Annotated in this window: 55 protein-coding genes and 5 pseudogenes (1 of these 60 only partly in view); 30 read left to right on the plus strand and 30 right to left on the minus strand. The window is 63.1% G+C overall.

The features are described from left to right. The first annotated feature begins 537 nt into the window (after window positions 1-537). The 5 genes from HB778_RS02800 to HB778_RS02820 all read left to right on the plus strand — a co-directional run bounded on the left by HB778_RS02800 (window position 538) and on the right by HB778_RS02820 (window position 3,707). The gene (locus HB778_RS02800; protein WP_183461295.1) at window positions 538-1,167 is read left to right on the plus strand and encodes a hypothetical protein; all 630 of its coding nucleotides are present in this window, start codon (window positions 538-540) and stop codon (window positions 1,165-1,167) included. A 16-nt stretch (window positions 1,168-1,183) separates the two neighbouring features. Then, on the plus strand, window positions 1,184-1,399 hold the full coding sequence (locus tag HB778_RS02805; protein WP_183461297.1) for a hypothetical protein: 216 nt from the start codon (window positions 1,184-1,186) through the stop codon (window positions 1,397-1,399). Window positions 1,400-1,447: 48 nt separating this feature from the next. After that, on the plus strand, window positions 1,448-1,639 hold the full coding sequence (locus HB778_RS02810) for a hypothetical protein (RefSeq protein ID WP_183461299.1): 192 nt from the start codon (window positions 1,448-1,450) through the stop codon (window positions 1,637-1,639). A gap of 274 nt (window positions 1,640-1,913) precedes the next feature. Beyond that, the gene (locus tag HB778_RS02815; RefSeq protein ID WP_183461301.1) at window positions 1,914-2,363 is read left to right on the plus strand and encodes an ester cyclase; all 450 of its coding nucleotides are present in this window, start codon (window positions 1,914-1,916) and stop codon (window positions 2,361-2,363) included. Window positions 2,364-2,636: 273 nt separating this feature from the next. Next, complete coding sequence (locus HB778_RS02820; RefSeq protein WP_183461303.1) at window positions 2,637-3,707, plus strand: phosphatase PAP2 family protein; 1,071 nt, start codon at window positions 2,637-2,639, stop codon at window positions 3,705-3,707. An 87-nt stretch (window positions 3,708-3,794) separates the two neighbouring features. On the opposite strand, the gene HB778_RS02825 is transcribed toward HB778_RS02820, so the two are convergent. After that, on the minus strand, window positions 3,795-4,331 hold the full coding sequence (locus tag HB778_RS02825) for a hypothetical protein (RefSeq protein WP_183461304.1): 537 nt from the start codon (window positions 4,329-4,331) through the stop codon (window positions 3,795-3,797). Between the two features lie 121 nt (window positions 4,332-4,452). Then, window positions 4,453-4,779, minus strand: a complete 327-nt coding sequence (locus tag HB778_RS02830) for a DUF1330 domain-containing protein (RefSeq protein WP_183461306.1) — start codon at window positions 4,777-4,779, stop codon at window positions 4,453-4,455. A 176-nt stretch (window positions 4,780-4,955) separates the two neighbouring features. Here HB778_RS02830 and HB778_RS02835 point away from each other — a divergent pair. After that, a pseudogene (locus HB778_RS02835) lies at window positions 4,956-5,647 on the plus strand (winged helix-turn-helix transcriptional regulator). A gap of 53 nt (window positions 5,648-5,700) precedes the next feature. On the opposite strand, the gene HB778_RS02840 reads toward HB778_RS02835, so the two are convergent. Next, on the minus strand, window positions 5,701-5,922 hold the full coding sequence (locus tag HB778_RS02840) for a helix-turn-helix domain-containing protein (protein WP_183461308.1): 222 nt from the start codon (window positions 5,920-5,922) through the stop codon (window positions 5,701-5,703). An 86-nt stretch (window positions 5,923-6,008) separates the two neighbouring features. Between HB778_RS02840 and ada the strand changes: the two genes are divergently transcribed. The 4 genes from ada (at window position 6,009) to HB778_RS02860 (ending at window position 8,787) form a co-directional block, all read left to right on the plus strand. Then, window positions 6,009-7,136, plus strand: coding sequence for a bifunctional DNA-binding transcriptional regulator/O6-methylguanine-DNA methyltransferase Ada (gene ada / locus HB778_RS02845; protein ID WP_183461310.1), 1,128 nt, complete (start codon window positions 6,009-6,011; stop codon window positions 7,134-7,136). 21 nt (window positions 7,137-7,157) lie between these two features. Next, window positions 7,158-7,367 carry a hypothetical protein gene (locus HB778_RS02850; RefSeq protein WP_244571359.1) on the plus strand — a complete coding sequence of 70 codons (210 nt, stop codon included), beginning with the start codon at window positions 7,158-7,160 and terminating at the stop codon, window positions 7,365-7,367. Between the two features lie 134 nt (window positions 7,368-7,501). After that, window positions 7,502-8,047, plus strand: a complete 546-nt coding sequence (locus HB778_RS02855; protein WP_183461313.1) for a methylated-DNA--[protein]-cysteine S-methyltransferase — start codon at window positions 7,502-7,504, stop codon at window positions 8,045-8,047. Beyond that, window positions 8,044-8,787 (plus strand): 2OG-Fe(II) oxygenase, encoded by a 744-nt coding sequence (locus HB778_RS02860; RefSeq protein ID WP_183461315.1) that lies wholly within the window; start codon window positions 8,044-8,046, stop codon window positions 8,785-8,787. Before HB778_RS02855 ends, HB778_RS02860 begins: the two co-directional genes overlap by 4 nt. Window positions 8,788-8,814: 27 nt before the next feature. On the opposite strand, the gene HB778_RS02865 is transcribed toward HB778_RS02860, so the two are convergent. Together HB778_RS02865 and HB778_RS02875 are read right to left on the minus strand one after the other, a co-directional pair. Beyond that, window positions 8,815-9,207, minus strand: a complete 393-nt coding sequence (locus HB778_RS02865) for a hypothetical protein (protein ID WP_183461317.1) — start codon at window positions 9,205-9,207, stop codon at window positions 8,815-8,817. A gap of 263 nt (window positions 9,208-9,470) precedes the next feature. Then, window positions 9,471-10,372, minus strand: a pseudogene (locus HB778_RS02875) (LysR family transcriptional regulator). 121 nt (window positions 10,373-10,493) lie between these two features. Here HB778_RS02875 and HB778_RS02880 point away from each other — a divergent pair. Next, a pseudogene (locus tag HB778_RS02880) lies at window positions 10,494-11,407 on the plus strand (alpha/beta fold hydrolase). A 71-nt stretch (window positions 11,408-11,478) separates the two neighbouring features. On the opposite strand, the gene HB778_RS02885 reads toward HB778_RS02880, so the two are convergent. The 3 genes from HB778_RS02885 to HB778_RS02895 form a co-directional block, all read right to left on the minus strand. Then, window positions 11,479-12,408 carry a sigma-70 family RNA polymerase sigma factor gene (locus HB778_RS02885; protein WP_183461319.1) on the minus strand — a complete coding sequence of 310 codons (930 nt, stop codon included), beginning with the start codon at window positions 12,406-12,408 and terminating at the stop codon, window positions 11,479-11,481. Between the two features lie 67 nt (window positions 12,409-12,475). Then, window positions 12,476-13,417, minus strand: coding sequence for an alpha/beta hydrolase (locus HB778_RS02890; RefSeq protein ID WP_183461322.1), 942 nt, complete (start codon window positions 13,415-13,417; stop codon window positions 12,476-12,478). A 99-nt stretch (window positions 13,418-13,516) separates the two neighbouring features. Beyond that, entirely contained in the window at window positions 13,517-14,104 is a 588-nt protein-coding gene (locus HB778_RS02895) for a dihydrofolate reductase family protein (RefSeq protein ID WP_183461324.1), read from the minus strand. Between the two features lie 111 nt (window positions 14,105-14,215). Between HB778_RS02895 and HB778_RS02900 the strand changes: the two genes are divergently transcribed. Further along, window positions 14,216-14,638 carry a winged helix-turn-helix transcriptional regulator gene (locus HB778_RS02900; protein ID WP_183461326.1) on the plus strand — a complete coding sequence of 141 codons (423 nt, stop codon included), beginning with the start codon at window positions 14,216-14,218 and terminating at the stop codon, window positions 14,636-14,638. Between the two features lie 58 nt (window positions 14,639-14,696). On the opposite strand, the gene HB778_RS02905 is transcribed toward HB778_RS02900, so the two are convergent. Continuing rightward, a complete protein-coding gene (locus HB778_RS02905) occupies window positions 14,697-15,410 on the minus strand; it encodes a DUF899 domain-containing protein (RefSeq protein WP_183461327.1) in 714 nt (237 codons plus the stop codon). A 209-nt stretch (window positions 15,411-15,619) separates the two neighbouring features. Here HB778_RS02905 and dinB point away from each other — a divergent pair, with 209 nt between their 5' ends. Continuing rightward, the gene (dinB, locus tag HB778_RS02910) at window positions 15,620-16,867 is read left to right on the plus strand and encodes a DNA polymerase IV (protein WP_183461337.1); all 1,248 of its coding nucleotides are present in this window, start codon (window positions 15,620-15,622) and stop codon (window positions 16,865-16,867) included. Window positions 16,868-16,870: 3 nt separating this feature from the next. Here the strand turns inward: dinB and HB778_RS41165 are convergent, their stop codons facing one another. Together HB778_RS41165 and HB778_RS41170 are read right to left on the minus strand one after the other, a co-directional pair. Continuing rightward, window positions 16,871-17,032: an excalibur calcium-binding domain-containing protein gene (locus tag HB778_RS41165; RefSeq protein WP_244661954.1), complete on the minus strand. Its 162-nt coding sequence runs from the start codon at window positions 17,030-17,032 to the stop codon at window positions 16,871-16,873. Beyond that, window positions 16,962-17,147 carry an excalibur calcium-binding domain-containing protein gene (locus HB778_RS41170; RefSeq protein ID WP_244662032.1) on the minus strand — a complete coding sequence of 62 codons (186 nt, stop codon included), beginning with the start codon at window positions 17,145-17,147 and terminating at the stop codon, window positions 16,962-16,964. The genes HB778_RS41165 and HB778_RS41170 overlap by 71 nt, the downstream gene beginning before the upstream one ends. Window positions 17,148-17,713: 566 nt before the next feature. Here HB778_RS41170 and rsgA point away from each other — a divergent pair. Beyond that, window positions 17,714-18,790, plus strand: a complete 1,077-nt coding sequence (gene rsgA, locus HB778_RS02920) for a ribosome small subunit-dependent GTPase A (RefSeq protein ID WP_432421256.1) — start codon at window positions 17,714-17,716, stop codon at window positions 18,788-18,790. Window positions 18,791-18,836: 46 nt separating this feature from the next. On the opposite strand, the gene HB778_RS02925 is transcribed toward rsgA, so the two are convergent. Continuing rightward, window positions 18,837-19,367, minus strand: coding sequence for a sterol desaturase family protein (locus HB778_RS02925; protein WP_183461339.1), 531 nt, complete (start codon window positions 19,365-19,367; stop codon window positions 18,837-18,839). Between the two features lie 185 nt (window positions 19,368-19,552). On the opposite strand from HB778_RS02925, the gene HB778_RS02930 reads away from it, so the two are divergent. Continuing rightward, on the plus strand, window positions 19,553-20,023 hold the full coding sequence (locus tag HB778_RS02930) for an NUDIX domain-containing protein (protein WP_183461341.1): 471 nt from the start codon (window positions 19,553-19,555) through the stop codon (window positions 20,021-20,023). Window positions 20,024-20,077: 54 nt separating this feature from the next. Here the strand turns inward: HB778_RS02930 and HB778_RS02935 are convergent, their stop codons facing one another. The 4 genes from HB778_RS02935 to HB778_RS02950 form a co-directional block, all read right to left on the minus strand. After that, complete coding sequence (locus HB778_RS02935; protein ID WP_183461343.1) at window positions 20,078-20,800, minus strand: DUF2182 domain-containing protein; 723 nt, start codon at window positions 20,798-20,800, stop codon at window positions 20,078-20,080. Next, window positions 20,800-21,894: a tyrosinase family protein gene (locus HB778_RS02940; RefSeq protein ID WP_183461344.1), complete on the minus strand. Its 1,095-nt coding sequence runs from the start codon at window positions 21,892-21,894 to the stop codon at window positions 20,800-20,802. Before HB778_RS02940 ends, HB778_RS02935 begins: the two co-directional genes overlap by 1 nt. Further along, on the minus strand, window positions 21,849-22,325 hold the full coding sequence (locus tag HB778_RS02945; RefSeq protein ID WP_183461346.1) for a tyrosinase family protein: 477 nt from the start codon (window positions 22,323-22,325) through the stop codon (window positions 21,849-21,851). Before HB778_RS02945 ends, HB778_RS02940 begins: the two co-directional genes overlap by 46 nt. 215 nt (window positions 22,326-22,540) lie before the next feature. Continuing rightward, window positions 22,541-23,731, minus strand: a complete 1,191-nt coding sequence (locus HB778_RS02950; protein ID WP_183461348.1) for a Gfo/Idh/MocA family protein — start codon at window positions 23,729-23,731, stop codon at window positions 22,541-22,543. 118 nt (window positions 23,732-23,849) lie between these two features. Between HB778_RS02950 and HB778_RS02955 the strand changes: the two genes are divergently transcribed. The 8 genes from HB778_RS02955 (at window position 23,850) to HB778_RS02990 (ending at window position 33,275) form a co-directional block, all read left to right on the plus strand. Then, a complete protein-coding gene (locus HB778_RS02955; RefSeq protein ID WP_183461350.1) occupies window positions 23,850-24,743 on the plus strand; it encodes a MurR/RpiR family transcriptional regulator in 894 nt (297 codons plus the stop codon). 78 nt (window positions 24,744-24,821) lie between these two features. Next, window positions 24,822-25,604 carry an SDR family oxidoreductase gene (locus HB778_RS02960; protein ID WP_183461352.1) on the plus strand — a complete coding sequence of 261 codons (783 nt, stop codon included), beginning with the start codon at window positions 24,822-24,824 and terminating at the stop codon, window positions 25,602-25,604. Next, complete coding sequence (locus tag HB778_RS02965) at window positions 25,601-27,148, plus strand: mannitol dehydrogenase family protein (protein WP_183461354.1); 1,548 nt, start codon at window positions 25,601-25,603, stop codon at window positions 27,146-27,148. Before HB778_RS02960 ends, HB778_RS02965 begins: the two co-directional genes overlap by 4 nt. A gap of 35 nt (window positions 27,149-27,183) precedes the next feature. Further along, complete coding sequence (locus HB778_RS02970; protein WP_183461356.1) at window positions 27,184-28,098, plus strand: sugar phosphate isomerase/epimerase family protein; 915 nt, start codon at window positions 27,184-27,186, stop codon at window positions 28,096-28,098. A gap of 178 nt (window positions 28,099-28,276) precedes the next feature. Next, window positions 28,277-29,311, plus strand: coding sequence for an ABC transporter substrate-binding protein (locus HB778_RS02975; protein WP_183461358.1), 1,035 nt, complete (start codon window positions 28,277-28,279; stop codon window positions 29,309-29,311). A gap of 239 nt (window positions 29,312-29,550) precedes the next feature. Then, entirely contained in the window at window positions 29,551-31,110 is a 1,560-nt protein-coding gene (locus tag HB778_RS02980; RefSeq protein ID WP_183464976.1) for a sugar ABC transporter ATP-binding protein, read from the plus strand. Continuing rightward, on the plus strand, window positions 31,107-32,078 hold the full coding sequence (locus HB778_RS02985; RefSeq protein ID WP_183461360.1) for an ABC transporter permease: 972 nt from the start codon (window positions 31,107-31,109) through the stop codon (window positions 32,076-32,078). The genes HB778_RS02980 and HB778_RS02985 overlap by 4 nt, the downstream gene beginning before the upstream one ends. A 216-nt stretch (window positions 32,079-32,294) precedes the next feature. Then, on the plus strand, window positions 32,295-33,275 hold the full coding sequence (locus HB778_RS02990) for an ABC transporter permease (protein WP_183461361.1): 981 nt from the start codon (window positions 32,295-32,297) through the stop codon (window positions 33,273-33,275). A 107-nt stretch (window positions 33,276-33,382) separates the two neighbouring features. Here the strand turns inward: HB778_RS02990 and HB778_RS02995 are convergent, their stop codons facing one another. Then, window positions 33,383-34,627 carry a YcaO-like family protein gene (locus tag HB778_RS02995; protein WP_183461362.1) on the minus strand — a complete coding sequence of 415 codons (1,245 nt, stop codon included), beginning with the start codon at window positions 34,625-34,627 and terminating at the stop codon, window positions 33,383-33,385. Window positions 34,628-34,761: 134 nt separating this feature from the next. Here HB778_RS02995 and HB778_RS03000 point away from each other — a divergent pair, with 134 nt between their 5' ends. Further along, window positions 34,762-36,513: an adenylate/guanylate cyclase domain-containing protein gene (locus HB778_RS03000; RefSeq protein WP_183461363.1), complete on the plus strand. Its 1,752-nt coding sequence runs from the start codon at window positions 34,762-34,764 to the stop codon at window positions 36,511-36,513. A 12-nt stretch (window positions 36,514-36,525) separates the two neighbouring features. Here the strand turns inward: HB778_RS03000 and HB778_RS03005 are convergent, their stop codons facing one another. Continuing rightward, window positions 36,526-37,104, minus strand: coding sequence for a hypothetical protein (locus tag HB778_RS03005; RefSeq protein WP_183461364.1), 579 nt, complete (start codon window positions 37,102-37,104; stop codon window positions 36,526-36,528). A gap of 365 nt (window positions 37,105-37,469) precedes the next feature. On the opposite strand from HB778_RS03005, the gene HB778_RS03010 reads away from it, so the two are divergent. Both HB778_RS03010 and HB778_RS03015 read left to right on the plus strand, forming a co-directional pair. Continuing rightward, on the plus strand, window positions 37,470-38,621 hold the full coding sequence (locus HB778_RS03010; RefSeq protein WP_183461365.1) for a S8 family serine peptidase: 1,152 nt from the start codon (window positions 37,470-37,472) through the stop codon (window positions 38,619-38,621). After that, window positions 38,612-39,730, plus strand: coding sequence for a DUF1501 domain-containing protein (locus tag HB778_RS03015; RefSeq protein WP_183461366.1), 1,119 nt, complete (start codon window positions 38,612-38,614; stop codon window positions 39,728-39,730). The genes HB778_RS03010 and HB778_RS03015 overlap by 10 nt, the downstream gene beginning before the upstream one ends. Before the next feature lie 114 nt (window positions 39,731-39,844). Here HB778_RS03015 and HB778_RS03020 read toward each other — a convergent pair whose 3' ends face one another. Beyond that, entirely contained in the window at window positions 39,845-40,432 is a 588-nt protein-coding gene (locus HB778_RS03020; RefSeq protein WP_183461368.1) for a dihydrofolate reductase family protein, read from the minus strand. 133 nt (window positions 40,433-40,565) lie between these two features. Between HB778_RS03020 and HB778_RS03025 the strand changes: the two genes are divergently transcribed. Continuing rightward, the gene (locus tag HB778_RS03025; protein WP_183461370.1) at window positions 40,566-41,576 is read left to right on the plus strand and encodes a sigma-70 family RNA polymerase sigma factor; all 1,011 of its coding nucleotides are present in this window, start codon (window positions 40,566-40,568) and stop codon (window positions 41,574-41,576) included. Further along, window positions 41,560-41,823, plus strand: a pseudogene (locus HB778_RS03030) (ABC transporter permease); the annotation flags it as partial. The gene HB778_RS03025 and the pseudogene HB778_RS03030, both read left to right, overlap by 17 nt. A gap of 199 nt (window positions 41,824-42,022) precedes the next feature. Here the strand turns inward: HB778_RS03030 and HB778_RS03035 are convergent. From HB778_RS03035 to HB778_RS03045, 3 genes are read right to left on the minus strand one after another with little or no spacing between them, the layout of a single operon-like run. Next, window positions 42,023-43,882, minus strand: a complete 1,860-nt coding sequence (locus tag HB778_RS03035) for a DUF3732 domain-containing protein (RefSeq protein ID WP_183461372.1) — start codon at window positions 43,880-43,882, stop codon at window positions 42,023-42,025. Next, the gene (locus HB778_RS03040; RefSeq protein ID WP_183461379.1) at window positions 43,879-44,325 is read right to left on the minus strand and encodes a three component ABC system middle component; all 447 of its coding nucleotides are present in this window, start codon (window positions 44,323-44,325) and stop codon (window positions 43,879-43,881) included. The genes HB778_RS03035 and HB778_RS03040 overlap by 4 nt, the downstream gene beginning before the upstream one ends. Next, window positions 44,322-45,536, minus strand: a complete 1,215-nt coding sequence (locus HB778_RS03045; protein WP_183461381.1) for a hypothetical protein — start codon at window positions 45,534-45,536, stop codon at window positions 44,322-44,324. The genes HB778_RS03040 and HB778_RS03045 overlap by 4 nt, the downstream gene beginning before the upstream one ends. Window positions 45,537-46,308: 772 nt before the next feature. Here HB778_RS03045 and HB778_RS03050 point away from each other — a divergent pair. After that, window positions 46,309-47,331 carry an aminopeptidase gene (locus HB778_RS03050; RefSeq protein WP_244661955.1) on the plus strand — a complete coding sequence of 341 codons (1,023 nt, stop codon included), beginning with the start codon at window positions 46,309-46,311 and terminating at the stop codon, window positions 47,329-47,331. Between the two features lie 75 nt (window positions 47,332-47,406). Here the strand turns inward: HB778_RS03050 and HB778_RS03055 are convergent, their stop codons facing one another. Beyond that, window positions 47,407-48,945, minus strand: coding sequence for an alpha/beta hydrolase (locus HB778_RS03055; RefSeq protein ID WP_183461385.1), 1,539 nt, complete (start codon window positions 48,943-48,945; stop codon window positions 47,407-47,409). Window positions 48,946-49,142: 197 nt separating this feature from the next. Between HB778_RS03055 and HB778_RS03060 the strand changes: the two genes are divergently transcribed. Continuing rightward, the gene (locus tag HB778_RS03060; protein ID WP_183461387.1) at window positions 49,143-49,778 is read left to right on the plus strand and encodes a class I SAM-dependent methyltransferase; all 636 of its coding nucleotides are present in this window, start codon (window positions 49,143-49,145) and stop codon (window positions 49,776-49,778) included. Between the two features lie 17 nt (window positions 49,779-49,795). On the opposite strand, the pseudogene atzF reads toward HB778_RS03060, so the two are convergent. The 7 genes and pseudogenes from atzF to HB778_RS03095 all read right to left on the minus strand — a co-directional run. After that, window positions 49,796-51,639 (minus strand): annotated as a pseudogene (gene atzF, locus HB778_RS03065) (allophanate hydrolase). Next, the gene (locus HB778_RS03070; protein ID WP_183461389.1) at window positions 51,636-51,986 is read right to left on the minus strand and encodes a cupin domain-containing protein; all 351 of its coding nucleotides are present in this window, start codon (window positions 51,984-51,986) and stop codon (window positions 51,636-51,638) included. The pseudogene atzF and the gene HB778_RS03070 overlap by 4 nt, the downstream one beginning before the upstream one ends. Then, complete coding sequence (locus tag HB778_RS03075) at window positions 51,979-52,647, minus strand: cysteine hydrolase family protein (protein ID WP_183461391.1); 669 nt, start codon at window positions 52,645-52,647, stop codon at window positions 51,979-51,981. The genes HB778_RS03070 and HB778_RS03075 overlap by 8 nt, the downstream gene beginning before the upstream one ends. Continuing rightward, window positions 52,647-54,170, minus strand: coding sequence for an ABC transporter ATP-binding protein (locus HB778_RS03080; protein ID WP_183461393.1), 1,524 nt, complete (start codon window positions 54,168-54,170; stop codon window positions 52,647-52,649). The genes HB778_RS03075 and HB778_RS03080 overlap by 1 nt, the downstream gene beginning before the upstream one ends. A gap of 10 nt (window positions 54,171-54,180) precedes the next feature. After that, a complete protein-coding gene (gene biuH / locus HB778_RS03085) occupies window positions 54,181-54,882 on the minus strand; it encodes a biuret amidohydrolase (protein WP_183461395.1) in 702 nt (233 codons plus the stop codon). A gap of 28 nt (window positions 54,883-54,910) precedes the next feature. Continuing rightward, complete coding sequence (locus tag HB778_RS03090) at window positions 54,911-55,837, minus strand: ABC transporter permease (RefSeq protein WP_095203915.1); 927 nt, start codon at window positions 55,835-55,837, stop codon at window positions 54,911-54,913. Next, a protein-coding gene (locus HB778_RS03095; protein ID WP_183461397.1) for an ABC transporter permease crosses the window boundary here: on the minus strand, window positions 55,837-56,134 show its final stretch. It continues 845 nt past the right edge of the window; 298 of the gene's 1,143 nt are visible here — the last part of the coding sequence; its start codon lies beyond the right edge, outside the window — the gene reads right to left on this strand; it ends in the stop codon at window positions 55,837-55,839. The genes HB778_RS03090 and HB778_RS03095 overlap by 1 nt, the downstream gene beginning before the upstream one ends.

The following is a 56,134-nucleotide window of genomic DNA, read 5'->3' on the forward strand; positions in this document are numbered from 1 at the left end:
GGTAGCCGGTCCCTGCGCAGCGACACATGCTGCTCGTCATGCCTCTCCCGAAAGCAGGCGCTCGATTGCCGGAACTCGCCCCACCGATCGTCAGCAATCGCAAATCAAGATTCTGCGTGTCAAGTTTTCGTAAAAGCAATCTTGATACCCTGAAACAATCCGCAGACCCATAATATTTGCCTTCGAAGCGGAACGCTCTGCGGTTACGCACATCAAAATCATCCTGCCCCGGCAGCCACTTGATGGGTTCGTTTGGGTGTTAGAAAAGAGCGGTACGGCCACGTGCCTAAGTAAAGTTTTCTTTAGTTGAAAAAAGTAGCTGTCAGGTCTATTTTCACCGAGCCAGCAGAGCAACTCAAAGTGCGAAACAAAACTGCTGGCGGGGAAATCACCAAGCACACCTTGGACAGAGGCGAGCATGACCCAGCTTGGCGCGGTTGGCCGGGCTGGCGCGAGATGTGTTTGCTTGCGAACAGCAATCCATCTCGAAGTTACCTCGGATCATTTGAACGAAACTAACCTGGGAGAGGCATTGCCATGTTGACAAGACATGTCGCGCTGGTTTCGGACGATTCCAGCATCACGAATTCGGAATTGGTTGCGGTCGCGGGCGCCCTGCAGAAGCAGGTGACGCGGGATTTTGGTCCGATATGGGGAATTCAGGCCGACGTCTCGGCATTTGAGAAGCTCGAAGACATGCCGCTCGACTACTGGCCGATCATCATCAAGGACGATATCGGCGATCCCAATGCGGCCGGCTACCATGAGGACCAACATGGGCAGCCTTTTTCGCTGGTCCAGTTTTCAGAGGGCTGGCACCTGACGGCAAGCCATGAACTCCTCGAAATGCTGGGCGATCCCTTTGGCCGGCGACTGGTGGCCGGGCAGTCTCCGGTCGCCACCCAAGGCCGCGTCAAGTTCCTGGTCGAGGTCTGCGATCCCTGCGAGGCGGAGCAGTTCGCCTACACAGTGAACGGCATCACGGTGTCCGACTTCTACACGCCGCACTATCTCGACCCGGTGGCCTCTGCCGGTGTCCGCTACAGCTATACCGGTGCGATAAAGGAGCCGAGGCAGGTGCTGAAGGGCGGCTATCTCAGCTGGTACGATCCGTCGTCGCGACAATGGTGGCAACGCACCTGGTTCGGGGGGTACAAAGGCCGCTGATGGAGCGCTGCAGAACTTGAAGGTCGGCAACGGCAATCTGCGGCAGGCGATCGACCGGCTGACGCAAACCAAGCAGGCAGAGGCGCAACGTCGAGGCGCCAAGCCGCCGGGCAAGGCGGCAATGGCGGCGCGCAAGCCCGACATGGCCTTTGCCAACCACGCCGCGGACCTTCGCGCGACGATCGCGGTGGTGACGAAAACGGCCGCCGCGGTGACGAAAAGGCCCAAGTGATCCGCCTCGGTTGCTCGGGCCCCGGCCATTGCAAAGGAGTTGCCCGAGATGGCGAAGAAACCAGGAACAACCGACCAGCCCCCCAGCGCCGGCGATACGCCGGCGCAGATCCGGCGCGCCGAGGAGCTCCGCCGCGAGATCGCCGAAATCGCCAAAGGCGGAACGCCTGCCGGCAAGCCGACCCCGCGCGAAATGACCGACGCGGCCGCGCGCGCCAAGGCCGGCAAGACCGAAGACTAGCAGGTCAGCGAAGATCGCTGCCCCATTGCCTGGAGCAGTTCACCGTTTCACGGAAACGGCGAACCGCTCTCCGCGTCGGTCAGATAGACCTGAATCATGGCAAAAACAATCCAACCAGTCTGTTTATTGCCTCTTGAGCCGTAGGGTTGGCACCCTCCCCGTCTTTCGATTGGCCGGCAAGAACCGGAGTTTTGCGCATCCCCGATCGTCCTAGGGATGGCTCAGGTCATCGGCGACACCGATGCCCCCCGCCAAACACAAAAGGATGCTCCCAATGACCAAACAGGAAGACAACAAGGCCGTCGTCGTCAGATGGTTCACCGACTTCTGGGGTGAAACCTGCGATCTGTCCGTCGTCGACGACATCGCCGCGCCCGACATGCTGCTCAAATATTCACTGCATGAGCCGCGCCGGGGCCGCGACGACATCAAGTCCTTCATGACCGACTTCCGCGCCGCCTTCCCGGATCTCAACTTCTGGGCCACGGCCGATCTTATTGCCGAGGGCGATTATGTCGTCGGCCAGTGGGAGGGCGGCGGCACGCATAGCGGCCCGGCCTTCGGCGATTTCCTCGCCGGCTCGCTTCCCGCCGCCACCGGCCGCGCCATGCGCTTCACCGGCATCACCGTGCTGAAGGTGATCGACGGCCGCATCGTCGAGGAGATCGGCCTCGACGACGGCGTCGCGGCGCTGACCCAGCTCGGCCTGATCAAGGCCGCCTGATTTTGCAGGGCCATCGCCGCTCAGGCGATGGCCCCCTTCGACCGCGGCCGAAGCCCGGCAACCTATCGGGGCAGTTGGAAGCGCGACTCCGCTGTCATCAATACTTATGCACTTGACGACGACATCGTCGTCAACGAACCCTTGATGAAAAGGGAAGAATTATTCACATCTAATATTTGGAGATTTTATCAATTTAAAAGTGAAACTGAATCGTAATACTTAATCCTCAAAATACTCTCAGTAAGGCTTTGGGCGGCTAGCGGGTTTTCCTCGATGAGTGCGCATACCGGGCAGCGGGACGGCGAAAGCCGCTCGCTTGCCGTTTTTGACCTGGACATCGCTGCGACCAGGAGCGGCTGGCTGCTGACTGCCCTGTGCCTGGCTTATGCCCTGGCCGCGCTTTGCCTGCAGCCGAGCCGCTATCTGCACCTGGCGCAATCCTACGCCCAGCCCTTCATCGTCTTCCTGCCCACGCTCCTTGTCGCCGGCCTCGGCCTGTTGGCGCTGACATTTGCCAGGCATAGCCCGACACGGTTCATGCTCGATATGCTCAGGCAGCGCTGGCTGGGCGCCGCACCGGTGATCCTTCTGTTCTTTCTCGGCATCACCGCCTTCACCACCTTCAAGATCGCCATCCCGGAGATCGTTCCGTTCTATGCCGACCGCATGCTGGCGGAGCTTGATCTTGGGCTGCATGGCGCCGATCCCTGGATATGGGCGCACAGCGTCATTCCCGAACCCATCTCGGCCGTCATTTTCATCGGCTACGGATATGCCTGGCACGTGCAATGGTTCGGCACTTTGCTGTTCGTCGCCTTCTGGAACAACCCGGCAGGGCGTTTGCGTTACCTCTGGACGTTGGCGCTGACCACGATCCTGTGCGGCACCGTCCTGGCCATGGCGCTGTCATCCGCCGGCCCGATATTTCATGACCAGTTCTACGGCGGCGATCGGTTTGCCGCATTGCAGGACGCGCTAGCGCAGAACGACTACGCCGCGCCGGTCCACACCTATGCCAGCTATCTGCTCACAGCCTACGCAAGCGGCCGCCCCGAACTGGGCGGCGGTATCTCCGCCATGCCAAGCATGCATGTCGCCTTCGCTACGCTCAACGCGTTCTTCCTGAGCGGTTTCGGCCGCCGCTGGGCTGTCGCCGGCTGGTCCTTTGCAGCACTCATCCTGTTCGGCTCGGTCTACACCGGCTGGCACTATGCCGTTGACGGCTACCTTTCGATCCTTGTCGTGTCCGTGCTCTGGTACCTGACGGGCCGTTTCGTTCTGCCGCAGGCGAGCCGCGACACCACCGTGATAGGACTGCCGCTGCCCGAACCGGCGTCGCAATGACCGGACCAGGCTGAAGCCGGGGGCAGACCGTCCCTCCATTGCCCTTTGGGAGAGCCAGGCGGCATTGGCGCCGCCTGGCCTTGCCGGTTACTGGCTCGGCGCCATCGCGTGTTCGCACGACACTTTCGGGTTCATGTCGGCGAAGGTGCCGGTCGGGTTGCCCTTCCAGGCCCAGACATGCAGTTCGTAAAATTCACCCAGGCCGTAGCGGTTGGGCGCGCTGTTGAAGTTGAACAGCTGTCCGTCCAGCGACGCCGGGCCCTTCGAGGTAATGTATTCGACCGCCACCAGCTTAAGCCGGCCGTCGGCCATCGGTTCGTACATCACGGCCTCGGGACGGGCGATGTCGATCTTGTCGTCCTTCAGGTACTGGCCGTTGACGTAGTGGATGCCCATGGCGCCGCCGGTGATGCCGCTGGCGCAGGGAATGGGCGCATAGCCCTCTTCTGTCGCCGCCTTGACGTCGAGAAACCGGCTGTTGGCGGCCCGCACCTTGTCCGCCAGCGGATTGGGGCCGGACACGGTTTCAGCCGCTTCCTGATGCGCCTGTGCGACGGTGGCGCAGACGGCCAGCATGGCCCCCGCCATGACGAGCCTGTTGTGGAGATTTGATTTCATATCCATTCCATTCTTCTTGAAAAAGCACAGCTGGCCGGCCGCCGGAAATACGGAGGCCCGGCAGGCAAGCGCTGTGGCTGTTGCTGCTTGGAGATCCCGAAATCGATGTGACGACTGCCGGGAAGGATCATCCCTTCGGCAGATACGGGATCGTTCCGGCCAGATCGGTGTCGTCGATCAGCTGGAAACGGCTGTCGCTGCCGCCCTGACGCGCCGAAACGAAAGGCGCATAGGCCGGATCGTTGGTGAAGGCGCGCGCCGCCGCTTCCGACGGGAACGCCATCAGGGCGATCAGCGTGGTATCGAGCGGCTTGCCTTCAAGCGTCTTCACATTGCCGCTGCGCGACAGATATTTGCCGCCATGCTTGTGGACGATGTCGTGCACCGAGGCCGCGTATTCCGGCACCCACTTCGGGTCCTTCATCTTGATGTCGGCGATAACGTAAGCGGTCATGATCGTCTCCTGGTTGCGGCGCACAGGGGTATCCCGTGCAACCGGCGAAAGGGCTCGCATGGCCGGCCCCTCGCCAACCAGTCCGCGATCTGTACTGGGGTGGTACAGTTTCCGTACTCGCCGCTTCGATCATGAAGGTCTAATGTTCGGCCCCGGTTCGAGGAGGAACACCAATCATGAGCCAGCACGGATACAAGCAGTTCTGTCCGCTATCGATGGCCGCCGAGGTGCTGTGCACCCGCTGGACGATGGTGCTGATGCGCGAATTGGTGGCGGGTTCGACCCGCTTCAACGACTTGCGCCGCGGCGTGCCAAAGATGTCGCCGACCCTTCTGTCGCAACGGCTGAAGGAACTCGAACTGGCGGGATCGTCGAGCGCAAGGAGGTGCCGGGCGAGAGAGGGATCTTCGATTATCGGCTGACCGAGGCCGGCCGCGATTTGCGCCCGGTCGTCGAGGCGATGGGGTTCTGGGGGCAGAAATGGATCGAGTCCCGGCTGTCGCTCAAGAACCTCGATCCGTCGCTGCTGATGTGGGACATGCGGCGCAATCTGAACCCCTCGCCGCTACCCGAGGGACGCACGGTGATACAATTCCTGTATCAGGATCTGCCGGCATCCAAACGCTCGTGGTGGCTGATCGTCGAGAAGCATGGCGAGGTCGACCTGTGCTGGTACGATCCGGGCTTCGATGTCGACCTCTACGTCTCGACGGACCTGCGCACGATGACGGCAATCTGGATGGGGTTGCTGACCGTAGAGAAGGCCGGCGCAAAGGTTACCCTAACCGGCGACCAGACTATCGGCAGGAGGATGCAGACCTGGCTCGGGCTCAGCCCGTTTGCGGTCGAGCCCAAACGGGCGGCATAGGAGAGAACCCAGACGCGCATCGATTTTGGGCGCCATGCTACGAAAACAAGGACTTACGGCGAGTCTTTGAATCCGGTTGGATACGACCCGTCAACGGGATCGGGTGCTTCAATCGGGTAGTGCTTGTCCTCATAAGCTTCGATCAGAGTTGCGAGAACGTCGAAGCAATCACCGTCGAGAGAGCCGACCTCCGGCTCATTCTCGAAATATTTGGTGATTTCGCCAATCGCCCAATCGTAATCGGCTTCGGTCTCAATGGGTCGAATGTTTTCCATCACACCTTCTCCGGGTCAATCTTGTCATATTCTTTGTTGGCAGGAAACGGGTGGCGGGGCCGGCTTCCCACGGCTTCAATGCGATCATGTTGATCACCCTGGCCAAAGACCTGAAATCCACGCCGCTGCCGGTCGCTGACGATCCGCGCTGGGCGCGCGTCGTCGCGCGTGACAAATCGGCCGACGGGCAATTCTGGTATTCGGTAGCGACGACCGGCGTCTACTGCCGGCCCTCTTGCCCGTCGCGGCGCGCCAACCCCGCCAATGTGCAGCTGCATGACACGCTGGCTCAGGCGAAGGCCACCGGCTTTCGTGCCTGCCGGCGCTGCAACCCGGATGGCCCCTCGCTGGAGGCCGGCAATGCGGCGATGGTCGCCGATGCCTGCCGCAGGATCGAGCAGAGCGAGGAAGAACCCTCGCTCGCCGAACTGGCTGATGCCGCCGGCCGCAGCGCTGGCTATTTCCACGGCGTCTTCAAGGCGATCACCGGGCTGACGCCGAAGGATTATGCCGCGGCAAACCGCGCCGCCCGGGTCCGCCAGGGTCTCGAAGACGGCGCCAGCGTCACAGTGGCGATCTACGATGCCGGCTTCAATTCGAGCGGGCGTTTCTACGAGAAATCGACCGGCATGCTCGGCATGACGCCGACGCGCTACCGTGCGGGCGGCGCCAACGAAGACATACGCTTTGCCGTCGGCGAGACCACGCTCGGCGCCATACTGGTCGCGTCGAGCCGCAAGGGCGTCGCCTCGATCCTGCTCGGCGACGATCCGGACGCGCTGGTGCGCGACCTGCAGGACCGTTTCCCCAAGGCGCGACTGATCGGCGGCGACCGCGACTACGAGGCGCTGGTCGCCCGCGTCGTCGGCTTCGTCGAGGCCCCACAGCTCGGCCTCGGCCTGCCGCTCGACGTGCGCGGCACCGCCTTCCAGCAGCGCGTCTGGCAGGCCCTGCGGGACATCCCGGTCGGCGGCACGGTGTCCTACGCCGAGATCGCCGAGCGCATCGGCACGCCCAAGGCAACCCGAGCCGTCGCCGCCGCCTGCGCCGCCAACGCCCATGCGGTCGCGATTCCCTGCCACCGCGTGATCCGCAAGGACGGCGCGCTGTCCGGCTACGCCTGGGGCGCCGAGCGCAAGCGCGCGCTGCTCGACCGCGAGGTCGGCGGGACGGCGAACGCAGCCGACGGGGCCTACCGGTCTTCGCGGGCCTGACGAGGAACGGCGATGCGCACGATGGCAAGGTCTTCCACCGCCGGTGCGAAGATCGAGAGCGCCAACAGCGCAGCCATCGACGCGAAGTCACGCGTGTTGGCCGCTATCGGCGAACTGGTCGATGCCGGCAAGGCAGAGTGGAGCCGCGCGGCGACTGGCGAGGTTGAGCTGCGGCTGCTGTCGGGCGAGGTGTTCCTGTTGGGCGAAGTCACCGTCACGCGTGTCGCCTGACCAAACTCGCCGTAGAGTGCTTACCTTGGCGTCCTTCATCCTCGGAAGCGACGATTTGAATTTGAAAGCAAGCACCGGAGTGAGCGCCAACCGGCACCTGGCTAGGGTTCAGGCATACAGAAGGAGTGAAGGCAATGAACCTCATGCAAACTCAAATGACGACGGCGCACAACGCCCTCGACACCATCACCTATGCCATCGGTGAATCCTCCATCGGCAAAATCCTGGCGGCGCGCAGCCCGATCGGTGTCTGCGCCATCCTGATCGGCTCCAAGGCCGAAATATTGGAGCAGGACCTCGCCGACCGCTTCCCCGGCAAGATGCTGGTCGAGGACAAAACCGGCCTGCGCGATGATCTCGCCGCGATTGCCCGCTTCATCGAAACGCCCGGCATCGGCCTCGACCTGGCGCTCGACATGCGCCACGGCACGCCGTTCCAGCAACGTGTGTGGGAGGTGCTGCGCGCCATTCCTTGTGGCGCCACCATAACCTACACCGCGCTTGCCAAGCGTCTCGGCCAACCGAACGGCGCCCGTGCCGTGGCGACCGCCTGCGCCGCCAACGCCATCGCACTCGGCATTCCCTGCCACCGCGTTGTCCGCGCCGACGGCACGCTGTCGGGTTACCGCTGGGGCATCGAGCGCAAGCGCGCGCTGCTGAACCGGGAGGCCCAGATATGAACGCCCACGCCAAGGTTGCCGCATCGGTGGTCGAAGCCGCCGAGACACGCATCGCCGCTTACGACTGGCCGGCGCTGGCCGCCGAACTCGACGGCTTCGGCTGCTCCGTGATGCAAAAGCTGCTCTCGCCCGAAGAGTGCCGGCAGATCGCCGGCCTCTACGTCAAGGAAAAACATTTCCGCAGTCACGTCCACATGGCCAGGCACGGTTTCGGCAAGGGCGAATACCGCTATTTCCGCTATCCCTTGCCGGATCTGCTCGGCGGCCTGCGCAACGCGCTTTATCCCCGGCTGGCCGAGGTCGCCAACCACTGGAACGAGCGCATGGGCATAGCCATTCGCTACCCCGCGACGCATGCGCAGTTTCTCGACCAGTGCCACGCCGCCGGCCAGGTCAGGCCGACGCCGCTTCTGCTGCAATATGTCCCCGGCGACTTCAACTGCCTGCACCAGGACCTCTATGGCGATCTCGCCTTTCCCCTGCAGGTGGCGATCCTGCTTTCCGAGCCGGGCGAGGATTTCACCGGCGGCGAATTCGCGCTGACCGAGCAGCGGCCGCGCATGCAGAGCCGGGTCGAGGTGGTGCCGCTGCGCCAAGGCGACGCGGTGGCCTTCGCCGTCCACAACCGGCCGGTGCAGGGAACCAAAGGCAATTACCGCGTCAACCTGCGCCACGGCGTCAGCCGCCTGCGCTCAGGCATGCGCCACACCGTCGGGATTATTTTTCACGATGCGAAGTGAGTGCCATGGACATGCAACTCCGGCGGATCATTTCGCCGGAGCGCAGTTGCCCACGTCCCGTGCATTGAGCCTGCCTGCCTTCAGGTCCGAAAGCTGTGGCGCGGAAGCATCGAACCCGCCGGCATATTGTTCGTAAACCTTCCGGTTCAACGAGATCTGCTGGCCCGCGGACGTAAAGCCGACCATTCCGGTCTTGCCGACATAGGCATGCGCCACGTGCAGGGTGCAGAAGAATTTCTTCCCGGCGCCGGAAACGAACCAGCCAAGATTGCCCGACGCACCGCGCGTCAGCTTTCCGGTCTTGTACCCCTTGCCTTGCAGACTGGAGTAAGATTCAGCGTTGGACGGAAGAGCCGATATCAGAAGAAACAGAACCGTTGAAACAGCGCCCAGCCAATACCGCAATGTCTTGATGGCCATGCGAGCCGTCCCCTATCAATTTCGTATTTATACATACGGGCAATCCCCGAATACGGCCACGTCCCGCCGTTGTTGTCAAACCTCCAGTGGGTATTTTCAAAGGTCTTTGATGCCACGGTTCACTGGCCGTCCGCCAAGGCCAATTCCAGCATCCAGGGATACGCATAATGGTCGGTGCAGAGCCGGGTCGAGGTCAGCCGCTTGCGCTCAGGCATGCGCCACACCGTCGGCATCATTTTTCACGATGCGAAGTGAGTGCCGGCTCACGCCTCCCAGTAGGGCGGATCGCCAAAGGCATCGCGCAGCCATGCGGTGAGCGCGCGCAGTTTGGCGGATCCGCGCCTGTCCTCGGGACAGGCGATATAGAGGGTGGCCCCTTCAGGCTCGGCACCGACATCAACGACCGTCAATCGCTTGTCGGCGATCTCGGTCCGGATGAAGTAGGCGGGAAGCAGCGCCAGGCCGAGGCCGGCAAGTGCTGCGTCGCGCATCAAAATCCCATTGTTGACGCGCAGCGCGGCTTCCGGGCGGATCGTCACCAGCCGCCGCGAAATCTTGAACCGCCAGTCGGCGGCCCCCGGATGGAATAGATGATGCCCTTGTGGCGTTTCAGCTCGTCGGTGGTCGCAGGCAATCCGAAGCGCTCGATATAGTCCGGTGAAGCCACCAGGAAGCGACGGCTGGAAGCCAGCTTCCTGACAATGACTGGTCCGTCATCGACGACCGGTCCGTGACGCACAATGGCATCGTAGCCATCGGCCGCCACGTTGACGAAACGGTCGTCGACATCGAGCGTCAGTTCGATCCTCGGATGCCTGGCCAGGAAGCCATACAGCGCCGGGCCGAGGTGGAGGATGCCGAAACTTGTCGGCGCCGATATTCTGAGCGGTCCCGCGAGTTCGCCGCGATGTTCGGCGATTTCGGCGCTGGCATCGGCCACCTCCTGCATGATGCGCTTGGCGCGCTCGTAAAAACCGCGCCCCGCCGCGGTGATGGAGAGCTTGCGGGTGGTGCGGTCCAGCAGCCTTGCGCCAAGGCTGCGCTCAAGCTCCGACAGCCGCTCGCTGACGACGGACTTGGACAGGTTCATGCGCCTGGCCGCTTCGGTGATCGAACCGGATTCCGCGACGGCGACAAAGGCGGCGGCGGATTCAAGCTTCAGCATTGTTCGGTTTTCCCGAATTCACAATCAGGCGACCGGCGCCTGACGAAATCAAGGGCATGGTGCCATAGTCGAAAAGACCGCGATATGGCGGCGGCAGAATAAAAGCTCGGGGTAGTGCATCATGTTTCGTTCTTTGGTTATCGTGCTTGGTCTGTTGTCACTCGCCGCTCCGGCCTTTGCGCGCGTGACCCCGTTTCCGACCGGCTTCAAGACGCAGTCGATCGAGACCAACGGCACCAAGCTTTATGTGCGCGTCGGCGGACAGGGACCGGCTGTCGTGCTGCTGCACGGCTTCGCCGATACCGGCGACATGTGGGCGCGGGCCGCGGTAAAGCTGATGAAGGATCACACGGTGATCGTGCCGGACCTGCGCGGCATGGGCCTGTCGGCGCATCCGGACGGCGGCTACACCAAGAAGAACCAGGCGGCCGATATCGCCGGCGTGATGGATGCGCTGAAGATCGACAAGGCCGAGCTGGTGACGCACGACATCGGCAACATGGTCGGCTATGCGCTGGCAGCGCAATATCCCAAGCGCATCACGAAATGGGTTGTCATCGACGCACCGCTGCCGGGCATAGGCGACTGGGACAAGATCAAGCAGAGCCCGCTGCTCTGGCACTTCAATTTCCGCGCCCCGACATGGAGCGGCTGGTCGCGGGCCGCGAGCGAATCTACCTCGACCGCTTCTACAACGAACTGTCGGCCGACCCGAAGAAGATCGACGAGGCGACGCGCGTCCACTACGCAAAACTCTATGCCCGGCCGCATGCCATGCATGACGCCTTCGAACAGTTCAAGGCATTCGACCAGGACGCCATCGACAACCAGGCGATGCTTGCCACCGGCGGCAAACTGGCCATGCCGGTGCTGGCAGTCGGCGCGGAGAAATCGGCAGGCACGACACAGGCCGACACCTTGCGCTTCGTCGCGTCGAACGTGACCGGCGCCATCGTGCCCGCCTCCGGCCACTGGATCATGGAAGAAAACCCGGACGCCACGGTCAAGCTCATCACCGATTTCCTCGCCAAATAACCGCGCGAAGTGGCCGATATTATTCTGGCGGCCGCGAACTTGGTGAAAGAGGACGCCGCCGGATAAATCCGTCATCTATCGGCGGCGACCATCTCCAGGATCCAGGGGCACGCATAATAGTCGGCAATGCGGTCGATGACGCCGCCCTGCGCATGGATGCGCACCAGATAGGCCGGCCGCCATTCCTGGCCACGCAGCCTGTCGACGACCAGAACGTCCTGCCCATCGACCACGTCCGGCCGCATGCGCCAGGGCTCGCCGCGCTCATATTCGACGAAATAGGGCGAGTTGGAGAGCAGGCCATTGTAGCAGTCCGAAACCCGCAGCCGGGCATCGGCGCTGGTCAGCGCCCGCACCCCGTCCCAGTCCCTGGCATTGAAGAGTTCAACATAGCGGCCAAGCAGCCGCTCCAGTTCCGGGTCATGTGCGGGCGCCGCAACCGGTTGCGCCGGCAGAGCGGCGAGTTTGGCCCGGCCGCGATTGAGCGCCGATTTGACGCCGCCCGATGTCGAGCCGACCAGGTCGGCGATCTCGTCGAGCGAATGGTCGAAGACATCCTTGAGCAGCACGCAGGCGCGCTCCTTCGGTGGCAGGTGCACCACCAGCCGCTCGATGGCGCGGCCGGCGCCCGGGCCGGCAGGCTCGACGGGCAGCACGATCTCATCACCTGCATAGCCGGCTTCGGCCTTGAGCCGCGTGCGGCGGTTGCGGACGAAGTCGATGCAACGATTGTGAGCGATGCGGAACAGCCATGGCCGCAACGCCTGCGCATCGTCGAGCAGCGCGATCTTGCGATAGGCCTCGAACAACGCCTCCTGCATGATGTCCTCGCCGTCGAGAGCCGAGCCGGTCATGCGCGCGCAATAGCGGTGCAGACGGACGCGCAGATGCGAGACCGTCTCCAGGAACGCCCGGTAGCGCAGGTCGAACAGGCCTTCGGGGTCGAGGCTCGGCTCAATGCCTTGCCTCATTTCCCGGGATTTACGGATCTGCTGGTTCATCGCGGCACGTCGCTCGGCGTTGCCACAGCATCGCGCAAGCGCCGCGCATCCACAAGTCGGCCCATGGTCAGGCCGCTCTGTTGTCGGCGACTTTGTCACCGGCATCCAACAGCCCAAGCCTCGGCCGCACCCAGGCGGCGAAGCGGCCGATCGCATCGTCGGCTTCCGGCGCCCGGCCGGCCATCATCTGGAACGAGTGCAGCATGCCGTCGAAGACGTCGAGGCGCGTCTCGATGCCGGCCTGCCGCGCCCGCTCGGCGAACATGCGGCTTTCGTCGACCAGCGTCTCGTCGGCGCCGGCCTGCAGGAAGACGGGCGGAAAACCGCTCAAATCGGCATAGAGCGGGCTGACCTCCGGATCGAGCCGATCGTAGTCGCCAATGAAGTTGGTCACCAGCCAGTCGACGCCGCCCTTGGCGAAGAAAGGATCCTTCTCGCGGTTGGTTTCGTAGCTGGCAGCGGTCAGCGCCATGTCGAACCAGCCGGACATCATCAGCGTGGCGGCCGGCAGCGGCCGACCTTGCGCGCGCAGCCGCTGCAGGACGCCATAGGTCAGCACCGCGCCGCAGGAATCGCCCGCAAGCGCGATCGCTTTTGCGTCGAAGCCTTGGTCGATGAGCCAGTTCCAGGCTGCCATCGCCGCCTCGAGTTGGGCCGGATACTTGCCCTGGTTCGCCAGCGGATAGCCGTAGACCAAGGCCCGGCAGCCGACGGCCTTGGCCAGATGGCCGACCAGCTTGCGGTGGGTGTAGATCGAGCCGCCAAGGAAGCCGCCGCCATGCGCGTAAAACAGCACGCGCCCCTCGTCGGCGCCCTTCGGCACGATCCAAAGGGCCGGCACGCCGCCGGCATCCACTTCGATATAATCGACGCCACCGGGTTCGCCGGTCAGCGCCGTCCAACTGGCATCGTTGAACTCGACGAACGCCTGCGGGCTGGCCATTTTGCCGGCATTGGCGGCGATCGCCGCGTAATGGTTTCTGTTTGCCTCGCTCTCGATGCTCGCCATGATGGTCTCCCAGGGTTGTGGATCGCGGATTGCGACCTTCCAAGCCAGAGACGGATGGGCAGAGAAAAAGGATACGTCAGATCAGGATTTTCTCTCTCCTCACCCCGCCGGCGCGTAGCGGTTGACCACCATGCCGCAGGCATAGGCCTTCGAGCCGAGCAGCCGGAGATTTTGAAAACCGCCCTGGTCGAAGATGCGGCGTCCCGCGCCCAGCACGGCCGGATTGACGAACAGCTGGAACTCGTCGACCAGCCCGGCCGCGATCAGCGACGAGGCGAAGCCGGCACCGCCGAAGACGGCCATGTCGCCGCCCTCGCCCGCCTTCAGCGCCTCGACTTCGCCTGGCAGGTCGCCGCTCACCACGATCGTGCGCTCCCAGCGCGAGGTTTTCAGCCTGTCGCTCGGCACCACCTTTTTGGCCTCCACGATACGTTGGGCGAAGGCGTAGAATGGATCGCGGGGAAACTTCTTCGCCGCATTGCCCCAATGGGTGAGATACCCCTCCTCCGCCATCTTGCGGCTGAGCAGGATGGTATCGATGCCGGCGAAGACGGCGTTGAAATCCTGTTTCAGTTCCTCGTCCCAACTGATGTCGTCGCCCCATTGCCAGAGCTGCCAGCGATGGTCTTCGTTCGCTCCGACAAAACCGTCGACCGACATCTGCATCTGCAGGATCAGCTTTTTCATCGTCGTCTCCTCGTTTGTCAGGCTCATGGGAAATCGCTTTACTTTCGGAACCATTGACGTGTGGGAAAAATGATGTCAAGAGTAAAGTGATTTAAAAATGGAACCATAGACATGTCGACGCGTGACAGATCCGGCTGCCCGATCAATCTGTCGCTCGAACTGCTCGGCGACCGCTGGACGCTGCTCATCATCCGCGACCTGGTCTTCGCCGGGAAAAAGCATTTTCGCGAATTCCTTCAGTCCGATGAAGGCATCTCCTCGCGTACGCTGGCCGAGCGGCTGCAGACGCTGCAGGACGAAGGCATCCTCACCCGCAGCGGCGACCCGACCCACGGGCTGAAGGCGATCTACCGGCTGACGGAAGCCGGCATCGACCTTCTGCCGGTGCTGGCCGCGCTCGGCGCCTGGGGCAGCAAGCACCGCAAGGCCGATGATCATCTCGCCCGCATCGCCGACGAGTTGGCGGCCGGCGGCGAGCCGGCGCTGGAACGATTGAAGGCAGCGCTGCGGGCCGAGCATCTGGCAAAAACGTGATCGCCGAAGCTGTTGGAGGATGCCCCGAGGGGGGGTTGCCCAACTGCGCGACGGATCATCATCGATCATCATACGCATCGTGAAGGCGGACCCAATCGCCCAGCGTATGGGATGGGCCATTTTCATTGCGGCCGATGGGAGTGAGGTCAAGATAGCTATAGGTCCCGATCAGGTTCTCGCCGCCCCGGCCCCGCACCTGGAACGTGCAGTAAATCTTGCCATCGTCGTCCCTGTAGAAAACGGTCGTGCCACCGCGATCCCTGCCTGTCATCGCGACCTCTTCGAAATTGAACAACACCTTGCCCGAGCTGATCTGGTCCTCGGTGAACGATACCTGGAAGTCGAAATTGAAATCGGTTCCGAAGGACGAAACCCAATCGAACTGCCAATTCATCCGCGCCTTGAAATCCATGAGCTCAGCCAGCGGCGCGCGTGCACAGACGACAAGGGAGACGTCGTGATGCCTGAGATGCTGGTTGGCGGCGTCGATGTGGTCGCAAAGGAACGAACAGCCGGTGCAGCGATAGTCCGCATTGGGCGGAAACATGAAGTGATAGACGATCAACTGGCTGCGGCCCGCAAAGAGATCGGCCAGAGATTTCCGTCCCTGGATCGTATCGAAAACGTAGGGCTTGTCGATTCGCAGCCACGGCAGGGCGCGCCGGTCCGCCGCGAGTTGTTGACGTTGGCGCGTAAACGCCTTTTCTTTTGCGAGATGCGCTTTGTGCGCTTCAAACCACTCCGAGTAAGGCGCGATGATGTGGTCGGTCATGTAGTCCTCCTTCCGCACTCAGGCGTATGCTGACAGCCTCGTTGCCCGTCCCTAGGACGTTGTTGAAAACCGCGATCCGACATTGGCTGTGCAGTTTTCGCGGGAAGAGCGCAGGCGATACAGCCGAACGCGGACATACCGCTTGACAGCTGTACGTGTTATGTTCCCTATTCGTTCCAATCCATCAGCAACCGTGGATATGCAGCCGGATGGAAACGACAGCCACCATCCTGCATGCCGATCTCGACGCCTTCTATGCCTCGGTCGAGCAACTGCTCGACCCGTCGCTGCGCGGCAAACCGATCGCTGTCGGCGGCGGTGTGGTGCTCGCCGCCTCCTATGAAGCCCGTGCCTTCGGCGTGCGCGGCGGCATGCCGGGGCGCAAGGCGCGCGAGCTTTGCCCGCAACTGATCTTCGTCGGCGGCAATTTCAGCCATTACCAGCGGCTGGGCGACGCGGCGATCAAGGTGCTCGACGATTTCACGCCGGTGGTCGAGCGCATCTCCATCGACGAGGCCTTCGCCGACGTCGCCGGCTGCACGCATCTGTTCGGGCAACCGGCAGAGATCGCCACGGCGATCCGCCGCCGCGTGCGGGCCGAACTCGGCCTGCCGATCTCGATCGGCGTCGCCCGCACCAAGCATCTGGCCAAGATCGCCTCTCAGGTGGCCAAGCCCGACGGGCTGGTGGTGGTCGATCCCGGCACCGAGCTCGCCTTCCTGCATGATTTGCCGGTCTCGCTGATGTGGGGCGTCGGCCCGGCGACCAAGGCGCGGCTGGCCGAAATCGGCGTCGAGACCATCGGCCAGCTGGCGAGGACGCATAGTGGCGCACTGACGCGGCTGCTCGGGCCCGCCGCGGGTGAAAAGCTCGCCGCCCTCGCATGGAACCGCGACCCGAGGAAACTGGAGACCAGGCGCCGGGCGCACTCGGCCGGCGCCCAGTCGGCCCTTGGGCAGAAGCCCGCCGTGGCGCAGGTGATCGTGCCCACTTTGCTGCATCTGGCCGACCGCGTCGCCAGTCGCCTGCGCGCCAAGGCGCGGCCCGGCCGCACGGTGACGGTGCGCGTGCGCTTTGCCGATCTCAGCGCCGTCACGCGCTCGATCACGCTGGATCAGCCGATTTCGGCGACGACCATGCTGGCCGAAATCGCCGGCGACCTGGTGCGCGGCGTCCTCGCCGACCATCCCGGGGAAAAAACCATCTCGCTGCTCGCGATTTCGGTCTCGCATCTCGAGGAAAGTGTCGAGCTGCAGCTCGACCTGCCGCTCGGCCTCGCCGACGAGAAGCGCCGCCCGGGCAGCCAAAAAGGCCTCGCCCGCTTCGGCGCCGACCGCGCCATCGACAAGATCCGCGAGCGTTTTGGCAAACAGGCGGTCGGCTACGGCACGGTGGCGCTGGAAGCGGCGCGCTCCGTGCCCGACGAATTCAGGGAATTGGCAGAAAAGGAATTGTAAGAACTACCTGCCGGTGCGCCAGTAACGATGCACTTTGACACCGCTGGCGCTTTCCCCATGCCAAGGCTCGCAGGCGATACCGTCCTTGTCCGCATCATGCCGTCGGCCAATAGCCGGGTTGCCCCTTGCGCGCGGGGGCAAGCCCGACGGCGCGGGCGGCCGCACAGTTCGGGAATGCAGCAAAATGCCTGAGGGCGGAGAGTGGCGAGTCGATCTGGATGCCGACAAAACCATAAGCAATGTAGCCAGACAACAGGATGAACGGCGCAAAAAGAGCCACCCATTTCAGCCCGCCATGGCGACGAGGCGTATGCCAATGCAAGAATGGCCGAAGCATTCCCGGTACGCCCCCGGTTCCATTACCCCAGCGGAATCTATCTTGAGCCGGCTGTCGTGGCAATGAGATCAGGCCTGCTCCAGTTTCCCGACGAATTCAGGGAATTGGCGGAAAAGGAACTGTGAGCGCGGGAGGCATCAGCCCCCTCGCCCTACGGCTTCCCGATCAACGCCCGGAAGTGGCAGGCGCGGCGGTCACGGCGGACAGCATTTCGCGCTTCACCAGCACCGGCTTCTGATATGTCTTCTTCACGGCAAAGTCCCCCAGCCCAAGCGGCTGGCGGCAGTAACATCCGGCCAGCGCGGCTTGTCAGGAAAATGCGGACTCCGGCCTGGCGGCGGGCTTCTCGTCTTGAGGCTCGCCTGGCGATCATCGCGACAATCGAGGTCGCTGACGGGTGAGCCCGGCCCTCCCGCCGTGAAATGCTTGCCAAATCCCGCCATGCCGCCCATACAACGGCTCGGGTGGATCGCCTGTCGAGAGGTCCGCGCCCCCCTCTCTTGCCAGAGATACTGTCCGATGCCTACGACGCCGTACCCTTGGTCGAAGCCGTGACGGCCTCCTCCCCCGCCCCGTCCCTATCGCTTGCCACCCTTGGATGGTCGGAGTTTTTCGGCGACCAGCTTGAACCGAGCGAGGCACACCTCATCCCGACGCGCATTGCCATGGTGCATCGTGATCGCCTGAGCGGCCTGTCCCAGACGGGACAAACCGACCTGTCTCTGGCGCCGCAGGCCACCACCGGCGACTATGCCGTCGGCGACTGGGTGCTGGTCGAGCCGCATGATCAGCTTGTGAAGCGTCGCCTGACCCGCAAGACGGTGCTGGAGCGCCGCACCCAGGGTGGCCGGGTGCCACAGCTGGCCGCGGCCAATGTCGACACGCTGTTCATCGTCACCTCCTGCAATGCCGATTTCAACATCGCCCGGCTCGAGCGCTATCTGGCACTGGCCAACGAGGCCGGAACGACACCGGTGATCCTGTTGACCAAGGCCGACACGGCTGAAGATGCCGAGGCGTACCAACGCCAAGCCGCCGCGCTGCAGCGCGGATTGGCCGTTGTAACGCTTAACCCGCGCACGTCGGATGCCGCGACCGCCCTCGCCGCCTGGTGCGGCACCGGGCAGACGGTGGCGCTGATCGGGTCCTCCGGCGTCGGCAAATCGACACTGGTCAACACGCTGGCCGGATCGGCGCAGCAATCGCCGCAGCAGACCGGAGCCATTCGCGAACACGACGCCAAGGGACGCCACACCACCACGGCACGCTCGCTGCATGCCATTGCCGGCGGCGGCTGGGTGATCGACACGCCGGGCATGCGCACGCTGCAGGTCAGCGATGTCGGCTACGGCATCGACACGCTGTTTGCCGAGATCACCGAACTGGCACCGCTGTGCAAATTCCGCGACTGCACCCATGTGCACGAACCGGGCTGCGCGGTGCAGGCTGCCATCAAGGCCGGCACGCTCGATCCGGAGCGCCTTGCCCGCTGGCGCAAACTGTCCGACGAAAACCAGCACAACACGCCGGTGCAGACAGGACCTCGCGGCGCCACGTCCCCCGCCGGCCGCGGCAAGCGGCGCTGAACCACCGCCCTACTCCCCTACTCCCTACTCCCCTACTCCCCTAGCCTCAAAGCCGCGCCGTGCCGAAAATCCTATCCCACAGCAGCGACGTCACGCCGAAATTGGCGTTGTCGTCGATATGGTGATGCACCGCGTGGCGGCGCTTGAGCGTGTAGAGATAGCTGGGATGAGCGGGATGCCAGTGGTGGATCATGTGGTGGACGCTGACATACCAGAGATAGCCCAGCATCAGGCCGCAACTGACCGCGCTGGCGGTCGCGAAACCGGAAACCATCCAGACGGGCAATGCGATCAGCGCATGCACACCGAGGCTGAGCCAGGTCGGCGTACCGACCGGACTGCGCTCCTCGACATGGTGACGGTCGTGCAGATCCCTGATGTAGGGCACGTGATGCAGGACGAAGCGGTGCAGGACGTATTCGATCAGCGTCCACAGGCCGAGGCAGATCAGCACCGTGCCGATCCATTCCGGCGCGCTCTCTTCCCCGGCCTCGATCAACCCGGCCACCCCCAAGAGGGCGATTGCCAGCGGATAGACCACGAAGTCGCTGTAGTAGCCGATCAGACTGAGTTGCATTCCGGACGCCCCACCTGATTCTCGACGCCGCCCAAAAAACGATGCTATCAGATTGCCGGACTCGCGGGGGAGGTGCAATGCAGATGCATCTGAAATAGCGTCGCAATTTCCCGGTGCAAGATCGCATCCATGATCCACCCAGAATCAGCCGATCTCGCACCAGCGCCGCAAACGGGCATGCAAAAATGGCAAAACGCAGTGCGGGCCTGCTGATTTATCGTCGAAACGATGGGGATATCCAGGTGCTTCTGGTTCATCCCGGCGGCCCGTTCTGGGCGAAGAAGGACGATGGCGCCTGGTCGATCCCGAAAGGCCTCGTCGACGAGGGCGAGGACGAACTGGCGGCCGCGCAGCGCGAGACAGGGGAAGAGCTCGGCATCACAATCGACGGCCCCTTCGCGCGCCTCGGCGACTACAAGCAACCGGGCGGCAAGATCGTCATCGCCTGGTCCGTCGAGGCCCAGGCCGAGATCGATGTGACCGCTCTCAAGAGCAACAGTTTCACGATGGAATGGCCGCCGCGCTCCGGGTCGATGAAGGAATTTCCGGAGGTCGACAGAGCCGGCTGGTTCAGCCTGCCCGAGGCCGAGATCAAGATCCTTGTCGGGCAGCGCCCGATGCTGGCTGACTTGGCGAGGCAACTGGATGCCGGGTGATTGCCGGTGCCAGCTTCCTTCCATCGATCATCGCCTGGATCAAGGCCGCCGCTTCTATCGAAAGACCAGGCCCGATCGGCCGGGCCTCGGTTGCCTGGTCCGTTCGATGGCGACGAGAAGCGCGCCGGCTGCCATCAACGGCAAATGCGCATCGGCAAGGCAGAGCGGCAAAAGCATCAGCGCCCAGCAGGTCGCCACGCACCAGCAGGCCAGGGTGAGACCGAACAGCAGCGGATCGGCGAACGCCGCCGCGCCGAAGATCGACAGCCGCGGACGCAAGTGACATCGGGCAAGGCAGCGTGCCCGTGCCGGACTGACCTGCCAGGCCAGGCCTGCCGCGGCAGCCACCAGCCCGGCGCCCAGTTCCGAGCCCGTCGAGCCGTGCAAGAGGTAGGCCGTCAAGACCAGGATCACACAGGCGATCGTCCAGATCGACAGATAGCCGGCGATGAAGAGCAGGATCGCTCGCCAGCGATGCCGTGACAGGGAGCGATACCACAAATGAAGAAGGGGGCCGGCGAGCGCCGGCGCCATCATCGCGATCACCATCAGTACCGACCCGCCGGCGAGCGCCGGCCAACCGACTGTTTGTATCGCGAAGTCGAGAGCGAACACGCCTTGAGGAATTGTGGCGTTGGGCGGCCCGCCGCACAGCAGCGGCAGCGCGACATGAAGCCGGTCGCCCCCAACAATCAGCAGCCAGGCACACAGGCTGACGCTCCAGAGCAGAAGCCCGAGCGGGCCGAAACCCCGTGCCTGTAGCCATTGTCTCAGCATCAGCTCGACTGACGATAGATGCTCACGCGCTTGATCGAGACCCCTCCCGCTCCGACGGAACTCACCGGCACGAACAGCACGGACAGATTGCTGAGGTCGGCATTGCCGGACAGATGCAGCCGGTCGATTGTATCGGTGATCTCCAGCACTTTCGTCATTCCCGAGCCGCCATGCGGTTTGGCCATGTTCGTCGCGGCGCGCGCTCCAAACAGCGACACCACCCCTGCCCGGTTATCAGGATGCGCCGCCGGGTCGGCGCCTTCGGGCAGCCCGACATAGACGTCGAACACGGCGGCGTTGTTGTCGCTGGTGATATTCTCCAGGTTGAGAAACACGCGGTCGGGTTCAGGGACGGACCGCGCCGCGAACTCATTCAGCTTGAAGCTGTTGGTGACTTTGCGGGCGGTCGGCTTGTCGACCTTGATTGTCGTTGACGTGGGCGCGTTGGAGAGCGTGACGGCCTTGGCGTTGGCGCCAAGCAATTCGACGATGGGCTTTTTCGCCACGGAACTGACCTCCGGACCTGCAACGCCTTGGGCGCCTGGTATCATCGCACTCAACGTTCTCAGCCTGAGGCCGAGGCGCTGTTGCCCGGCAAAGGGATCGCTGGTGTCTTCATAGACATAATTGAGCCCTGGTGCGGTTGTGTCGAGCATATCTTTCGGCGCAAATCGTTTGCGCGTTCCATCGGGCTGCGGAAGAATGAATTTGTGCCGCCCGGCCGGGCCGTTGAGCCATGAGGAGAGGGTCGGGTTCTTGTGACGTGCGTCACGTTTGCGCCAAACCTCCCACAGCCGGTCGATATTGGCATGGTGCAGCCAGAAGATGGGATCGAGCCCTGCCGTCTCCGGCATCGACATGAGGCCCGCGAAACGCCAGTCGTTTGGATCTTGACCGGCCTGGCTTCCGCCCACTCGCCCATGCACCACATCATGCGGCACCTGCTCGAGCCAGCCTTCATGATCGCGATCGGCGTCATGCTGGAACGGCGTGCGCACACCGCCAAAGCCGGGTGAACCGTTGGTGACGCCTTCGAATTGCCCATCGGTCAGCGCGGTCTTGGTATCGACGTCCTGTGGCCGGATGACCGCCACGCCGTCACCGCGCCATAGCGTCGTTTGTCAAACAGCGGATTGTCCCCGCCATCGGGCCAGACGTTCTTTGCGAAGGCTTCAGGAAGAGCGCGGGGATTGGCGACGGCCTTGCTGTTGTAATCCCAGTAAGGCAGCGCCCAGTCCGCCGGCGCACCGGGCAATTTCTCGATGGCGGCGCGGACAATGGCTTCAAACGCCGCGAGATAGCCGCGGTGCCAGGGGACGAAATACCAGCCATGGTGCTGACACTGGCCTTGATCCTGGTTCTTGAATTCAGGCGTCTGCGGCAAATGCTCGGCAGGTTTGAGCCAGCCGAACTCGCGCCAGATCTGTTCTTCGATACCGTGGATTGCAGCAAGGTATCGCCAACTGGTGACATCCGGGAACGGCCGCGCCTTAAGGGCCTGCACGCCACGAGCATACCACAGCAAAACAGGATCCCAGGGCTGCGCAAGACTCCAGACGTTTCGCCGAACTCGAGCCATCGTCTCCCCCTTTGTTTAGCAATGGAGAGTATATGGCAAAACGCGATCCGAATCCATTTGAATCCAACTTCCCCGCGACAGTAATTCCGGCGGGGTTTCTTCACCGAAGGGCCTGCTGAATGGACCTGTCCCGATTCCATCGGGATGGAAAGGCCCTAGTGTCAGTTGACCGTAAACCTTGCCGCCGTCCACGCCCCGCCCGCCGCGTTCGACTCCACCGCTGCCGCGACAAACTTCACACCCCGCGCGCCGTCGACCACATCCGGCACCTGCGCGGCCCTTGCTGCATCCACCACCCCACCGGACCGATGCGCCCGAATAATATCCGCGGCGTCGCGGTAGAAATTGGCGAAGGCCTCGATATAGCCTTCCGGATGTGCCGCCGGCATACGCGACACGCGCCGGCTTTCTGCCGTCGAGCCATGGCCGCCGCGCATCAGCGTACGGGTTTCCTCGCCATATCGGGAAAAGCGCAACTCCTCCGGCCGCCCGCCCGACCATTCGAGGCCGGCCTTGTCGCCATAGATTCGCACGGACAGATCATTATAGTGGCCGGGCGAGGTCTGGCTGGCCAGGATCGTGCCGCGCGCTCCGTCAGTCCAGCGCACCATCACATGCGCATTGTCGTCGAGCCGGCGCCCAGGCACGGCGGTGAACAGGTCGGCCGACACCGCCTCGGCCTCGCGGCCGGAAATATAGCTTGCCAGGTTGAAGGCATGCACGCCGATATCGGCCAGCACCGCAGACTGCCCTGCCCGCGCCGGATCGGTGCGCCACTCCGCCTGCTTCTGGCCATCGGCGTCGATCGGTTTGGTCAGCCAGTCCTGGATATAGGCGCCATGCACGGACACGATCCGGCCAAGCTCGCCCGCCGCCACCATCTCGCGCGCCTGGCGGACCATGGCGTAGCCGGTGTTGTTGAGGGTCACGACGAAGCGGCGTTTTTTAGCTCGCGCCAGCGCCACGAGCGCCTCGGCGTCGCTGAGCGTGGTCGACAGCGGCTTGTCGCAGATCACGTCGATGCCCGCCTCGAGGAAGGCGGTGGCGATCGGTGCGTGCAGATGGTTGGGCGTGACGATGACGACTGCCTCGATGCCATCCCGCCGCGCGGCTTCGGCCTTTGCCATGGCGTGGTAATCGGCATAGCTGCGTTCCGGCGCGATGCCGATCTCGGCGGCCGAGGCGGCGGCATTCTCCGGATCGGACGACAGCGCGCCGGCGACCAGCGCGATCTGGTCGTCGAGGCGCATGGCGAGGCGGTGCACGGCACCGATGAAGGCATTGCGGCCGCCGCCGACCATGCCGACCCTCAGGCGCTTGCCCGCCGAGCCGTCCGATGTTGCATAGACCATGTTTTCTCCTCCGACCGGATCATTGGCGACGCACCAAGCCTCACGTTCGGCTACCACTTTCGAACACAATTTCCAATTTCCATATTGTAATACGATCGTGCCGCGCTAGCCTGAGATCATGAGTGGGGCGGGCAAATCACCGGGACGATCTCTCAGCGACGAGGCGGCGACGCGCAAACGCGGGCGCTCTCTTGCCGCGTTGGGCTATATCCAGCCGCAGACCTATGAGGAACTGCGCGCCGTGCTCTCCTCCGGCACCGTGCATTTCCCCAAGCGGCTGCGCCAGGTGGCGATCTTCATGTGGCAGCATCCGAGCGATGTCGCGCTCGGCACCATCGCACAGGTGGCCGCGCAGGCCGGCGTGCAGCCTTCGACGCTGGTGCGCTTTGCGCAGATCTTCGGCTATTCCGGCTTTTCCGATTTCCAGGGCCTGTTCAAGGAGCACGTCAAGGGTTCGTGGCCCGAAGCGCGCGGCGAGCCGCGCACCGAAGCGGAACCGAATGCCGCCATGCATTTCCTGCACGGCATGGTCGGCGCCTCGCAGGCCTCGCTCGGCCGCATCGAGGCCGGATTCGACGTCGAGCGTTTCGAGAAGATGGTGGCGCTGCTGGCGACCGCCGACCTGATCTATGTCATCGGCTCCAAGCGCGCCTTTCCGGTCACCGCCTATCTGTCGCTGACGCTGTCGCAGCAAGGCGTGCGCAATGTGCTGGTCGACAATGTCGGCTCGTCGGCGCTGGACCAGGTCGGCTGCATTGGCGCGCGCGACGCGGTGCTGGCCGTCTCCTTCAGTCCCTACAATTCGATCACGCCCGACCTGGTCGCCGTGGCGCATGAGCGCAAGGCCCGCATCGTCACCATCACCGACAGCACCTTCAGCCCGCTCATCCCTTTGTCGGACAGCTGGCTGGAAGTGGTGGAATCCGACTTTGCCGGATTCCGCTCGCTGGCGGCGTCGCTGGCGGTCGGCATGGCGCTGGTCCAAGGCGTCGCGGCACGGCGTGGCACATGAGGTGATGCTGGCACAATTGACTATCGGGAATTGTCGTTCCATATTTTGAAAAATAGAAACTTTGTTCCGGGAGGAGGAATGGAGCTTCATCTCAGAGGCAAGGTCGTGCTGGTCACCGGCGCGACGCAAGGCATTGGCCGCGCCATCGCCGAGACGCTGGCGCGTGCCGGCGCCGGCGGGCTGCTGATCACCGGACGCGATGCCAAACGCGGCGACGCAGTGGCGGCGGAACTGTCAGCCATCGGCACGCCGACCATCTTCGTCGCCGCCGACCTTGGAGACCCGCAAACCCCTGCCCTTCTGGCGCAAGCCTGCATCGAGCGCTTCGGCCGTATCGACGGCCTCGTCAACGCCGCCGGGCTGACCGACCGCGCCTCCTTCCTCGACGCCAGCCTCGACGACTGGGCCTCGCTGTTCGCCGTCAACGCCCGCGCACCATTCTTCCTGATGCAGGCTGTCATCGCCGACATGCGGAAGCGTGGACAACCCGGCGCCATCGTCAACATCCTGTCGATCAACGCCCATTGCGGCTCGCCGGAGCTTGCCGTCTACTCCGCCACCAAGGGCGCGCTGGCGACGCTGACCAAGAACGCCGCCAATGCCCACCGCTTCGACCTCATCCGCGTCAACGGCATCAATGTCGGCTGGACCGACACGCCGGCTGAACGCGTCATGCAGTCTGAGACGCTGGGCCACGGCCCGGGCTGGCTCGACGCCGCCAACGCCGCGCAGCCTTTCGGCAGGCTGCTCAAGCCGGACGACATCGCCAACCTTGCCGTCTTCCTGCTTTCCGACGCGGCCGGCCCGATGACCGGCGCCGTGATCGACCAGGAGCAGTCGGTGATCGGGGCAAACCGGTGAACGCCGCTTCGGCATCGCCGGAAACACTCGGGCCGGACCTGCTGGACCGGCTTCCAGCCGCTGTTCAGACACCTGGATATGACCGGAAAACCCTCGCGCCCGGCATGGCGCATCTCGGCGTCGGCGCCTTCCACCGCAGCCATCAGGCCGAATACACCGATGACCTGCTGGCGCGCCAGTTCGACCGCTGGGGCGTTGTCGGCATCAACATCCGCCCACCCACCCTTGCCGACACGCTCGGCCGGCAAGGCGGCCTCTATACAAGGCTGATCCGCGAGAACAGCCACATCGAGGCGCGTATCGTCGGCAGCATCGTCCGCGTGGTGGACAGCCAGGACAGCGCCGCCCCGGCGCTCGGCGTGCTCTCCTCATCCGACATCGAACTGGTGACGATGACGGTGACCGAAAAAGGCTATTGCCACATCCCGTCGAGCGGCGCGCTCGATCTCGGCCATCCCGACATCGTCCACGACCTCGCCAACCCTCATACACCGCGTAGCTTGCCCGGTATTCTCGCGCGGGCGCTGGAGCTGCGCCGGGCCACGCATGGCCGGTCGATGACGCTGCTCTCCTGCGACAACATCCCGACCAATGGCACCATCCTGGAAACTGTGGTACGGAGCTTTGCCGAACGCCGCGGCGGCAATGGCCTTGCCGACTGGATCGCTGCCAACGCCGCCTTCCCCTCCGCCATGGTCGACCGCATCGCACCGGCGGTGACGCAGAATGACCTCGACAGCGTTGAGCAATGGTTCGGCTACCGCGATGGCGCCGTTGCCGTCTGCGAGCCGTTCCGGCAATGGGTGATCGAGCAGAAATTTGCCGGCCGCATGCCGCGCTGGGATCTCGTCGGGGCGACCTTCGTCGACGATGTCACGCCGTTCGAGCATCTCAAGATGCGGGTGCTGAACGGCGCCCAGACGACACTTGCCACGCTCGGCGTGCTGGCCGGCCTCGAACACACTTTCGATGCCATCGCCGACCCGCTGCTGTCGGCCTTCATCAGGCACATGCTGGTCGAAGAAACGCTGCCGACGCTGATGCCGGTGCCCGGTGTCCTGCCTCTCGCCTATGTCGAGCAAAGCCTCGGCCGCTTGAAGAACACGGCGATCCGCCACCGCAATCACCAGATCGCCACCGACGGTTCGCAAAAGATCGTCCAGCGCCTGCTGAACCCGATTCGCGAGCGTCTAAGCCAGGGCGCTAGTATCGGCCTGCTGTCGGTGCCGGTCGCCGGCTGGATGGCCTATCTCATCCAGGCATCGGCAAGGTTCGGCAAACGCTGGCCAGTGTCCGATCCCTATGCCGGCAAGGTCGCCGAGATCGCCGACGCCACAGGCCGCGATGCGCCGGCGCTGGTTTCGGCCATCCTCGCGATCGATACGATTTTCGATCCCGGCCTCGCTGCGAACGAGACGTTTCACGCGGCCGTCATATCGGCGCTGAACGAACTGCTTTCGGACGATCCGATGGTGGCTGTCCGGCACAGTCTTGAACAAGATGAGATCGCAAGGTTGAAACGATCCAAACAATCGGCATTATGAACATCGGCCGTGAAGACACGGCCAGGGGAGGCGCTATGAAACTTGGACTGCTCACCGCACCCTTCGCGGAGACGCCGCTTGCCGATGTCGCCGCCTGGGCGGGCTCGGCCGGCTTCGAGACGCTCGAGATCGCCTGCTGGCCGAAGACCTCTGGCGCGACCCGCCGCTATGCCGGCACCAGTCATATCGACGCCGACGGCACTTCGGCCTCGCAGGCGAAAGAAATCGTTGCCTCGCTGGTGGAAAAGAACCTCACCGTTTCCGGCCTCGGCTACTATCCCAACCCGCTGCACCCTGATGCCGCGCACCGCGAGGCGGTCATCGGCCATTTGAAGAAAGTGATCATGCTGGCCGCCAATATGGGCGTGCCCGTGGTCAACACCTTCTGCGGCGGCGATGCCTCCAAAACCGTCGACGTTAACTGGCAGGACGCATTGAAAGTCTGGCCCGAAATCGTCGCTTTTGCGCGCGGACACGGGGTGAAACTCGCCTTCGAGAACTGCCCGATGATCTTTAGCTATGACGAGTGGCCGGGCGGGCATAACATCGCCTATTCGCCGCTGGTCTGGCGCCGCATCCTGGAAACCTGGGGCGGCGATGTCGGCATGAATTTCGACCCCTCGCACCTGGTCTGGCAGATGATCGACCAGGCCCGTTTCATTAGGGAGTTCGGCCCCTACATGCTGCACGTCCACGCCAAGGATTTGATGATTGATCATGATGGTTTGTACGAGCGCGGAATCCTCTCGGCCGGGATAGGCTGGCAGGTGCCGCGCATGCCGGGGCTGGGCGATGTCGACTGGAGCGGCTTCTTTTCCGGCCTCTACCGCGCCGGCTATGACGGGTCGGTCATCATCGAACACGAGGACAGGCGGTTTGAAGGCAGTGACGAGCAGGTGAAGCGCGGTTTCCTGCTCGCCCGCGACGTTCTGCGTCCGTTCGTCAAGTGAGGAAAGGAGCATGTCGCCCAAAAGTGCCCAGCGGTTTTGGGGCAACGACATGCCCAGGGAAAGCATGTCGGCAACGACGTGCGGAGGACAACGAGTTGAGGCGCGTGAATCTCTTTCTGAGCGACACGTTTCAACGACTTGGAACTGAAACTGAAAAACAATGTGGAGGAAGTCTGAAATGAAGAAAATCCTGACCATGGTCCCGCTGCTTGCGGGCGCTGCGTTGCTCGCCTCGGTGGGCGTCTCGGCCGCCGCCGGCAAATACACGATCGGCATTTCCAACACCGTGCAAGGCAATGGCTGGCGCGAGGAGATGGTGTGCGCCATGAAGGCGCAGGCGCTTGCCTCCGGCGAGGTGGCAAAGCTCAACATCGCCCACCGCAACACCGATGCCGCCGGCCAGTTGGAAGACATCCGCAACCTGATCAGCGCCAAGGTTGACGCCATCGTCGTCAACCCCGCCGATCCGGCCGGCATCAAGGCGGGCCTGGAGGAAGCCACAAAGGCCGGCATCGTCGTCGTCGCCGTCGACCAGGCGGTCACCGAACCGTCGGCCTACATCATCTCCAACAACCAGGAGGAATATGCCTATCTCGGCGCCAAATGGCTATTCCAGCAGATGGGCGGCAAGGGCGAGGTGTTTTACATGCGCGGCGCCGCCGGCGCTTCCGCCGACTCTGACCGCGACAAAGGCTTCAAGAAGGCGCTGGCCGAATTCCCCGACGTGAAGGTGGCGCAGGAAGTCTTCACCGGCTGGCAGCAGGACCAGGCCAAGCAGCAGATCCTCTCCTTCCTGTCGACGGGAACGCCGATCAACGGCATCTGGACGTCGGGCATCGACAACGTCATCGTCGACGCGCTGGTGGAATCGCAGGCGCCGCTGGTGCCGATCGTCGGTGCCGACAATGCCGGCTTCGTCGGCCAGCTGAGCTCGGTCAAGGGCCTCGTCGGAGCCGCCGTCACCAACCCCGGCTCGATCGGCGGTGCGGGTGTGACGCTGGCGCTGCAGATCCTCGACGGCAAGAAGCCGGCCCAGCAGACCGTGCTGGTGCAGCCGCAGCTCTGGGAAAACGCCACCGAGGAAGGCAAGGCCAAGCTGAAGGCCGCCGCCGACCCGTCGCTCAGCCCGGAATGGCCGGTCTCGATCTCGATCCCGGACTGGACGACGTACACGAAGGACCAGATCGTGGCGTGCAAGGGGCCGGGCGAGTAAGGGCTGGGCGCGCTTCTTCCTTCTCCCCTTGTGGGAGAAGGTGGCCTCGCGAAGCGAGGTCGGATGAGGGGTGCTCCAGGGAATGCCGACGTCTCACTCCGCTGGAACACCCCTCATCCGTCTCGGCGCTGCGCGCCGATCCACCTTCCCCCACAAGGGGGGAAGGGAAAGTCGCCGCTTCGTCCGACTTGCCGCACCACCGCAGAGATCGAGAACCACAAATTTTGACAACAAACCCGTTGCCGCAAAGCCCCCTCCTCGACGCGTCAGGCGTCGCCAAAAACTACGGCGCGGTTGCAGCGCTCCGCAACGCGTCGCTCTCCGTCCTGCCGGGCGAAGTGCACGCGCTGATGGGCGCCAACGGCGCGGGAAAATCGACGCTGGTGAAGATCCTGACCGGCGCTATATCAGCCAATGCCGGGCGTATTCTGATCCGTGGCGAGGCGCGCGACATCCGCTCGCCCGCCGCCGCCCGCCGCGCCGGCCTGCTGCCCGTCTACCAGGAGCCGTCGCTGATCCCCGATCTCGACGTTCTGTCCAATCTGCGGCTGACCGGCACGCCGGTCGAGCCATTCCGCGCCTGGGTGCGCGAACTCGGCATTGCCGACCTCGACCTTCGTGACACCGCGCGCGACATTCCGCTGGCTGTGCTGCGTGTGCTGGACCTGGCGCGCGCTCTGGCCGTCGAGCCCGACGTGCTGCTGCTCGACGAGATGACGGCCGCGCTCCCCGCCAACCTCGCTGAAAAGGTGCTGGAAGTGGTGCGCCGCCAGGGCGATGCCGGCCGCGCCGTGATCTTCATCTCGCACCGTTTCGTCGAAATATCGGCGCTCTGCGACCGCGCCACCGTGCTGCGCGACGGCGAGACCGTCGGCGTCGTCGACATTGTGCCCGGCGTCGAGGAAAAGATCGTCGAGCTGATGCTCGGCACCCGCATCGTCAAGACCCACGTCGCCGCCCGCAGCGCCGCCGAGAAGGCAGCGCCCGCCCCTGCCCGGCCGCGGCTTGCCGTGCACAATCTGCGCGTCGGCGCCAAGCTCAATGACGTCTCCTTCGATCTAAGGGATGGCGAAGTCGCCGGCGTCGTAGCGCTGGAAGGCCAGGGCCAGGATGAATTGTTCGCCGCGCTTGCCGGTTCGATCCGGCCCTCGGGCGGCACGATCGAGGTCGACGGCAGCCCAGTGAAATTTTCACACCCGATCGACGCCATCCGCGCGGGGATCGCCTATGTGCCGGGCGACCGTTCCGAGGCGCTCGCCATGCAGCGCTCGGTCCGTGAAAACATCGCGCTGCCCTTCAGCGCCGCCTTGCGCAATTGGGGGCCGATCAACATGCGCAAGGAGCGCGCCACCGTGCTCAGCGCCATCGAGCGGCTGCAGATCGACACCCGCGCCCAGGGCGAAGTGCAGCGCCTGTCCGGCGGCAACCAGCAGAAGGTGACGATTGCCCGCTGGATCGCGGCGGACGCCCGCACCATCCTGTGCTTCGACCCGACGCGCGGCATCGATGTCGGCACCAAGCAGGAGATCTACAAGCTGCTGCGCGAGCTCGCCGGCCACGGCAAGTCGGTGCTGTTCTACACCTCGGAACTGGAAGAGGTGCAGCGCGTCTGCGACCGCGTTATCGTCATCTTCGGCGGCCGATTGGTCGACATTTTTCCGGTCGAGGAGGCCGACGAGCCGGCGCTGATGCGCGCCGCCTACGGCTTGCCGCGCGGCGCCAAGGCCGATATCGGCATTCTGGCGGCCCCCACCGCCTCCGATGCGCCCTCTTCCGACGCCTTGGGGACGAAGCCATGAGCTATTTCCTGCGCCGCCAGGGCTGGGTCATCGGCCTGCTCGCCCTGCTCATCGTGCTGTTCATCGCCACCAGGATCATCCAGCCCGGCTATGGCAGCGGCGATTTCGGCTCGCTGGCGCGCGCCGTTCTGCCCTACGCCTTTGCCGTTGCCGCGCAGACGGTAGTCGTCATCGCCGGCGGCATCGACCTGTCGGTCGCCGCCATGATGGCGCTGACCAGCGTCACCGCCGCCTCGATGATGGCGGGTGCTTCCGAAGAATACGCGCTGTTCGTGGTGCCCTTCGTGCTCGCCATGGGTCTTGTCCTCGGCGCGCTCAATGGCCTGTTGATCGTCGTCACCCGCGTGCCTGACATTGTCGTCACGCTCGCCATGCTGTTCGTGCTGCAGGGTGCCGCCCTTCTGGTGCTCGACGCGCCGGGCGGCGCCGCTGCCGAATGGCTGAAGGCGCTGATCTCGAGCACCGTGCCGATCCCCGGCCTGCCCGACGCCATCGACGCCTGGCTGCCCAAGGCGCTGCTGGTGCTGATCGTCTGCCTCTGCGTCATCTGGATCCCGCTCCGGCGCTCGCGCCTTGGCCTCTCCATCTACGCCATCGGCTCGAGCGAACTGGCGGCGTTCCGCTCAGGCGTGCCGGTCAAGCGCACCCGCATCATCGCCTATGCGCTGTCGGGCCTGTTCGCCGCCTTTGGCGGGCTGGCGCTGACCATGAGCACCGGCATCGGCGCACCCATCCCCGGCCCCTATCTCTTGGCCAGCGTCGCCGCCGTCGTGCTGGGCGGCGTCGCGCTCGGCGGCGGCAAGGGCGGCCTGCTCGGCCCCATCGTCGCCGTCTTCGTGCTGCGCCTGGTGCGCACCGACCTGACCCTGCTCGCCATCGACCCCAACGTCACCGCCATCATCGAAGGCGCCATCATGGTGGCCGTGGTGATGTTCGGCGCGTTTATCACGATGCGGGGGCGGCAATGAGCGAAAGTAGCGCTCTACGGCGCCCCCCTCTGTCCTGCCGGACATCTCCCCCACAAGGGGGAGATTGGCGGCTTTGGCGCCCCACTCTTTTCAGCAACGTTGGAGATTGGCGAAAGCCGCGACAACAGCCAATCTCCCCACAAGTGGGGGAGATGGCCGGCAGGCCAGAGGGGGGCGCCGTAGAGCACAATCCTCTCAGAACATCGGGCAAACCCCATGAGCACGTCAGCGATCACCCCCGTCCCCATCGGCCGCCGCGTAAAACGCTTCATGGCCGACCGGCCGCTCGTCCCGCTGGTCATCCTGCTGGTCATCCTGGTGGTGATCCTGCAGATCCTGCGCCCCGGCATCGTCAACGAGCGCTGGATCGCCAACACGATAAAGTTCGCCATTCCGCTGGCCATCCTCGCCGGCTGCCAGACCATGACCATGCTGACCGGCGGCATCGACCTCTCGGTCGGCACGGTGGCGACGATGAGCGCCTTCATCATGGCGACGCAAATCGTCAACCAGGACCCTTCTATCGCCTTCCTGCTGGCGATGATGCCGGCGGTGCTGATCGGCCTCGTCAACGGCATCGGCGTTGGCGTCTTCCGCGTCCACCCGCTGATCATGACGCTGGGCACCAGCCTGATCGGCACCGGCTGCCTGCAGGTCTACCAGCGCACGGTGATCGCGTCGGGCGCGAAAATCCCCGACTTCCTCGCCTGGCTCGGCACCGGGGTCACCTGGGGCTTCCCCAACGCCTTGCTGCTGTTCGTGCCGCTGGCAGCCCTCATCGTCTTCACGCTGGCCCGCACCGGCTTCGGCCGCCTGCTCTACGCCGTCGGCGACAATGAGCGCGCCACCCGCCTCTCCGGCGTGCAATACTGGCAGGTCATCACAGCACTCTACGTCACATCGAGCCTGCTCGCCGGCATCACCGGCCTGCTCTATATCGGCCTGATCAAGGCCCCGTCCCTGTCGCTCGCCGAACCCCTCGTCCTGCCCTCGGTCGCCGCCGCCGTCATCGGCGGCACCTCCATCTTCGGCGGCCGCGGCGGCTACACCGGCACCATCATCGGCGCCCTCATCCTCACAGTGCTGACGACACTGCTGACGATTTTGCAGATGCCGGAGGGGGCAAGGCGCATCCTATTCGGGCTGATCGTGCTGTTTGTGACGGCGGCTTATTTGCGCATTGTGGAGGAAAGATAGACGGGTGAGCTGGCTGGCCGCAGTGGGACCGACAGCAGAATGGCCGCTTTGCGGAAGCTGACGCGATAGAGCATGACCCCGGTCTTCGGTCGCAATTTAGAACGGCGCTAAAACGGGAAAGGGCATATGGGATTTGAGCCCGCAGTCCTGAGGCCAAGAGTGCTTGGAACAGAATAGAGCCTGCCCGGACCAAACCTTGGTTTGGTCGAACGCAAGCCCGGAGCGAAAATGCGGACAAGGGACCGCTGCTCATCCTGCATCAGGATGACGGCGAATACTTCCAGGTTTCGTTCGTGGCAGAGTTTGACGCATGACGCGTAGTCGAGTGTCGATTCATCCGTGCAAGCAGGGCCGCTATTCCCACCCTGCAAATATGGACACAGCCCAAGATCCGTCTCTTGATGCCAGCGATAAAGTTGCCGTGCCCCGGGCGTAAAGCGGGTCGTTCCCTGTTGCTGCGCCTGCTGCGAGAGCAGAGCGAGGTTCGCTTCGCATTGAGCAAGCTCGCCGACCGCCCTTATGGCAGCCTCCGACCACGATGCGCCTGCCGCAAACCCCATCGCCGGACACCGGCCGGAACTGTCGCTGGAGATTGCGGCAACTATTGGCACCGCCAAATCCAACGTAAGTCGCAGAAGCCTCAATTCGCGGCCTCGGTGCCGAAGCCAGTCCTCGTACGAAGATACGGTGTCGCTTGCCATCGACTTCGGATCGATCCGAGGCAGAACAAGTCGATTGTACCACCAGATAGAGGTCGCATCTCGCTCTATCAGCTCGAGAAGTGCGCGCGTCGCAGCGTCCTCAAGGTTGATGCCCAGCGCAAGGCCGTTCGAGTCGGCAGCCGGCAAAGATGATTCCTCGCCGCCGGGATCATATCCGAGGAAACACAGCCCCGCGGGCACCCAGGCCTGCTCCGTCCCGAGCTTGTCGTCACTCAGGATCCAGTCTTCAGGCGCGGATCTATCCCAGCGGGCCGGAACCATGTTGCGAAGTGCGGGCTGTCGGTTCCCTGCCTCTCGCTGATCATATTGCTCTTCGCTGAAAAGAAGGATGCCGGGCGGCTCGACGACCCGCCCATGAATCGCGTTGGCACACGACCGGAAAATTCGCCCCTCGGGAATGATCTGGGCGAAGTAGGTCTCGTCCGCCTCATAAAGGCAGCCTTGCAGCGCCTGCTCGACTGTCGTGCCCCAACCAGACACGAAATAAGTGCTCTCATCGCCATCTCGGGCGGCGCGAACGCGGCCGGCCGCCACGGTCAGAGGACAGCCGAGCAATGGGTCCGAGATCACCACCGGGCCATAAAGAAGACTTGACCCCACGCAGACCTCGAATGTGCGGATCTTTCGCATTGCAAGCGCTTCTGGACGGATTTCGCTCTGTCATACGCCCGAAGCTCTTCGTGCAGCAGTTTACACGCTGCCATGCGCGATAGCATCATGCAAATGTGCTAAAGTAGGTTCGGACGTCCGACCCGAGGTATGGATTGACCGCAAAGCATGGATTGACCGCAAACAACGGCACCCTGAAGCGGCGCCTGACTGCGATCGTGGTCGCCGACGTGGTCGGCTATTCGCAACAAATGGCGGAAGACGAGGAAGGCACGTTTACCCGCGTCCGAGCGCTGATGCACGACGAGGTCCCAAGCTACGTTCATCGGCATGACGGCCGCGTTGTAAAGAACACCGGCGACGGTATCGTAGCGGAGTTCCTCAGCGCGGTCGAAGCGGTACGGTGTAGCGTGGCTATTCAGGCCTATCTCGCCAGCCCCGAGCGTTCGTCGCCCGGTCTGTTGCTTCGAATGGGCATTAATTTCGGCGATATTATCGTCGACGGCGACGGAGACGTTTTCGGCGACGGTGTAAACGTGGCTGCACGCCTTGAACAGATCGCAGCCCCCGGAGGCATTTGCCTTTCGGCAAAAGTGCATGAGGAGGTCCGCGCAGGGCTGCAATTGCCCTTCGAATATTGCGGCGAGTTTCAGCTCAAGAACATTCCCCGACCCGTAGCAGTCTACTCGCTTGGTCACAGACCCGACGGCCACGCTCCGAGCATCGGCGCCGGGACTTCGGGCTCGAACACGCCATCGATCCTGGTCCGCCCATTTGTCAGCACCGGCGGCGTCGAACCCTATTTCAGCGAAGGGTTCACCGAAGACGTCATCACCGAGCTGACGCGGTTCACGCAGCTCTCCGTCGCGTCATATCATACCTCGTTGCGGCTCAAGGATGTGGAACTGCCGAAGCTGGTCTCGGATATGGGGCTCGATTTCGAGCTTGCGGGGCGGATCCGCAGGATGGGGAAGCGTATCCGCCTGTCGTGCGAACTGGTTGACGCCACGTCCGGCGGTGACGTTTGGGCCGAGCATTATGACAGCGACGATCAGGACATATTCGATGTGCAGGACGAACTGGTCCGCAAGATCGTGGGCACAGTTATCGGGCGCCTCAAGGCAGCGGGTGCGGAGAAGGCGCGGCGCAAGCCGCCGGCCAACCTGGCGGCCTATGAGTGCGTGCTGCGCGGCAATGCCCTGCCGCTCGGCGACCTCGCGTCCGAAGCAGAAGCCAGGCAATGGTATCAGCGCGCCATCGACCTCGATCCGACCTATGGGCGCGCTCACGCCAAGCTGGCTCACTTCAAGCAATTGGAATGGTTTCGCGACATGGGATCTTCCGACGCCCTGCTCGACGAGGCGCATAAAATTGCCAAGAAGGCGGTGGCGCTGTCCCCCAACGATCCGGTTTGCCTCAACATTCTCGGCTGGGTGCTGCTGCACTTGCGAGACTTCGACGTCGCCGCGCAGCTCTATGCACGGGCCCTCTACCTCAATCCTAACGATCCCGAGCAGGTTTCTTATCTCGGAACCCTCCACACATTCGGCGGCGAGCCGGATCGCGCCATGCAATGGTTCGAGCGGGCGCAGGTGCTCGATCCACTCTACGAACCATCCTGGTATTGGCCGTTTCGCGGCATCGTCCATTTCATTGCGGGCCGGCCCGAACCGGCATTGGTCGCTTTGAGCCGTTCGTCGACAATGCCGACATGGGTTACGGCCTACATGGCCGCTTCGAGCTCGGCGCTTGGCCGGGACAGCGACGCAAAGTTGTATGCGGCTCGCGTGTTGGCGGGTACGCCCAGCTTTTCCAGCAGTCGATTCGTGGCCAAAGAGCCCTATCGCCTGGAGGAGGATCGGGCCACGCTATTCAAGGGGCTGCTCGCCGCAGGGCTGCCGAACTGATATTGAAGTTTGCTATCGGCAACCGAAAAGGACCGCAGACGCAAGCTCCTCATGATAGTGCCGACCCTGCGCGTTCTTGTGGTACGCCCCCAGGTAATCCAGCAGGTCCTCTCGCGTGACGACGCCTTCCGGCAGGGCTGGCAGGACCACAGTCAGCTCCGTTGGCGCATCGCACACCACTTTCACTTTCGCGTCGACGATCTGCTCCAGCACAATAGTTAGTTCATTGCGAAGAGTAGCGTCATTCAGGTCTTTTACTTTTGAAACCACACCGTTCTTTAAATCTTTGCCTTTGTAGTTGATATTGGCGCCGGAAAGATCAACAACGTCAAAGATCTTTCCTGCAGTGTCTATGATCTGTCCTACCTTCACACTTCGAAGGCCGTCAGTCTTGTCATTAGTACGCAGAGCTATGACGTCATTGAACGCGAATGCGTTCGGTATGTCGACGGTTATACGCAAATTTGTGGTCGAAACTACTGCCGATATGGTTGCCGTGAACGCGGGCGGCAAAGCCTTCAGCCAAGCCCCCACGAGCGCCGCGCCAATCTCCTGAGCCTGTCTGCCTTGCTTGAGTTTCACCTTGGGCACAAGCGTTGCTCCTCGCCCTTTGAGGCGTGCGAGAACAACCTAGGCCGCTTTTTCTTCGGCTGCAAGAAGAGCCCTCGAGCGGTTCGCCTCCAATGCTTTGCCGTGGACAGACAGAGGTATTGGGAGCATGCTGACCGTCAGTCAACCAGCAGACGGTAGGGATCCATGAGGTTCGCCTGGCTTGTGACTTTTCTCGCCACCACACTTTCCGCGGCCACGATCGTGCACGCCGACGAAGCCCCCGGCGAGCCGCAAGTTACGCAACACACATTCATCGCGCCACTTGCGGACAAGGACAGATTTGGATCGGCTATCGCCAGCCTAAAGAAGACCAATCTGTCGGGGATGCCCTGCAGGCAGTCGACATGCCGGACCTAGGATTTAGCCTGGTCACGGGAAGCTTTACCGACGAGGAAGCGGACATGCTTCTGTCGGAAGGATATCAGGAACCGGACTCGCTCGAAGTAAGCCTGTTCGCGGATGGAGGTTGCGAAGCACGCAGTCGGCTAGAGCCTGTGATGGATGACAAGCTCGTGCCGCCGAGCGTTTGCAGAGTAGTCGGGTCGCCCAGTCCTGTGACCAACGGGGCCACGGTTTGGATCATCGATAGCGGCGTCGACGACGACGTCGTCACAAAAGGGCTTCTTAATATTTCGGAACGGATCAACTGTATGGTCACTCCATGCAGCACGGTCACCAGCCTGCCAGACACTCAAGGTCACGGCACGATGGTTGCAGGCATCATTGGCGGAATGCGTGTGCCAAGTGGAACAAGCGGAAATCAATACCTTGGCATCGTTGGGGTCAGTCCCGGGGTGCCACTCAAGATTGTCAAGGCATTTGAGGGTGAGAAGTCGAAGATCGTCGGACCGCCGCTTGCCGCCCTGCAATATGTCAGTGATCATGCGTCCGCCGGCCAAATCCTGAACATCAGCTGGGGCGCCCAGTTCATGGAGACTGCGAGGAATGGTGGCCAATTGGGCCTGCTTGGTCAGATGGACAAGCTGCTGTTTGAGATCGCAAACAAGCAAGTCCGCATTGTGATTGCGGCGGGCAATGCGCGGGAAGACGACGAGGCGTCGTGGGTACAGTCCTTTTTCCCGGCGAATGCGTCGGAATATTTTTCTTCAAACCCAACGCAAGGCTTCATCCAAAGTGTCTCGGCATCCGACAGCGCTTATGTCGCGACCGGCACCGGCACTGGAGCGTGCAGCACGGTTTCAAACGGGTGGTGTGATGTGCTTTGGAATGGCGGCGCTTTTGGCGCGGCCATGTCCGAGCCCGGCGTTGGCGTCCAGGTGCTTTGGCGGAGCACAAACAATCACAAGCTAAGACAGAATATCTGTTCGGGGACATCCCTTGCCGCTCCAGTCCTGGCGGGACTGCTGGCTCGGACCACTGCGAATTTGCAGAAGGCCCAGATCAAAAAGGGCGTGATCCCAAATGCCGATCAGCTTGGATTTTCGACGGCCGGAACGCCGGACGTCACCGTTCCGGAATATCCGAAATGCAATTGACGCGCCGCACGGCCCTCCAAGGTTTGGGTCTTACCTCGCTGTTTGCGACGAGCGCAGGGCGTGCTTCGGCGGTTTTTGCTGGCGACTGCCACCCGCGGCTGCTGGTCGTTCATCTTCGGGGCGGACTTGATGCGCTGGCCGCGCTGCCGCCCCATGGTGATCCGGATTTCCGGAGGCTGCGAGGCAGGGCGAGAGAAGTTGACGCCTCCGACGACGCGTTCGGTGTGAAGCTTGATCCGCTGTTTGCGCTTCATCCGGCGCTGGAACCTCTTGCTCCGTTCTATTCGGCCGGCGAATTGCTGATCCTGCCCGCGACGGGCATCCCGGATATCGGGAAATCGCATGACGCCGCGCAGAGGGTCTTGTTCGACGGCCATGTCGACGGCGGCGATTTTGGCTGGCCGGGAAGAGCCGCTTCGGTTCTGTCGCAGGGAAGGCAAACAATCTGGCGTGCAGCGCCGGCCGACCTCTCGAATGATGTGCTTTTCGATCTTGTGTTGGCCAATCCGGGATTTGACATCGCCCGCCTTTGCCTCGGTGAGGCGTCCGGTTCAGCCGGAGACGCGGTGCAGACGTTGCTTGCACGGCGACATGCGCTGAGTGCTGCCAGCTTTGCCGCAGCGGCGACCTCGGCGGCGCAGGCGCTGTCCAGGCCGGACGGTCCGCGCGTGGCCCTGCTGCAGTTGGACGGCATCGATACCCACGTTGCTCAGGGAGAGCGTCTTTCGGCGACCCTTGGGACACTGGCGCGTGGTGTCGTCGCATTCTCGGAAGCGGCAGCCGCGATCTGGCGTCAAACCGCTGTGCTCGGCATTACGGAATTCGGGCGCTCCATCCACTTCAACGAACAAGGCGGCACCGACCATGGCAGTGCCAGCGTGGCGTTCTTGATGGGTGGTGCGATAGCCGGGGGGCGGATCGCGGGTCGCTGGCCCGGATTGGCGGCAGGTCAGCTTCACGACGGGACCGACCTGGCGGTCACCACCGATGTCCGCTCGATCATCAACGCGGTGTTGAAAGACCATCTTGGACTCTCAAGCCAGGCAATGGCGACGGTCGCTCCAAATGCATCGGGCCTTCAAGCAATCAAGGGCTTGTTTCAGATTTGATGCACCCTTGGCAAGAACGTGTCGCAGCGCCGACGTCCGCTTGTGAAGCAAAGTGAAAGTGTGATCGGCAGGTCTTTTGCGACAGCCCCGACGCCAAATCTCCACCTACAGCCGTTAGCCCTGCACGAATTCGTAGGCGTGGCACACCAGGCCGTCACCGATCTTTCGTGTGTTGACCAGGTGCAGCGGCTTGTTGCTGGTCTCGTCGAACAGACGCTGGCCGGTTCCCAGCACGACCGGGAAAACGATGAGCCGCAGTTCATCGGCAAGGTTCCGTTCTATCAGCGTGCGCACGAGCTGATAGCTGGCGTAGACCAGGATTTCCCCGTCCACTTTCCGCTTCAGCTCCGAAATCTCCTTGACCGCATCGCCGTTGAGGACCGTGGTGTTGCTCCACTGAGGACGGTCGAGTGTCGAGGACACGACGTATTTGGGGATGCTGTTCATTCTGGCCGCCCATTTGCTGCCCACGCGGACCTCCATAAAAGGCGTCCGGGACGCGAACCACTCAAAGCTCCGCCTGCCCAGCAGCAGCGCCTCGGCAGCCAGCGCTTCCTCCGTCTCGTTGGCGGTCCAGTCTTTGAGGTCCTTGCCCCCTGCGGACTGGCGGAACCAGCCGCCCAGTTCGAAGCCTTCCTCGCCGTCCGGGTCCTGGACCACTCCATCGAGTGTGGCATTTGTGCTGATGACGATCTTTCCCATTTCCGTGCTCCTTTGACGATATTGTCACGGGTGTAGACGTCGCGGCATCGCAAAAGGGGGCGCTCGGCGACCGCCCCTTTCGCGCCCTGGCCGGCGTCCATACGGTATGGAACCGCACACAGGAGGAACCGAGTTGGCGAGAACGGACCTGATGTCGAGGGCGCAGGCCGGCGACGGCGAGGCATTCCGGGCGTTGACCGAACCGCACCGTCGCGAGCTACAGGTGCACTGCTACCGGATGCTCGGATCGTTTCAGGATGCCGAGGACGCTCTCCAGGACACGATGCTCGCCGCATGGCGAGGTCTCGAACGGTTCGACGGGCGCGCCTCGCTTCGCACCTGGCTCTACCGCATCGCCACCAACCGGTGCCTCGACGCGCTGCGCTCCGCGCGCCGCCGCCCGGCAAAGCAGTGGGACATTCCGGGAATCGAACCGCCGGAACCCACTCGCCTCGGCGAAGTCCCCTGGCTCGAGCCCTATCCCGACGCCCTTCTGGACGGCGCGATCAGTGTGCCGCTCGGTCCGGAGGCGCGCTACGAGCAAACCGAATCCATTTCCCTGGCCTTTGTGACCGCCCTGCAGATCCTGCCGCCGCGCCAGCTCGCCGTCCTCATCCTGCGCGACGTGCTGGGATTCCACGCGAACGAAGTCGCCGACATGCTGGACACTTCAGTCGAATCGGTCAAAAGTGCCCTCAAACGCGCGCGTGCAGGGATGCAGCACCGGCTGCCGGTGACCACAGCCCGAGACCAGCCGCTTGCCGGCAACTCACCCGCCGAGGACGCGATCGTGGCGAAGTTCGTCAGCGCCTACGAATCCGCCGACATCGACGCATTGGTGGCTCTGTTGACCGACGACGTCTTCCTGTCGATGCCGCCGATGCCGCTGGAATACCAGGGCCGAGCCATTGTGGGCCGCTTCTTCGCACCCATTTTCGGCTCGGGACAGAGGTTCGAACTGGTGCCGACGCGCGCCAACGGCCAGCCGGCATTCGGCATCTACCGGCACACACCCACCGGCATCCACGGATCCGGCCTCTTCGTCCTCGCTCTCGCCGGCGACCGGATCGGCGCCATGACCGTCTTCGAAAACACGGTCCTCCCCACATTCGGCCTGCCGCCATCCCTCCCGGGTGCACGGTAGTTCGCCCGGCCTGCTCTATATCGGCCTGATCAAGGCCCCTTCCCTGTCGCTCGCCGAACCGCTGGTGCTGCCCTCGGTCGCCGCCGCCGTCATCGGCGGCGCCTCCACCTTCGGCGGCCGCGGCGGCTACACCGGCACCGACGCTGCTGAGGATTTAGCAGATGCCGGAGGGGCGAGACGGATATTGTTTGGGCCGATCGTGCTGTTCGTGACGGCGGCTTATTTGCGGATTGTGGAGGAAAGGTAGGGGGAACGGCTTACTTGGGGCCGGGGGCGGTCAGTCCGGTTCTGTTGAAAGGCATCGAATAGCGGCCGTACCGCTCCCGACCTCGTTACGGTCGAAACGGCAGTGCTGGTCTCACCAAAAACGGCCACTAGAATAGGTTGCTGATATGGCGGTTTCCGATCAATTGCGGACATTGGCAGACCTTCGCGCCCGATACGCCCTAGTCCAGCCTGGAAACCGGGATCAGGGCGTTTCCATCGCGAAAAATTTCAACTAGGTGCACGTTCTTGAGCCCGTCCCAATATCGCGGATTTATGTGCTCGAAGACGATCATCTGGAACTCTTTTCCCATTTCATTTGCCGTAGTGATGAACTGGTCCAAAAGCTCCAGTGCCAACTTGACCTTTGCGACATCGCTCTGGTCGACGTCCTTCTCGCCCTCCCCGTCCTCCTGATCATCCTCGCCCCAGTAGGGCCTAGAGAACTGATCAATAATCAGAAACGGTGCCACGTGAATGCCGTCGTTCCGCATAATCAGTTCATGCAGACCAAGGAACAGAAACAGGTGGAGGAACATGTGGTTGGAACTGCTGCCGACGTTCTCGGTCGATGCTGTTCTGGGCTTGCGCAGATGAAGCTTCTTTTCCGAGTAATTGAAGGCGGAACGATATTCGCCATAGTTCCCGAGCGCCGCCTTTGTTAGAGAAATATAATCTTGGATTGCCTCATCAAGAGCCCTGGTGAACAGCTCTTGCCGGTCGTTGACAGGTGACACAGCGAGGTCTTCGATTTCAGCTTCCAGGTTTGCGATCAACTCACTGTTGTCTGCAGCCTTTTCCGACTCTGGATCGCCGTACAGCTCAAGCTTGGCTTTCGTTTCGCCGATGAAGATATACTTATCTCTATCGGTCTCGAAGCTCTCCATCTCGGCGGGAAGGGCATGAAGGTCCTTTTCGAGCTTCTGGCGCTGACTTTCCAATGACTTGATAATTTCGGCAATGTTACTGTCCAACGGCGTCTTTCGAGCAGTAGCGTCTTTGATCTGCTGTAGACCCTCGGAAAGATTCCTGAGGATGTCGTCGAATACGGATGTCCGAACCGTCTCCTCGTAGTTCCTCATCAGATATTCAACGGGCTGGAGGCTATCCGCTGTCTCCTTAAGGGTCGCCTTATGATTTCCATATTCCGAGGCGAATTTGCGAAGCCCCCTGACTTTTCGAGAAACTCGGTATATCTGCGAAGAAATTTCCTCATACTGCGCGGATACATACAAATCGGGGCCACTCTCCCGCTCTGTCACCATTCGCTTCAACGCGGCGACTGAAGCATCTGCGTCTGTATCGTCGGCAACGAGTCCGTACCCCTTTGCCCGCGCGACGGTTTCAGCCAATTGGGCGTTAAACTGATCGCGCTTTTCCTGCGTTTTCGCGGTCAGTTTTTCAAGGCGGGCGAGGCTTCGCTCCAACTCAGCCCGCTTCTCTCGCTTCAGTATGTTCTCGACCGTGTCGATCCCCACAGCAATGTCGAATATGCGTGGTAACGCCTCTTGGTAGCGAGGCTCGTTCTGCTTGTCGAAAAACTGACCGCTATGCGTGATTATATCTTGAGAGATAGTGTTGAAGAGCAGGAAGTATCGCAGCGAAACCCTAGAGCCGGTTTGCAGCGTTCTCCCGCCAAAGGGAATTTTGACGTCTTGGTCGATGCCGAAGTCGGCGCTCAATTGCTTTTTCAAAACGCTTTCGCTGATATTCAGGATTGGCGCGGAGTCCGGCACTTCCCCCATTGAGGAGAAGTAGTAATCAGACGATGTGGTCGTTCCTGCCGGTGCACGTCTTGCCAGCGTATAGATTTTATCGTTCACATGAATGCGCAGTCCGTACCAGGCGACATTTTCGTTGATAATGCTCTCAGAAATCCGATGCTTGCTCGCAAACAGGCAATAATCGACGATGTCCAGGATGGCAGTTTTACCAGTGTGGCTGTCTCCGGTGATCACATTCACCTTGTTCGGCAAGAACGTAACGGACCTTCTTTGTTCGGTCTTGAGCCACAGGTGCAGGCTTTCGATGTAGAATTTCATAGCTCGATCCTCGCATTGAGGTAGAAAACTTCAGCATTGCCGGAAACCAGGGCGGCTATGTTTGGTGACGCGCGCTTAACGCGCTCGGCGCGTTTGCCCATCGATGCATCGAAGGGTAAGTCAGACGCAATCACCGCGCCGCCGCCCTTCAATTGAAGCACGCCCATCTCATTCAAAAATTGGAGGGCATTGACGGTCGGAACAAGCGACGCAAAATATCGCTCATTGAAATTGTAGAAAAATTCGATGTTATCGATCAGATACTGCTCAAAACTGACAAAGCGGAATCTGCCGTCTGCAAGTTTTTTTACCATCTGACGATGCGCAACAACTGGCAAAATCAACGCAATTTGGGGAATCGTTAGAAATCTCGCCTCTTTCAGCACAGAGGAGATCGCGAACGCATTGATCCCGAGATTGTTGTAATATGAACTGAACTTCACTTGTAGCGGTCTTTCCAGTCGCTCAACCAGCCAATCACCGGTCGATCAGAGAGATCGTAGAACCCGCCATGGCTCATGGGTATCGGAAGCTCCTGCGAAGCAAGCGTCAGCTTTCTCTGCCGCAAATCTCCGACAATCGCACGGGCCGATGCGCCCTCGTCACCAGTTGACTGTTGGCCTGAGTAGGCCTGGAGGAACTTGCCTTCCCACATGACGGAAGCCTCTTCCTCCAAATCGTCAATATCGGATTGGGTGATATCCCCGTCCTGGATCAGTCGTTCCATGTTATCGCGAAAGTGCAGCCGCCTAGTGGTGAACTTCGTATGAAACTCAATGTTATCCTCCGAGATGTCTTTGATATCCACCAATTGCTTGATGAACGTCTGGTCGAGGAGATTGTCCGGCAAAACAGGCGGAAATTTCCTGAAAAGCAGACCGCCGCTCCGAGCTTTATCGAAATATCGTCGGTATTTCTGGGTGAATTCGTCAAAGCTGATCGTGATTTTCTGCCCTGCCTTGACGGTGGCGTAAGAATTTTGCCGTACCTCTGAGTCGATGGCGTGAAAAACGTCGTTAATACGGGATTGGTGTATCTGCTTCTCGGCGATGGACGCTCTGCATAGGTTGATGATTTCGTCCTTCCCCAAAGCGAACGACAGGTGCTCAAAAAACCTCTCTGACACGGCGGCGTCGAGTGAGAGCACGTCATCGATGTAGCCTTGAATCACTAGGTCTTTGCTTTTCGCCTTTAGCGACGTGATATCCGCGACAAGCTCGGCATGACTTTTGGTGGTAGCTTTGAAGGCTTCAATGGATATCAGAAGGGCGTTTTTGTCGTTTTGTGACTTGTTGGATGCGAGCAGGAAGCTGGTCTTTTTAAGAAAGGCAAGCTGAGAATCCACGGACGCCCGTCCGTCCGCCGGGTCGATGATCAATTTGCACCAGTTCGAAATCGATTTCCAAAGATCACTGTCCATCGTCGTAAGATTGATAGGAGCGCCCTGTGCGCTCGTCTGAACTGTGTGCTTCAACTGGACGAGTAGATTAGTGCCGTCTGGACGCTCGATATGAACGTCATCTAAAACCTCCAAGCCCACAACTTGGCCGATTTTCATATTTAGCAGCTCATTTAGAAAGTAATAGTACTGGTAATCGAAACCAATTGATTTATCTTCTGCACTAGTCGTATCGACGCGCGACCTTCCGCTCATGGCCTACCAACAGAATTCGAGAAAACACGCCCCAAGTTGTTACCCCGACACCTAGCAGCTGCAAATCGCTATTTCAATTTACTAACAATGGGATTTGGAGCTAAGATCCATATCAATTTAACCGATTCAGTCGCTGACTTCGCCTTCTCGGGTATTGAGAAGGAAGATCTGGAGATTCTCGCTCGGTTTGAATAAATCTGGTCCCGTCCGGAATCGGCAGGCCTGCACTGTCGCTATCTGATTCCGAGCCGGCGTGGATGCACCTTGCGTCTAGCTGTTAAGCAGGCGTCGGTTGATACCCGCTTTCCCTCCCTGCCCCACCCCGCACCATCTCCCCAACCGCCTCCAGCAACACCCCCTGCTCGCCCACCCAGAACCAGTGATCCTCCCCTCCACCTCCACAAACCGCGCCCCCGCAATCCTCGCCGCCAGGTACCGCCCGGCCTCGACGCGTACGGCGCGGTCGCCGGTTCGGTGCAGGACCAGCGTCCTGGCCGAGACTTTTGACAGCAGCGGGCGCACATCGGTATCGCGCAGCAGGTCGGCCCACCAGGCGCGCGCTGGCGGTCGGAGGCGACGCTGGGCGTGAAGGTTTCGAATGGCCGCCTTGCCAGTCCTGCCAATTCGAAAGTCCGACCCTGCTGCCCCCGCCAGGTCTTGACGAAAATCGGTGCGCCTGACACGAGGGCAAATGGGGCATTCGCGCCATGGACGACGAGCAGGCGGTGGGCAAGCTGTGAAGCGCTTTTTTCGATTGCTTGCCGCTGTGATAATGGCGTCCGGCGTGGCCGGGTGCACCAGCGTCTCCTACTACGCGCAGTCGCTGGAGGGCCATGTGCAGATCATGGCCGCGCGGAAAAATGTCGGAAGGCTCATCCACGATCCCGCGACGCCCGTGGCATTGCGCACGAAGTTGACGTCGGCGAGCGCCATACGTCGCTTTGCCACGGATGAACTGGCGCTCCCCGATAACAGCAGCTACCGCAGCTATGTCGACATCGGTCGGGACAATGTGACCTTTGCCGTTTTTGCCGCGCCGCAATTCTCGCTCACGCCGATAACATGGTGCTTTCCGGTCTTCGGATGCGTTCCGTACCGGGGCTACTTTTCCCAGAAATCCGCGGTTGAAAGTGCTGCCGAACTGCGGCAACAAGGCTTGGACGTCTACGTCTCGGGCGTCACCGCCTATTCCACGCTGGGCTGGTTCAGCGACCCGCTGCTCAGCACCATGCTGCGTCAGGACGCCATATATCTCGCAGGCCTCATCTTCCATGAACTGGCGCATCAGGAAATCTATGTGAACGGCGACTCCGCGTTCAACGAGGCTTTCGCGGTCGCCGTCGAAACCACCGGGGTGAGGAAATGGCTGCGCGCCACCGGCAATCGCGCCGGATTGCGCAGTTACGAAATCGATCGCCAGCGCAGAGCGGATTTTCTCGGACTGATAGCGAAAACGCGGGACGAGTTGAGGCAGGTCTATGCCAGCCCCCGCACCTCGCAGCAGATGGCTGCCGCCAAAACAGCCGCGATCGACAGGCTGCGGGTGCGCTACCGGCAAATGCGCGACAGGCGCTGGGCCGGATATCGCGGATACGATGCCTGGTTCAATAACCCCATCAACAACGCAAAGCTCGCCGCGACTTCCGTCTACGGCGAACAGGTTCCGGCGTTCCTTCGCCTGTATGATTTGTGCTCAGGCGATTATCCAAGGTTCTACGCTTCCGTACGGCGGATTGCGGCATTACCCAAACCTTCCCGTGCGGAGGCACTGAGGAACGCAACGACGTGTAATTGACATCGACCAGCACGGCGGCCTCGCCGCCCTGACCAATGCCGGTTCTGGCCGACAGGCGCGGGAGCGGGGCCTGCCTCACCGTCCGCTCGTCATCCCCTCAATCCCCTCCAGCAACACCCTCTGCTCCCCCACCCAAAACCAGTGATCCTCCCCCTCGAGCTCGACAAACCGCGCCCCCGCTATCCTTCCCGCCAGGTATCGCCCGGCCTCGACCCGCACGGCCCGGTCACCCCTGCGGTGCAGCACCAGCGTCTTGGCCGAGACTTTTGACAGCAGCGGCCGCACGTCGGCGTCGCGCAGCGCCTGCAGCAGGCCGGCGACCGCACCGGGGCTGGAGGCGGCCCTGAGCAGGCCGGCCCACCAGGCGCGCGCCTGGCGGTCTTCGGCGACACTTGGCGCGAAGGTTTCGATTTCCGCCGGGCCGCCCCAACCGGCGAGCAGGCGCTGTTGCCAGAGATCGTATTGCGCCGAGGTCAGCGCGAAGGGATAGTCGGGCGCGCGGCTGCCCTTGGCGAGCGAGCCCCAGAGAACCAGGCCGCTCAGCCGGTCGGGGTGGTCGACGGCAAAGCAGATGCAGCCCGGCCCGCCCTCCGAAGCGCCGACCAGCAAGGCTTTGCGGCTGCCGGCGGCATCCATCACCGCCAATATGTCGCGCGCGGTGGCTTCGACGGTCGGGCGTGCGCCGACGCGGTCGGACAGGCCCATGCCGCGCCGGTCGAACAGGATCAGCCGGCCGAGCCGCGACACGGCACTGAGCCAGGCGCGGCAGCTCCGGTCTTCCCAGATGCGCTCGACATGCGAGATGAAGCCGGGAACAAGCACGATATCGGCCGGGCCGCTGCCTATGGTCTGGTAGGCGATATGGATGCCGTCCACGGCGACATAGCGGGTTCTCGGCATCTCCGGTTCGGCATCGCTGGCGCGCAACAAAGCGAGCGTGGCGGGATCCGGCGCCACGCCGAGTTCGTCGCGCAGCAGCCGCGCGCAGGCCTCGCCCTGGCGCTCGGCCGCCGCCCGGTCGCCGGCCGCCAGATGGGCACGGATCAGGTGGCGGTGGGCGCTTTCGCTCAAGGGGTCGAGGGCGGCAAGGCGAGTGGCGTGCATGACAGCGCCACGCGCATCGCCGCCGGCGATCCTGGCTTCGACCAGCCGCTCCAGCGCCTGCACCAGCCGGCTGCGCAAGGCCTCGCGACGGAAGAACACCCATTCCTCGAATTCGGGGCAATCCGGCAGAGAGAAGCCGGCGAGGTAGTCGCCGGTGTAGAGGCCGGCGGCATCGTCGAGCAGCCCGGCATCGCAGGCGTAATCGAAGGCCTGTGAGTCAGCCGCGACGAACAGTGGCGGGCGCACAATGAGGGATGTCGCGCTGGCGGATATGACCTCCTCGCCGAACGCGACGCGGATCTTGTAGAGCGTGCGCCGCAGTCGGGCGCGGGCGGCTTCCGCGTCGGCTTCGGGCCAGAGCAGCGTGGCGGCGACGTCGCGCGCCACCGGTCCGCCGGCCTCGGCAAGGTAGATGACGAGCGCCGCCGCCTTGCGCAAGGCGAGCTCTATCCGGCGCCCGTCCAGCCGGAACTCCGGAAAACCCAGAAGCCTGAGTTGTATCAGCTCCATCGATCCGCACGCGGCCGCAGGGGATTCGAGAGGACGTTGAGGGGACGCCGGCCTTCTATCCATCCCCGCGAATTCGAGCCGATCGGGCCCGATCAATTTCCTTGGAGCGAGAAATGTCACCGGTCAATACATCAAGCCACAGCACTTCAGAGCCGCTTGCCCGCAGCGTCCCTGCAGCCGGACATGGAGGTTGAGCCATGTGCCAGACTTGCCTCTCCTGGTATGCGCGCTGCGTTGCCCCCTATTTCGTCCATGCCGCCTGTTCGGCCGGCGCCTTCGCGCGGATGCGCAGGCGCGTCATCCCGAGGGCCGAAGGTGTCGTCGTCGAGGTCGGCTTCGGCTCGGGCCTCAACCTGCCCTATTACGATACCGCCAGGGTGCAGCGGCTGATCGGCATCGATCCCGACGGCACCATGCTCGGCCTCGCCGCGCCGAAAAGCCGTGCCATGCCATTCCCGGTCGAATGCATCCGGGCCGGCGGCGAAAGCCTGCCTCTCGCCGACGGCTTCGCCGACACAGTGGTCGTCACCTATGCCTTCTGCACCATTCCCGACGCCGAGGCGGCGCTCGGCGAAATCCGCCGCGTCCTGAAGCCGACGGGCCGGCTGCTCTTCATCGAGCACGGCCAGGCCGAGGGTCCGCGCTGCCGCCGCTGGCAGGAGCGGCTGAACCGCCTGTGGGGATCGATCGCCGGCGGCTGCCACCTCAACCGCGATCCGCTGCGCCTGATCGGTGGCGCGGGCTTCCGCCTGCTCGAAGTGCAGCACGGGCGGTTCCCCCTGCCCTTCTGGCAGTTGGGCAGCCACCACGCCGGCATCGCGGCGGCAGGCTGACCGGCCTTTGCCGCCACTCAGCCCGGCACCGCTCTCTTCGCTCGCTGTCCGCCTTGCTGCGTCACCGCCTCGCCGCATTCCACAAACCGGCGCCAGCCGCCGAAGGACGAGATGTCGGAGGCACCGCTGAGCCCAACGGTTTCGGCCAAAAAGCCCTTGGCCGAACTGCCGTCCTCGAGCTCGATGGTGCCGATGCCGAGCGGCGGCGGGATGGCGGCGACGAAGCGGCCGAAGGCGTCAGCCGACAGCCGCCAGACCTCGACCTCGACGGCGGCGCCGCCCTCGGCGACGCGGATCAGGCCGGGCTTGGGCACGGACTGGCCGGCCAGCGCGTAAAGCCTGTAGGCGGTGGATGTCCTGGCCGCGCGCGAAAACCGCGCGCCAAGCTGCGTGAGTTGGCCGTTGAGCGGCATGCCCGACAGATGCGCGCCGACAACCACGAGATCAATCATGCCGTCATCGGCTGACGACGCTGCCGGCGCAATGCCCGGCTGCGCCCAGCCGGTCGCGCCGAGCGGCACGTTGCTCGCGGCATGAATGTCGCGGGCAAGTGCCGCCGTCAGCCAGTCCCTGCCCGCCATGGCGAGCAAGGTCACGCTCATCGGCAGGCCGTCGCTGCGCTCGCCGGTCGGCACGGCGATGCCGCACATGTCGAGCAGGTTGACGAAATTGGTGTAGGTGCCGAGCCTGCTGTTGGTGGTGATCGGATCGGCGAGCACGGCGTCGAGCGCATAATGCGTCGGCGCGGTCGGCACGCAGAACAGGTCGACCGAAGCGATGACCGGCGCGAGCCTGGCCTTGTAGGCCTGCAGCGCATAGAGGCCCTTGAAGGCATCGGCCGCCGACAGGCCGCGCGCGCCACCGATGATCTTGCGCGTCACCGGATGCATCGCGGCTTCATTGGCATCCATGAAGTCGCGGATCGCGGCGTAGCGTTCGGCCACCCAGGCGCCTTCATAGAGCAGATTGGCGGTGGCGTAGAAATCGGTGAACGGGATTTCCACCAGCCGGCAGCCGAGCTTTTCCAGAAGGCCAAGAGCGGCCTCGAAGCCGGCTTGCATCGAGGCATCGCCGAAGAATTGCAGGTCCGCCTTCGCCGGCACCCCGACGCTCAGCACCGGCGGGCGCGCCGCAAGCGCCGGCACCTTCACAGCGCGCGAATAGGCATCGGCCGGGTCCTTGGCCGCGCCACGCCGAATACCGCATAGGCATCGTCGACGGTCAGCGCGAACACCGAGACGCAGTCGAGCGTGCGGCAGGCCGGCACGACCCCGGCGGCGGAGAGCGCGCCGACGGTCGGCTTCAGCCCCACGATGTTGTTGAGGCCGGCGGGGATGCGGCCGGACCCGGCCGTATCGGTGCCGAGCGCGAAGGACACGATACCGCGCGCCGTCGCCACCGCCGACCCCGACGAGGAGCCGCCGGGCACGAGGCTGGCATCGACGGTGTTCCTCGGGATCGGATAGGGCGTGCGCACGCCGACCAGGCCGGTGGCGAACTGGTCGAGATTGGTCTTGCCGACCACCAGCGCGCCGGCGGCCTTCAGCCGTGCCACCACGGTGGCGTCATGGTCGGGCGTATAGGCATATTCGGCGCAGGCGGCGGTGGTCGGCATACCGGCGACTTCGATGTTGTCCTTGACTGCGAACGGCACGCCCCACAGCGGCTTGGCCACCGGATCGAACGGCCCGAGCTTTTGCGCCTGCGCCAGCATCTCCGCCCGGCTGACCAGATGAATGAAGATACCGGGATCGTCAGCCGCCGCGATGCGCGCATGCACGGCATCGATCATGTCGGCGACAGTAACTCCGGCGGCGTAGGCCGCATGCAGACTGCCGATGTCGAAGCGGATCTCGCTCATTTGGCCTCCCCCAGAATGATCACCGGCAAATCCCACTGGATCAGCACGACGCAGCCGTTCTTCGTCCACACCGAATGCTCGGTGCCGACCGGGTTCAGGATGACGCTGCCGGCTGAATAGTCGCCATTCTCGTCGCTCTGCGTGCCCGCGAGCACGACGATGGTTTCCAGCCCGACATGGCGGTGGCGCGGCACGCCGGCGCCGGCCCGGTAGTCGAGGATCGCCACCGACGGCTCGACCGGCCCGCCCTTGAGCAGCCAGTGCACCGTGATGCCCTCGCGAAAAGGCTCGAACGCCAGGTCGCGCCAGCCGCCACCGACGAGGCCGGCAAAACTCAGATTAGCCATCGGCAAGTCCCTGCAGCACCTGGTCGGTCGTCGCCGTCCAGCCGACGATGGCGCCTTGCGCCCGGATCATGGCGATGGCCGCCGCCTTGAACTCGGGGAAATAGCTTTCCGTCGCGTCTTCGGCGAGCAGGCACTCATAGCCGCGATCATTGGCCTCGCGCATCGTCGTCTGCACGCAGACCTCGGTGGTGACACCGGCGAAAACCAGCTGCCTGGCGCCGAGCCGCTTCAGCTCGTCACCGAAGCTGGTCGCATAGAAGGCCCCCTTGCCGGGCTTCTCGATGACGATCTCGCCCGGCAGCGGCTTGAGTTCGTCGAGGATTGCCGTGCCCGGCTCGCCGACGATCAGCACCCTGCCCATCGGCCCGACATCGCCGATGCGGATCGACGGATTGCCGCGATTGCGCTTGGCCGGCGGCAGGTCGGACAGATCGGCGCGGTGGCACTCCATGGTGTGGATCACCGGCAGGCCGGCGGCACGGAACCCTTCGATCAATTTCTTCACCGTCGGCACGATCGCCGTGACCCGGCTGACATCATTGCCGAGGCTGGCGCCGAAGCCACCCGGCTCGGCGAAATCGCGCTGCATGTCGATGACGACCAGCGCCATCGTCTGCGGCTTGAAGGCGAAGGAAAACGGCAGCGCATCGATTTCCGGCATCAGTGATGTCCTGCCATATGCTCGCCGATCGTCTGAACGCTCGCTTGCGCGATCGGCGTCTCGTAGACCAGCGCGCCGTCCGACATGACGAAGATGCGGTCCGACAATTCCAGCAACTCGTCGAGGTCCTCCGACATCAGCAGCACGGCCGCACCCGCATTGCGCGCCTTCATGATGCGGGCGCGGATTTCGGCCACGGCCGAGAAATCGAGGCCGAAGCATGGGTTGGAGACGATCAGCAGATCGACCTCGCCGGTCAGCTCGCGCGCCAGCATCGCACGCTGCACATTGCCGCCCGACAGCGAGGCGATGGGCGAGGACAGGGAGGCGGTCTTGACCTTGAACTGCTCGACCAGCCGGGCGCTGAAGGCGCGGATAGCGCTGGTGCTGATCCAGCTTACCGGCCGGCCATTGCCGTCCATGTCGAAGGTGCGGAAGGAGATGTTCTCGGCCACTGTCATTTTCGGCGCGCAGGCATTCTTCAGCGGCTCCTCGGGAATGAGCCGCACATTGAGCGCACGCGCCTCGGCCCGTGTCGCCGCATAGGCGGAACCGCGCACCAGCACCTCGCCGCCGTCGCGCGGCCGCTGGCCGGCCAGCACTTCAAGGAATTCCTTCTGGCCGTTGCCGGAAATGCCGGCGATGCCGACGATCTCGCCCGAGCGCACGCCGAGATCCGCGATGCGGATCGACTTCAGCCCGGTACGGTCCGGCGCCTTCAGCGATTTGACCTTGAGCACGATCTCGGCATCGGCCTTGGGTGCTGCGCGGCTGTCGAGAGCGGCGATCGGCTGGTCGCCGATCATCATCGCCGCCATCGCCTTGTGGTCGAGATCGGCGACGCGGCCGGTTCCCGTCAGTCTGCCCTTGCGCAGCACGCTGACATCGTCGGCGAAGGCGGTCACCTCATGGAATTTGTGCGAGATCATCAGCACGGTGAGGTCGCCGGCCTTTGTCATGTCCCGCACCAGCCCCAGCACCTCCTGCGCCTCGCCGGGCGTCAGCACCGAGGTCGGCTCGTCCAGCACCAGGAAGGAGCGGCCGAGATAGAGCTGCTTGATGATTTCAAGCTTCTGCTTCTCGCCGGCCGCGAGCTCCGCCACCTTGACGTCGAGCGGCAGCTTGAACGGCATGCGCTCCATGAACACGGCAAGCTCTCCGCGCTCCTTGCGCCAGTCGATCACACCGGGAACTTTTTCGCGCGAGATGACGAGGTTTTCCGCACCGGTCAGCGAGGGGACGAGGGTAAAGTGCTGGTAGACCATGCCGAGCCCGAGCGCCGAGGCGTCGCGCGGACTGGCAATCGCCACCTCGCGGCCATCGACGAGGATGTCGCCGGAGGTCGGGTGATAAAAACCCATCATGCATTTGACCAGCGTCGACTTGCCGGCGCCGTTCTCGCCGAGCAGCGCATGGAACGAGCCCGCCGGCACCTTCACCGACACGGCGTCCAGCGCCGTGAAACCGCCGAAACGCATGGTCATCCCAATGGTTTCGACGCCGACCGCTTTCCTGTCGCTCATCGCGGCCTCCTCACGGCAGTTGCGCGATAAGCGCCTTCGAATTCGACACCGTGCCGAAGACGCCGCCCTGCATCTTGATCATCTTGATCGCCGCCAGATGGTTGCCGAAGTCGGTCGCCCCGCAGCAATCTTCCAGCATCATGCATTCATAGCCGCGGTCATTGGCCTCGCGCATGGTGGTGTGCACGCAGACATCGGTGGTGATGCCGGTCAGCACGATGTTCTCGATGCCGCGCTGGTTGAGGATCAGCTCCAGATCGGTGGCGCAGAACGAGCCCTTGCCGGGCTTGTCGATGATCGGCTCGCCCTCGATCGGATAGAGGTCGGGGATGATGTCCCAGCCCGGCTCGCCACGCACCAGGATGCGCCCGCACGGACCGGGGTCGCCGATGCCGGCATTGATGCGGCGCGAGCGCCAGCGCTTGTTGGCCGGCAGGTCGGCGAGATCGGGTCGGTGCCCCTCGCGCGTGTGGATGATGGTGTAGCCCTTGGCCCGCATCGCCGACAGCACCGCCTTGATCGGCTCGATCGGCGCCCGGACCAGTGAGAGGTCGTAGCCCATATGGTCGACATAGCCGCCCGGCCCGCAGAAATCGGTCTGCATGTCGATGATGATCAGCGCCGTGTTGTCGGGCCGCAGGTCGCCATTATAGGGCCACGGATAGGGCTCGGCGTCGATCGTGTGCTGGGTGAATTCGGCTCTGGCGTTCATCGGCAAAACTCCAGTCATTTGGTGCCAGTCATTTGGTGATCGACAATTCGCCCGGCGCGCCCGCAAGCGAGCGCGTCGGCGACGAGGTGGCGATCATGATGATGAGGGTGAGGATGTAGGGCGCAGCGTAGAACAGATAGTACCCTTGCGTGACGCCGACCGATTGCAGCGCCGGTCCGAGCGCGCCCGCCCCGCCGAACAGAAGGGCGGCGGCAAAGCAGCCGAGCGGGTTCCAGCGCGCGAAGATGACCAGCGCCACCGCCATCAGGCCCTGCCCCGACGAGATGCGCTCGGTCCAGCTGCCGGGATAATAGAGCGACAGATAGGCGCCGCCGATGCCGGCCAACGCGCCGCCAACGCCGGTGGCGGCGAGCCGCACCGTGTCGGGGTTGAGACCCATGGCGCGCGCCGCATCCGAACTGTCGCCGACGACGCGCACGATGAGACCTGCGCGCGTGTTGCGGAACGCCCACCACAGGATGACCGACAGCACCGCCCCGATCAGGAACAGCACGTTGACGTCGAGTGCCGCCTGCACCTGGGGAATGTCGGACCAGCCGCCGAAGGGAATGGCCGGCAGATTGGGGGCCTTCGGCTTGATGAACGGCTTACCGAAGAAGAAGGCCAGCCCCGAGCCGAACAGCATCAGCGCGATGCCGATGGCGATGTCGTTCACCTTGGGGAATTTGCAGATCCAGCCGTGGAACAGGCCGAAGCACAGGCCGGCGAAGGCGGCGGCAAGCAGGCCGATCCAGGGCGAGTTGGTCATCACCGCGACCGCATAGGCGGTCATGGCGCCGAAGACGAGCGTGCCTTCGAGCCCCAGATTGATGCGGCCGGACCGCTCGGTGATCGCCTCGCCCAGCGAGACGAAGATGAAGGGCGTCGACACGCGGATGGCGCCACCCAGAATGGCCAGCGGCACGCCCCACAGGCCGATCTCGGTCGCGTCCATCAGGCAGTCCCCTTCAAGAGATCGGGCCTCTTCCACAGATCGGGATTGAAGGCCTTGAAGCGGCCGTAAAAGGTTTCGCTGAACAGGATGACGATGAAGATCATGCCTTGCAGCACCAGCACCGTGGCGTCTGGCAGGTCCAGGCGGCGCTGGATCAGCCCGCCCGAGGCGTCGATGCCGCCAAGCAGGATGGCGACCGGGATGATCGCCAGCGGATTGTGGCGGGCCAGGAAGGCGACGAGGATGCCGGTATAGCCATAGCCGGCGGCGAGCGAGGCATTGGCGCTGCCCTGCACG

It is taken from the genome of Mesorhizobium huakuii, from assembly GCF_014189455.1.
GTDB classification, from domain to species: Bacteria; Pseudomonadota; Alphaproteobacteria; order Rhizobiales; family Rhizobiaceae; genus Mesorhizobium; species Mesorhizobium huakuii_A.

Coding starts and splice junctions, on each gene's coding strand:
- HB778_RS02850 (WP_244571359.1), top strand. CDS start 7,158: ATGGCAAGGTCTTCCACCGCCGGTGCGAAGATCGAGAGCGCCAACAGC.
- HB778_RS03075 (WP_183461391.1), bottom strand. CDS start 52,647: ATGCCGGAAATCGATGCGCTGCCGTTTTCCTTCGCCTTCAAGCCGCAG.
- HB778_RS02900 (WP_183461326.1), top strand. CDS start 14,216: ATGTCGACGCGTGACAGATCCGGCTGCCCGATCAATCTGTCGCTCGAA.
- HB778_RS02820 (WP_183461303.1), top strand. CDS start 2,637: ATGAGTGCGCATACCGGGCAGCGGGACGGCGAAAGCCGCTCGCTTGCC.
- biuH (WP_183461395.1), bottom strand. CDS start 54,882: ATGAACGCCAGAGCCGAATTCACCCAGCACACGATCGACGCCGAGCCC.
- HB778_RS02960 (WP_183461352.1), top strand. CDS start 24,822: ATGGAGCTTCATCTCAGAGGCAAGGTCGTGCTGGTCACCGGCGCGACG.
- HB778_RS03035 (WP_183461372.1), bottom strand. CDS start 43,882: ATGAAATTCTACATCGAAAGCCTGCACCTGTGGCTCAAGACCGAACAA.
- HB778_RS02860 (WP_183461315.1), top strand. CDS start 8,044: ATGAACGCCCACGCCAAGGTTGCCGCATCGGTGGTCGAAGCCGCCGAG.
- HB778_RS02975 (WP_183461358.1), top strand. CDS start 28,277: ATGAAGAAAATCCTGACCATGGTCCCGCTGCTTGCGGGCGCTGCGTTG.
- HB778_RS02885 (WP_183461319.1), bottom strand. CDS start 12,408: ATGAACCAGCAGATCCGTAAATCCCGGGAAATGAGGCAAGGCATTGAG.
- HB778_RS03015 (WP_183461366.1), top strand. CDS start 38,612: ATGCAATTGACGCGCCGCACGGCCCTCCAAGGTTTGGGTCTTACCTCG.
- HB778_RS02890 (WP_183461322.1), bottom strand. CDS start 13,417: ATGGCGAGCATCGAGAGCGAGGCAAACAGAAACCATTACGCGGCGATC.
- HB778_RS03050 (WP_244661955.1), top strand. CDS start 46,309: ATGGCGTCCGGCGTGGCCGGGTGCACCAGCGTCTCCTACTACGCGCAG.
- HB778_RS03010 (WP_183461365.1), top strand. CDS start 37,470: ATGCCGGACCTAGGATTTAGCCTGGTCACGGGAAGCTTTACCGACGAG.
- HB778_RS02825 (WP_183461304.1), bottom strand. CDS start 4,331: ATGGATATGAAATCAAATCTCCACAACAGGCTCGTCATGGCGGGGGCC.
- HB778_RS02830 (WP_183461306.1), bottom strand. CDS start 4,779: ATGACCGCTTACGTTATCGCCGACATCAAGATGAAGGACCCGAAGTGG.
- HB778_RS03080 (WP_183461393.1), bottom strand. CDS start 54,170: ATGAGCGACAGGAAAGCGGTCGGCGTCGAAACCATTGGGATGACCATG.
- HB778_RS02925 (WP_183461339.1), bottom strand. CDS start 19,367: ATGCAACTCAGTCTGATCGGCTACTACAGCGACTTCGTGGTCTATCCG.
- HB778_RS02970 (WP_183461356.1), top strand. CDS start 27,184: ATGAAACTTGGACTGCTCACCGCACCCTTCGCGGAGACGCCGCTTGCC.
- HB778_RS03045 (WP_183461381.1), bottom strand. CDS start 45,536: ATGAGCGGAAGGTCGCGCGTCGATACGACTAGTGCAGAAGATAAATCA.
- HB778_RS03070 (WP_183461389.1), bottom strand. CDS start 51,986: ATGGCTAATCTGAGTTTTGCCGGCCTCGTCGGTGGCGGCTGGCGCGAC.
- HB778_RS02815 (WP_183461301.1), top strand. CDS start 1,914: ATGACCAAACAGGAAGACAACAAGGCCGTCGTCGTCAGATGGTTCACC.
- ada (WP_183461310.1), top strand. CDS start 6,009: ATGTTGATCACCCTGGCCAAAGACCTGAAATCCACGCCGCTGCCGGTC.
- HB778_RS02990 (WP_183461361.1), top strand. CDS start 32,295: ATGAGCACGTCAGCGATCACCCCCGTCCCCATCGGCCGCCGCGTAAAA.
- HB778_RS02955 (WP_183461350.1), top strand. CDS start 23,850: ATGAGTGGGGCGGGCAAATCACCGGGACGATCTCTCAGCGACGAGGCG.
- dinB (WP_183461337.1), top strand. CDS start 15,620: ATGGAAACGACAGCCACCATCCTGCATGCCGATCTCGACGCCTTCTAT.
- HB778_RS03020 (WP_183461368.1), bottom strand. CDS start 40,432: ATGGGAAAGATCGTCATCAGCACAAATGCCACACTCGATGGAGTGGTC.
- HB778_RS03090 (WP_095203915.1), bottom strand. CDS start 55,837: ATGGACGCGACCGAGATCGGCCTGTGGGGCGTGCCGCTGGCCATTCTG.
- HB778_RS02930 (WP_183461341.1), top strand. CDS start 19,553: ATGGCAAAACGCAGTGCGGGCCTGCTGATTTATCGTCGAAACGATGGG.
- HB778_RS02985 (WP_183461360.1), top strand. CDS start 31,107: ATGAGCTATTTCCTGCGCCGCCAGGGCTGGGTCATCGGCCTGCTCGCC.
- HB778_RS02995 (WP_183461362.1), bottom strand. CDS start 34,627: ATGCGAAAGATCCGCACATTCGAGGTCTGCGTGGGGTCAAGTCTTCTT.
- HB778_RS02950 (WP_183461348.1), bottom strand. CDS start 23,731: ATGGTCTATGCAACATCGGACGGCTCGGCGGGCAAGCGCCTGAGGGTC.
- HB778_RS02800 (WP_183461295.1), top strand. CDS start 538: ATGTTGACAAGACATGTCGCGCTGGTTTCGGACGATTCCAGCATCACG.
- HB778_RS02855 (WP_183461313.1), top strand. CDS start 7,502: ATGAACCTCATGCAAACTCAAATGACGACGGCGCACAACGCCCTCGAC.
- HB778_RS02895 (WP_183461324.1), bottom strand. CDS start 14,104: ATGAAAAAGCTGATCCTGCAGATGCAGATGTCGGTCGACGGTTTTGTC.
- HB778_RS02810 (WP_183461299.1), top strand. CDS start 1,448: ATGGCGAAGAAACCAGGAACAACCGACCAGCCCCCCAGCGCCGGCGAT.
- HB778_RS02865 (WP_183461317.1), bottom strand. CDS start 9,207: ATGGCCATCAAGACATTGCGGTATTGGCTGGGCGCTGTTTCAACGGTT.
- HB778_RS02935 (WP_183461343.1), bottom strand. CDS start 20,800: ATGCTGAGACAATGGCTACAGGCACGGGGTTTCGGCCCGCTCGGGCTT.
- HB778_RS03060 (WP_183461387.1), top strand. CDS start 49,143: ATGTGCCAGACTTGCCTCTCCTGGTATGCGCGCTGCGTTGCCCCCTAT.
- HB778_RS02840 (WP_183461308.1), bottom strand. CDS start 5,922: ATGGAAAACATTCGACCCATTGAGACCGAAGCCGATTACGATTGGGCG.
- HB778_RS02905 (WP_183461327.1), bottom strand. CDS start 15,410: ATGACCGACCACATCATCGCGCCTTACTCGGAGTGGTTTGAAGCGCAC.
- HB778_RS03055 (WP_183461385.1), bottom strand. CDS start 48,945: ATGGAGCTGATACAACTCAGGCTTCTGGGTTTTCCGGAGTTCCGGCTG.